At 36.9% G+C, this 57,671-nt stretch carries 54 protein-coding genes, 1 pseudogene and 2 riboswitches; of the genes and pseudogenes, 29 read left to right on the forward strand and 26 right to left on the reverse strand.

The features are described 5' to 3' along the window. Window positions 1–332: 332 nt before the first annotated feature. Together ACQKII_RS20065 and ACQKII_RS20070 are read right to left on the reverse strand one after the other, a co-directional pair. Window positions 333–479: a YjcZ family sporulation protein gene (locus tag ACQKII_RS20065; RefSeq protein WP_143998842.1), complete on the reverse strand. Its 147-nt coding sequence runs from the start codon at window positions 477–479 to the stop codon at window positions 333–335. Window positions 480–878: 399 nt separating this feature from the next. Beyond that, complete coding sequence (locus ACQKII_RS20070) at window positions 879–1,412, reverse strand: HXXEE domain-containing protein (protein WP_427462248.1); 534 nt, start codon at window positions 1,410–1,412, stop codon at window positions 879–881. 365 nt (window positions 1,413–1,777) lie between these two features. Here ACQKII_RS20070 and ACQKII_RS20075 point away from each other — a divergent pair, with 365 nt between their 5' ends. Then, window positions 1,778–2,509, forward strand: coding sequence for a polysaccharide deacetylase family protein (locus tag ACQKII_RS20075; RefSeq protein WP_427462249.1), 732 nt, complete (start codon window positions 1,778–1,780; stop codon window positions 2,507–2,509). 175 nt (window positions 2,510–2,684) lie between these two features. Here the strand turns inward: ACQKII_RS20075 and csaA are convergent, their stop codons facing one another. The 3 genes from csaA to ACQKII_RS20090 all read right to left on the reverse strand — a co-directional run bounded on the left by csaA (window position 2,685) and on the right by ACQKII_RS20090 (window position 4,672). Then, window positions 2,685–3,017, reverse strand: coding sequence for a chaperone CsaA (gene csaA, locus ACQKII_RS20080; RefSeq protein ID WP_427462250.1), 333 nt, complete (start codon window positions 3,015–3,017; stop codon window positions 2,685–2,687). A gap of 276 nt (window positions 3,018–3,293) precedes the next feature. After that, window positions 3,294–3,419 (reverse strand): zinc ribbon domain-containing protein, encoded by a 126-nt coding sequence (locus tag ACQKII_RS20085; protein ID WP_427462251.1) that lies wholly within the window; start codon window positions 3,417–3,419, stop codon window positions 3,294–3,296. Between the two features lie 305 nt (window positions 3,420–3,724). Further along, entirely contained in the window at window positions 3,725–4,672 is a 948-nt protein-coding gene (locus tag ACQKII_RS20090; protein ID WP_427462252.1) for a helix-turn-helix transcriptional regulator, read from the reverse strand. Window positions 4,673–4,788: 116 nt separating this feature from the next. On the opposite strand from ACQKII_RS20090, the pseudogene ACQKII_RS20095 reads away from it, so the two are divergent. Further along, window positions 4,789–5,315: pseudogene (locus ACQKII_RS20095) on the forward strand (dihydrofolate reductase family protein). On the opposite strand, the gene ACQKII_RS20100 reads toward ACQKII_RS20095, so the two are convergent. Together ACQKII_RS20100 and ACQKII_RS20105 are read right to left on the reverse strand one after the other, a co-directional pair. After that, window positions 5,312–5,545: a serine hydrolase gene (locus ACQKII_RS20100; protein ID WP_427462253.1), complete on the reverse strand. Its 234-nt coding sequence runs from the start codon at window positions 5,543–5,545 to the stop codon at window positions 5,312–5,314. The pseudogene ACQKII_RS20095 and the gene ACQKII_RS20100 overlap by 4 nt on opposite strands. A gap of 503 nt (window positions 5,546–6,048) precedes the next feature. Continuing rightward, window positions 6,049–6,867, reverse strand: a complete 819-nt coding sequence (locus tag ACQKII_RS20105; protein WP_427462254.1) for a Ku protein — start codon at window positions 6,865–6,867, stop codon at window positions 6,049–6,051. A 104-nt stretch (window positions 6,868–6,971) separates the two neighbouring features. On the opposite strand from ACQKII_RS20105, the gene ACQKII_RS20110 reads away from it, so the two are divergent. Continuing rightward, a complete protein-coding gene (locus ACQKII_RS20110) occupies window positions 6,972–8,798 on the forward strand; it encodes a DNA ligase D (RefSeq protein ID WP_427462255.1) in 1,827 nt (608 codons plus the stop codon). A gap of 236 nt (window positions 8,799–9,034) precedes the next feature. Here ACQKII_RS20110 and ACQKII_RS20115 read toward each other — a convergent pair whose 3' ends face one another. Continuing rightward, on the reverse strand, window positions 9,035–9,997 hold the full coding sequence (locus ACQKII_RS20115; RefSeq protein ID WP_427462256.1) for an MBL fold metallo-hydrolase: 963 nt from the start codon (window positions 9,995–9,997) through the stop codon (window positions 9,035–9,037). 140 nt (window positions 9,998–10,137) lie between these two features. Here ACQKII_RS20115 and ACQKII_RS20120 point away from each other — a divergent pair, with 140 nt between their 5' ends. Then, complete coding sequence (locus tag ACQKII_RS20120; protein WP_427462257.1) at window positions 10,138–11,628, forward strand: methyl-accepting chemotaxis protein; 1,491 nt, start codon at window positions 10,138–10,140, stop codon at window positions 11,626–11,628. Between the two features lie 328 nt (window positions 11,629–11,956). Here the strand turns inward: ACQKII_RS20120 and ACQKII_RS20125 are convergent, their stop codons facing one another. After that, a complete protein-coding gene (locus ACQKII_RS20125; protein ID WP_427462258.1) occupies window positions 11,957–12,529 on the reverse strand; it encodes a TetR/AcrR family transcriptional regulator in 573 nt (190 codons plus the stop codon). 690 nt (window positions 12,530–13,219) lie between these two features. Between ACQKII_RS20125 and acnA the strand changes: the two genes are divergently transcribed. Beyond that, a complete protein-coding gene (gene acnA, locus ACQKII_RS20130) occupies window positions 13,220–15,925 on the forward strand; it encodes an aconitate hydratase AcnA (RefSeq protein WP_427462259.1) in 2,706 nt (901 codons plus the stop codon). Window positions 15,926–16,197: 272 nt separating this feature from the next. On the opposite strand, the gene ACQKII_RS20135 is transcribed toward acnA, so the two are convergent. Further along, on the reverse strand, window positions 16,198–16,788 hold the full coding sequence (locus ACQKII_RS20135) for a DJ-1/PfpI family protein (RefSeq protein ID WP_427462260.1): 591 nt from the start codon (window positions 16,786–16,788) through the stop codon (window positions 16,198–16,200). A gap of 144 nt (window positions 16,789–16,932) precedes the next feature. Between ACQKII_RS20135 and ACQKII_RS20140 the strand changes: the two genes are divergently transcribed. The 3 genes from ACQKII_RS20140 to ACQKII_RS20150 all read left to right on the forward strand — a co-directional run bounded on the left by ACQKII_RS20140 (window position 16,933) and on the right by ACQKII_RS20150 (window position 18,896). After that, entirely contained in the window at window positions 16,933–17,376 is a 444-nt protein-coding gene (locus ACQKII_RS20140; protein WP_427462261.1) for an Lrp/AsnC family transcriptional regulator, read from the forward strand. Between the two features lie 64 nt (window positions 17,377–17,440). Beyond that, window positions 17,441–17,959, forward strand: a complete 519-nt coding sequence (locus tag ACQKII_RS20145) for a sigma-70 family RNA polymerase sigma factor (RefSeq protein ID WP_427462262.1) — start codon at window positions 17,441–17,443, stop codon at window positions 17,957–17,959. Beyond that, entirely contained in the window at window positions 17,952–18,896 is a 945-nt protein-coding gene (locus ACQKII_RS20150) for a hypothetical protein (RefSeq protein ID WP_427462263.1), read from the forward strand. The genes ACQKII_RS20145 and ACQKII_RS20150 overlap by 8 nt, the downstream gene beginning before the upstream one ends. Window positions 18,897–19,387: 491 nt before the next feature. Here the strand turns inward: ACQKII_RS20150 and ACQKII_RS20155 are convergent, their stop codons facing one another. Continuing rightward, window positions 19,388–19,990 (reverse strand): LysE/ArgO family amino acid transporter, encoded by a 603-nt coding sequence (locus tag ACQKII_RS20155; RefSeq protein WP_427462264.1) that lies wholly within the window; start codon window positions 19,988–19,990, stop codon window positions 19,388–19,390. A 100-nt stretch (window positions 19,991–20,090) separates the two neighbouring features. On the opposite strand from ACQKII_RS20155, the gene ACQKII_RS20160 reads away from it, so the two are divergent. The 4 genes from ACQKII_RS20160 to ACQKII_RS20175 all read left to right on the forward strand — a co-directional run bounded on the left by ACQKII_RS20160 (window position 20,091) and on the right by ACQKII_RS20175 (window position 24,820). Beyond that, entirely contained in the window at window positions 20,091–21,551 is a 1,461-nt protein-coding gene (locus ACQKII_RS20160) for a PLP-dependent aminotransferase family protein (RefSeq protein WP_427462265.1), read from the forward strand. Between the two features lie 221 nt (window positions 21,552–21,772). Continuing rightward, window positions 21,773–22,303, forward strand: coding sequence for an RNA polymerase sigma factor (locus ACQKII_RS20165; protein WP_427462266.1), 531 nt, complete (start codon window positions 21,773–21,775; stop codon window positions 22,301–22,303). Beyond that, window positions 22,293–23,330, forward strand: a complete 1,038-nt coding sequence (locus tag ACQKII_RS20170; protein WP_427462267.1) for a DUF4179 domain-containing protein — start codon at window positions 22,293–22,295, stop codon at window positions 23,328–23,330. The genes ACQKII_RS20165 and ACQKII_RS20170 overlap by 11 nt, the downstream gene beginning before the upstream one ends. Before the next feature lie 314 nt (window positions 23,331–23,644). Continuing rightward, on the forward strand, window positions 23,645–24,820 hold the full coding sequence (locus tag ACQKII_RS20175; RefSeq protein WP_427462299.1) for an oxalate decarboxylase family bicupin: 1,176 nt from the start codon (window positions 23,645–23,647) through the stop codon (window positions 24,818–24,820). A 55-nt stretch (window positions 24,821–24,875) separates the two neighbouring features. Here ACQKII_RS20175 and ACQKII_RS20180 read toward each other — a convergent pair whose 3' ends face one another. Beyond that, on the reverse strand, window positions 24,876–26,027 hold the full coding sequence (locus ACQKII_RS20180; RefSeq protein ID WP_427462268.1) for an MFS transporter: 1,152 nt from the start codon (window positions 26,025–26,027) through the stop codon (window positions 24,876–24,878). A 97-nt stretch (window positions 26,028–26,124) separates the two neighbouring features. Here ACQKII_RS20180 and yeiL point away from each other — a divergent pair, with 97 nt between their 5' ends. Together yeiL and ACQKII_RS20190 are read left to right on the forward strand one after the other, a co-directional pair. Next, on the forward strand, window positions 26,125–26,790 hold the full coding sequence (gene yeiL, locus ACQKII_RS20185) for a transcriptional regulator YeiL (RefSeq protein ID WP_427462269.1): 666 nt from the start codon (window positions 26,125–26,127) through the stop codon (window positions 26,788–26,790). 289 nt (window positions 26,791–27,079) lie between these two features. Then, entirely contained in the window at window positions 27,080–27,436 is a 357-nt protein-coding gene (locus tag ACQKII_RS20190) for a phosphoadenosine phosphosulfate sulfotransferase (protein ID WP_427462270.1), read from the forward strand. A 192-nt stretch (window positions 27,437–27,628) separates the two neighbouring features. Here the strand turns inward: ACQKII_RS20190 and ACQKII_RS20195 are convergent, their stop codons facing one another. Beyond that, window positions 27,629–27,949: a hypothetical protein gene (locus ACQKII_RS20195; protein ID WP_427462271.1), complete on the reverse strand. Its 321-nt coding sequence runs from the start codon at window positions 27,947–27,949 to the stop codon at window positions 27,629–27,631. A gap of 294 nt (window positions 27,950–28,243) precedes the next feature. On the opposite strand from ACQKII_RS20195, the gene ACQKII_RS20200 reads away from it, so the two are divergent. From ACQKII_RS20200 to panF, 5 genes are all read left to right on the forward strand, one after another. Further along, window positions 28,244–29,224 carry a diaminopimelate dehydrogenase gene (locus tag ACQKII_RS20200; protein ID WP_427462272.1) on the forward strand — a complete coding sequence of 327 codons (981 nt, stop codon included), beginning with the start codon at window positions 28,244–28,246 and terminating at the stop codon, window positions 29,222–29,224. A 260-nt stretch (window positions 29,225–29,484) separates the two neighbouring features. Then, window positions 29,485–31,041 (forward strand): methyl-accepting chemotaxis protein, encoded by a 1,557-nt coding sequence (locus tag ACQKII_RS20205; RefSeq protein ID WP_427462273.1) that lies wholly within the window; start codon window positions 29,485–29,487, stop codon window positions 31,039–31,041. Window positions 31,042–31,665: 624 nt separating this feature from the next. Beyond that, window positions 31,666–32,181, forward strand: a complete 516-nt coding sequence (locus ACQKII_RS20210) for a DinB family protein (protein ID WP_427462274.1) — start codon at window positions 31,666–31,668, stop codon at window positions 32,179–32,181. Window positions 32,182–32,649: 468 nt separating this feature from the next. Beyond that, complete coding sequence (locus ACQKII_RS20215) at window positions 32,650–32,913, forward strand: YhdT family protein (RefSeq protein ID WP_427462275.1); 264 nt, start codon at window positions 32,650–32,652, stop codon at window positions 32,911–32,913. Next, window positions 32,913–34,358, forward strand: coding sequence for a sodium/pantothenate symporter (gene panF / locus ACQKII_RS20220; RefSeq protein ID WP_427462276.1), 1,446 nt, complete (start codon window positions 32,913–32,915; stop codon window positions 34,356–34,358). Before ACQKII_RS20215 ends, panF begins: the two co-directional genes overlap by 1 nt. 276 nt (window positions 34,359–34,634) lie before the next feature. Here the strand turns inward: panF and ACQKII_RS20225 are convergent, their stop codons facing one another. Continuing rightward, window positions 34,635–35,264 (reverse strand): CPBP family intramembrane glutamic endopeptidase, encoded by a 630-nt coding sequence (locus ACQKII_RS20225; RefSeq protein ID WP_427462277.1) that lies wholly within the window; start codon window positions 35,262–35,264, stop codon window positions 34,635–34,637. 188 nt (window positions 35,265–35,452) lie between these two features. On the opposite strand from ACQKII_RS20225, the gene ACQKII_RS20230 reads away from it, so the two are divergent. After that, the gene (locus ACQKII_RS20230; RefSeq protein WP_427462278.1) at window positions 35,453–35,893 is read left to right on the forward strand and encodes a LytTR family DNA-binding domain-containing protein; all 441 of its coding nucleotides are present in this window, start codon (window positions 35,453–35,455) and stop codon (window positions 35,891–35,893) included. Window positions 35,894–35,897: 4 nt separating this feature from the next. Next, window positions 35,898–36,335, forward strand: a complete 438-nt coding sequence (locus ACQKII_RS20235) for a DUF3021 domain-containing protein (RefSeq protein ID WP_427462279.1) — start codon at window positions 35,898–35,900, stop codon at window positions 36,333–36,335. 373 nt (window positions 36,336–36,708) lie between these two features. Here the strand turns inward: ACQKII_RS20235 and ACQKII_RS20240 are convergent, their stop codons facing one another. After that, entirely contained in the window at window positions 36,709–37,083 is a 375-nt protein-coding gene (locus ACQKII_RS20240) for a nucleotide excision repair endonuclease (RefSeq protein WP_427462280.1), read from the reverse strand. Window positions 37,084–37,593: 510 nt separating this feature from the next. Continuing rightward, window positions 37,594–37,703, forward strand: a riboswitch (SAM riboswitch). 101 nt (window positions 37,704–37,804) lie between these two features. Between ACQKII_RS20240 and metA the strand changes: the two genes are divergently transcribed. Next, a complete protein-coding gene (gene metA, locus ACQKII_RS20245; RefSeq protein WP_427462281.1) occupies window positions 37,805–38,743 on the forward strand; it encodes a homoserine O-acetyltransferase MetA in 939 nt (312 codons plus the stop codon). A gap of 183 nt (window positions 38,744–38,926) precedes the next feature. On the opposite strand, the gene ACQKII_RS20250 is transcribed toward metA, so the two are convergent. The 6 genes from ACQKII_RS20250 to plsY form a co-directional block, all read right to left on the reverse strand. Next, complete coding sequence (locus ACQKII_RS20250; protein ID WP_427462282.1) at window positions 38,927–40,057, reverse strand: GerAB/ArcD/ProY family transporter; 1,131 nt, start codon at window positions 40,055–40,057, stop codon at window positions 38,927–38,929. A 27-nt stretch (window positions 40,058–40,084) separates the two neighbouring features. Continuing rightward, window positions 40,085–40,318, reverse strand: coding sequence for a hypothetical protein (locus ACQKII_RS20255; protein ID WP_427462283.1), 234 nt, complete (start codon window positions 40,316–40,318; stop codon window positions 40,085–40,087). A gap of 6 nt (window positions 40,319–40,324) precedes the next feature. Next, window positions 40,325–41,521, reverse strand: a complete 1,197-nt coding sequence (locus tag ACQKII_RS20260) for a Ger(x)C family spore germination protein (protein WP_427462284.1) — start codon at window positions 41,519–41,521, stop codon at window positions 40,325–40,327. Window positions 41,522–41,547: 26 nt separating this feature from the next. Then, window positions 41,548–43,092, reverse strand: a complete 1,545-nt coding sequence (locus ACQKII_RS20265) for a spore germination protein (protein WP_427462285.1) — start codon at window positions 43,090–43,092, stop codon at window positions 41,548–41,550. A gap of 153 nt (window positions 43,093–43,245) precedes the next feature. Beyond that, window positions 43,246–43,536, reverse strand: a complete 291-nt coding sequence (locus ACQKII_RS20270; protein WP_427462286.1) for a HesB/YadR/YfhF family protein — start codon at window positions 43,534–43,536, stop codon at window positions 43,246–43,248. Between the two features lie 18 nt (window positions 43,537–43,554). Beyond that, window positions 43,555–44,157 (reverse strand): glycerol-3-phosphate 1-O-acyltransferase PlsY, encoded by a 603-nt coding sequence (gene plsY / locus ACQKII_RS20275; protein ID WP_427462287.1) that lies wholly within the window; start codon window positions 44,155–44,157, stop codon window positions 43,555–43,557. Window positions 44,158–44,588: 431 nt separating this feature from the next. On the opposite strand from plsY, the gene parE reads away from it, so the two are divergent. From parE to ACQKII_RS20310, 7 genes are all read left to right on the forward strand, one after another. Then, the gene (parE, locus tag ACQKII_RS20280; protein ID WP_427462288.1) at window positions 44,589–46,565 is read left to right on the forward strand and encodes a DNA topoisomerase IV subunit B; all 1,977 of its coding nucleotides are present in this window, start codon (window positions 44,589–44,591) and stop codon (window positions 46,563–46,565) included. Beyond that, window positions 46,562–48,991 (forward strand): DNA topoisomerase IV subunit A, encoded by a 2,430-nt coding sequence (gene parC, locus ACQKII_RS20285; RefSeq protein WP_427462289.1) that lies wholly within the window; start codon window positions 46,562–46,564, stop codon window positions 48,989–48,991. Before parE ends, parC begins: the two co-directional genes overlap by 4 nt. 143 nt (window positions 48,992–49,134) lie before the next feature. Beyond that, window positions 49,135–49,246: riboswitch (TPP riboswitch) on the forward strand. Window positions 49,247–49,487: 241 nt separating this feature from the next. Further along, window positions 49,488–50,483, forward strand: a complete 996-nt coding sequence (locus tag ACQKII_RS20290) for an ABC transporter substrate-binding protein (RefSeq protein WP_427462290.1) — start codon at window positions 49,488–49,490, stop codon at window positions 50,481–50,483. After that, window positions 50,484–50,777, forward strand: a complete 294-nt coding sequence (locus tag ACQKII_RS20295; RefSeq protein WP_427462291.1) for a thiamine-binding protein — start codon at window positions 50,484–50,486, stop codon at window positions 50,775–50,777. It begins immediately after the preceding gene. Next, window positions 50,774–51,544, forward strand: coding sequence for an ABC transporter permease (locus ACQKII_RS20300; protein WP_427462292.1), 771 nt, complete (start codon window positions 50,774–50,776; stop codon window positions 51,542–51,544). Before ACQKII_RS20295 ends, ACQKII_RS20300 begins: the two co-directional genes overlap by 4 nt. Next, window positions 51,522–52,271, forward strand: a complete 750-nt coding sequence (locus ACQKII_RS20305; protein WP_427462293.1) for an ABC transporter ATP-binding protein — start codon at window positions 51,522–51,524, stop codon at window positions 52,269–52,271. The genes ACQKII_RS20300 and ACQKII_RS20305 overlap by 23 nt, the downstream gene beginning before the upstream one ends. Then, window positions 52,261–53,010 carry a TatD family hydrolase gene (locus ACQKII_RS20310; protein WP_427462300.1) on the forward strand — a complete coding sequence of 250 codons (750 nt, stop codon included), beginning with the start codon at window positions 52,261–52,263 and terminating at the stop codon, window positions 53,008–53,010. Before ACQKII_RS20305 ends, ACQKII_RS20310 begins: the two co-directional genes overlap by 11 nt. A gap of 37 nt (window positions 53,011–53,047) precedes the next feature. Here the strand turns inward: ACQKII_RS20310 and ACQKII_RS20315 are convergent, their stop codons facing one another. The 5 genes from ACQKII_RS20315 to ACQKII_RS20335 form a co-directional block, all read right to left on the reverse strand. Continuing rightward, window positions 53,048–53,227: a hypothetical protein gene (locus ACQKII_RS20315; protein WP_427462294.1), complete on the reverse strand. Its 180-nt coding sequence runs from the start codon at window positions 53,225–53,227 to the stop codon at window positions 53,048–53,050. Between the two features lie 100 nt (window positions 53,228–53,327). Beyond that, a complete protein-coding gene (locus tag ACQKII_RS20320) occupies window positions 53,328–54,872 on the reverse strand; it encodes a solute symporter family protein (protein ID WP_427462295.1) in 1,545 nt (514 codons plus the stop codon). Then, a complete protein-coding gene (locus ACQKII_RS20325) occupies window positions 54,869–55,207 on the reverse strand; it encodes a DUF485 domain-containing protein (RefSeq protein WP_427462296.1) in 339 nt (112 codons plus the stop codon). Before ACQKII_RS20325 ends, ACQKII_RS20320 begins: the two co-directional genes overlap by 4 nt. 469 nt (window positions 55,208–55,676) lie before the next feature. Next, window positions 55,677–57,230 carry a solute symporter family protein gene (locus ACQKII_RS20330; protein WP_427462297.1) on the reverse strand — a complete coding sequence of 518 codons (1,554 nt, stop codon included), beginning with the start codon at window positions 57,228–57,230 and terminating at the stop codon, window positions 55,677–55,679. Then, window positions 57,231–57,506, reverse strand: coding sequence for a DUF485 domain-containing protein (locus ACQKII_RS20335; protein WP_427462301.1), 276 nt, complete (start codon window positions 57,504–57,506; stop codon window positions 57,231–57,233). It abuts the gene before it with no gap. Window positions 57,507–57,671: the final 165 nt, after the last annotated feature.

Consider the following 57,671-nt stretch of genomic DNA (forward strand, 5'->3'; position numbering starts at 1 on the left):
ACATTCGAATTCATGGAACATTAGGCTATTTAACACCCGTGGAATTTAAAAAACAGACCTTATAATTTTTGTCCAGTTTAGTGTTGACATACCAAACATAAACAAAATCATATAAAGTCAATGCTTATATATCAAGATTTGAGGGGTGCAAATATACTTTGTACCCCAAATTTAATTAAAAAAAGAGGGTCACTTGGTGGAAAGTGACCCAAACCAATCAATCTGATGATGATGTAGGGTTTAATTAGAATTTTTACCCTACTATAAATTATGAGTAACAGAAGTTTTGGAGATTATTAATTGTATTTTTGTACATTAAGCAACTATGACAATTAATACATGAAACTAGCGCCGACAATAATTAGAAGAATGAATAGTACAACGATTAGGACGAATGTTGAACTATTTCCCTTGCCATAGTCCATGCCATAGCCCCCACAGCAACTATTGTAATTACCTACATTTCCGGAGTATCCCATAAAAATCCCTCCTTTCTACAATATAATATGTATGTTTGTAGACAGGAGAGGTGTTATTCATCCAATATATAATTCTTTCGTTTAGAGATTTTAAAAATTAATTAATCAGGTTACGTATTAGTAATAAGTCAAAAAAGGGTCACTCATATGAAGTGACCCTTCGTAACAAATCAAGGTGGTGAAAGCTAAATAATTTAGCTTTCATCTATTATTATGTTTGGATAGCTACTATTGTATAGTTTATTGCCTGAGAAATAGATCTAAAAATAAAAAAAGCTGCAGTGTTTGATATTGAAGAGTGCTGTCATGCATAAATCCAACTGAAGAAGCAGAGGCTTTGAAGTAATGAAAGATGAAAACTAAGAAAGATAATGCTCGTGTGAATCAATTAGGTCTTTTTTAAATAACTCTTTTTCCAATCCAATGAGCAGTTAAAATAATCGGAATAATTAGAATGCTGAAAGGTAGGCTTATAAAAATAATTTTCCAGGTAATGATTTCATGAATGAACAATGAGTGATATAAAATGAAACTATATGGAAGTATGATTATTACCGATGTTATTACTCCAGGCGTAATCGCGCGCAATAAAATGGACTGTCCAATATGAGTAAATGCATGGATGAAAAAAACTAATGTCACTGCTATGAAAAAGTAGAGATTCAAGGCTACTCCATTATTTAAATACTGGATTGCCATAATTGTAGAGCTACTGACAAATAAAAAGATAAATAATACAGCAACAGCAAATTGTGCTGTGGACATAGAGAATTGTAAAACTATTCGGTCAGCTATTTTTGAGGGGAATCTTTCATATAGTCTGCAGCGATTGAGAGTTAACCATTTTTCTATCATAATAATTTCTTCGAAGTCATGGAAAATAAATAAAATAGGAAATAACCAAATAAGTGTTTGAACGTCAATCCAATCCATAAATCTACCTCTTTTCAAACGTCTTTAGATGTATCTATTATACAAATTTTACCCATATAACTCAAAATGAGCAAAAATTATACCTTAAATTTCCACTTTAAATAGAATAGGCTCGGAGCTTGCTCGCGGAAAGCCTACCTCATCTCAACAGAATGGAAATATATGTTTTGAAATTCACTCATTATGAGTATGTAAAATAAGTATTTACTGAACGATTTGAAAGGAATATAAAAATTCACTTTAAAGCAGTTTTAATTAGTCATAGCCCTGTAAAAGATAAACATTTTTTTATGCGAAAAATAAAGCATTTTTAAGATGAATCAACAAATAATAAGGACTAACTAAACTGTTTGGGAGGTGAACATTTGAAGAAATTTTATCTATTTTTAATACCCCTATGTGTTTTGGTTATCTCCATATTTTATGTAAGCGAAAGCTCATCCGCAGATAGAGGAAGAAAGTATTATGAAGAGGCAGGGCAAATTGTGTGGGAAATAAAAACAAAAGAAAAAATTATTGCTTTGACCTTCGATGACGGTCCACATAAAAAGTACACGTCCGAGATTTTAGATTTATTAGCCAAATACGATGCAAAAGCAACATTTTTTGTTGTGGGTCAAAATGCTGAAAAAAATCCTGAGGTAGTTTTACGCATGTATGAAGAAGGGCATGAAATAGCTAATCATACCTATACACATCCATTAAAAACGAACGTTCCAAACTTAATCAAGGAAATAGAACAGACGCATGAAACCATTTATAGTATTAGCGGGTATTCACCGATTTTATTCAGACCTGTAGAAGGGCAATATACGGATGCTATGATTGATGCAATTGTAAAAGAAGGATATAAAGTAGTTATGTGGTCTTGGCATCTAGATACGATGGATTGGAAAAGTCCTGGTGTGAATAAAATTGTAGACACTGTCTTAAAAGGTGTAAAGGAAGGAAATGTAGTTCTTTTTCATGATGGTGGGGGAAATCGAGAACAAACCGTAAAAGCCATGAAAAAAATACTACCAGAACTTGAAAAGCAAGGCTATAAATTTGTCACAATTCCTGAACTACTTAAGGCGCAAAAAGAAGATATGAAATGAAAATGCTGTAGCGTCGTCACTCGCTACAGCAAATATTGATTTAAACCCTTTTAAGGTTAGTCAGTAAAAGCATTATAGCACAAGCGGAACAAAACTTGTTAAAAGGGCCAATCAAAATAACTAAAGAAATTTACTACAGTGGATTGAATAGTGAATGAGGTTTAAATTATTGTTTTTAACTAATTTTTGTGCCATTTGGTATTTCTTGATCGGGCGTTAACAGAACAACATCACCTTCTGTTGGAACTCCACCAATCACTAGAACTTCGGATTTAAAACCTGCCACTCGGCGAGGTGGAAAATTTACAATAGCTACTACTTGTTTACCGATGATATCTGCTGGGCTGTATCGTTTCGTAATTTGTGCTGAGGATTGTTTCATTCCTAGTGCTTCACCAAAATCAATGTTCATTTTGATTGCTGGCACCTTTGCTTTAGCAAGTTCTTCAGCTTGGATAACCGTACCAATTCTGATATCAAGTGATATAAAATCTTCAATTGTTGCCATCATAATACCCCTTTAAATAAAATAATTGTTATAAATATAGCATTAAATTGAAAAATATTCAAAAAGTGTAGAGTATTTAAAAATTTTACTATAGGATTCAACTGCCGACGTGCGTGATACGGAAAAAAGAGTAGGGGATATGCCACCAGATGTGCAGATGTGCATTACAGCGCTTAGTGTTGATTTTAACAAATACAGAGGTACCGTAGTTCCTACGGCTTGTTGGTTTAAAATGCGTAAATCTTCGGTTTCAACGTTACAACTAGCATTCATGTCTCAAACGTGAAAAATACCACATACAGGACAAGTCCACTTACGAATAGTGAGTGGCTTTTTCCCGTCCTGAGTTTGACAGTACGAACAGATCTGACTTGAAGGGAACCAAGGGCTCACTTTAACCAATTCTTTTCCGTACCATTCACATTTATAGGTTAAATTTGAAACGAAAATTGACCAAGAACATCAGCTATTGCAAATGATAGTTTTCGATTTCTGCGCATATCTTTTACGTTTAAATCTTCAATACAAATAATTTGTGGTTTTTGACAATCATTGTTGAAAGTTTATTTAAAAAGTATGTGCGCAGATTCACAACTTTTTCATAGTGTTTTGCAATCGAATCCATAAAGTATACGGGAGTTCCATAAGAAGTAGTAACGAATTATGTTAAAGATTATCTTAAAGCATAGGACCAATAAAACCAAAATCTAAGAGTTTGGTGTATCCCGATACATGGTTAAAATCTCTTCTGCCTGTGTTCGTAAATTATCTATTAATTCCGCTGGTTCTAAAATTTTTGCATGACAGCCAAGTCTGAAAAAGAGTGGAGTGATAAAACCAAGTTCCCCTTTGTCGATCATTGCATCAATGCAGCCTGAGCCATCTTCTTTAATTACCAGAAGACCCTCGAAACTTGGCACACTTTTGCATTGACGTACGCCTTCCGTGGATAATTGAACATGCAAACGAATTGGTTTTTTTACTTCATACGAATCAAACCATTCTTCTAAATTCATAAATATTTCTTCATTTTTTTCGGTTGAAACAATTGTTAGAATACGGTCTACACGATATAACAATACTTTTTGTTTATTAAAATCATAAGCTGGTAAATACCATAAACCATCATGAGCATATACACCGATAGGGCGGATATGTTTTGTGGTTGTACCTGATTTCGATTCATATTGTATATGTAGATGACTACCTTCTATCGAGGCCTCTAAAACATCTTTTAAAAAAGGTGTATCAATCGTTCTTTTAGGATTCCAAAAAGCGATGTAGGAACGAATTTTATCTACTTTTATTTTAGCATCACTTTGAAGTGAGCTATATAGTTTATGGCCAGCTGAGTGGATTTCAGCATCAAAAGGCAAGTCATGATAGTAACGGAGAGATTGAAAAGCAAAGAAGATGGAAACAACTTCTTCTTCTGTGAATAAAATAGGCGGTAGCAGTCTATTTGTGAGGACTGTATAGCCGCCGTTTCGACCTTGTTCTGCATAGATGGGTAAACCCATATCACTCAAATCTAAGATATATCGATGAACAGTGCGGATGGATATATTGAATTCATCGGCTATTTCTTGCGCAGTAAACTTTCTTTTTGCATTCGCAAACATCAGAATATCTAATAAACGTTTTGCTTTTGACATTTCTCTCACCTTTTCTTTTTAATCATGCCATTACGTGTCATGTTTTATGTTTAGTATAGTTATTGCGGATGATTTTATCAAAAAGCGATACTCTAAAGAGAAAACGGAACAAACATATGACGAGAGAAGTGATTTTATTTATTGCCACAAGTTTAGATGAGTTTACAGCGAAAGAGGGTGATGATTTACAATGGTCATTCGACACAGAGGGTGAGGGTGACAATGGGTATACGGAGATGTATCAATCCATTGATACAACGATTATGGGGAAAAGGGCATATGATTATGTCGTGGAACAGACAGAATCTTTTCCGTATCCTGATAAAAAATGCTATGTTTTCACTACTTCAGAAACGGGTGCAGATAATTATGTAGAATTCGTTAATGAGGATGTTGTGGCGTTCATCCAAAAATTAAAGGAACAGGAAGGTTCTAAATTTGGATGGTTGGTGGAGCGGGTATACTCGATGCTTTTATGAAGGAAAACTTAATTGATGAATACATCATCACGGTCACACCTCATATTTTAGGTGCTGGTATTCCCTTATTTAAAGAAAAAAATCCACAAATCGAGTTGATATTAATAAATACAAAACGGTATGGTCAGATGGTACAGCTGCATTATAAAGTGAAAAAATCTTAATGTAAATGCAAATAATTTTGTTCTACTAATTTCATCACTAATAGGGCAGTTAAAAATTTACTAATGGAACAGGCATTAAAAATAGTAGTGCTATCAACTTTTTTATCGGATCCTGTTTCAAGCAATCCAAAGTGCTCAGTTTTACTGATTTGACCATCTTCAATTAATGATAAGCTTAACCCATTTACATGGTAATGCTGCATACGTTCTTTGATATCTATTTTCGTCATCTTCACATACCCCCATATTCTGTATTAATTATAACAAAATATACAAATATACGTTCTGTTTTTTCGGCATTTAAAACAAAAAAATTCGTTCTTTCTCGGAGGGCACGGAAAAAGTCCATAAAATGAATTTTAGCCATGGTGGAAACGATTAATCGTTTCTGCCATGGCTTTTTCTTCGATGCCGTTGATTTCCGTTTCGGCGGATGCTTTTCCTGGGGGCGAACCTTGAACCTCCTCGTCGCTAACGCTCCTGCGGGGTCTCAAGCTGTTCGCTAATCCCCCAAAGGATTCGCCGCCTACATTCCAATCAAATAATTTTATCATTTTTCTGAGTTTTTCATTCTTTCCGATTCACACCGGTTTTTGCTATTGAAGAACATTACATTTAAAAAACGTCCGCGGGCTATACGCAAAGCTTCACAGGTTTTTAAAGTCTCTGTGTGGGATTTGCTAAACTTGCTGTTCCGCAGAAGTGTCGCGAAATTTTTATTGTTATTTCGCCCTTACGCATTTTTCTTCGTTTTTGTTGCTCTTTTTCTTGGGCTAGGTTTTTTTGTTTTATCTAACGAAGCTTGGAGTGCCGACATCAAGTCAGTGACATTATCGGGTAATGGACGTTTATCGCTGGCTGAGATTGTATTTGTTGCTTTCTTTTCTTCTATTAAGTCCATGAGTGCGGTTCGGTATTCGTCCGTATATTTTTCAGGATCGAAATCTGTTGTTAATTGCTCAACTAGCATAAGAGCCGTATCAAGCTCTTTCTGAACGACTGTTTGTTCGCTTGGAATATTGGGAACATCACTCACACTTCTTACTTCGTCCGGGAAATGGATGATTTCCATTACGAGGGCGTCTTGATAAACACGTACGATTGCCAATTGCTCTTTTGAACGTATTGTAATTTTGGCAACACCTATTTTACCAGATTCCTCAAGTGTTTTACGTAAAAGAGTATAGGCCTTACCGCCAGTCGTATCAGGAGATAAAAAATAAGTACGCTCAAAATAAATAGGGTCAATTTCTTGTAATTTCACGAAGTCGATAATTTCAACTGCCTTATCTTCATTTTCCTTACGTAAATTTTCTAACTCTTCTTCATCTAGTACGACAAACTTATTTTTTGCATATTCGTATGCCTTCACAATATCTTCTTCTTTCACTTCCTGATTGCAACCTTCACATACTTTTTTATAGCTGATTGGTGTATGACATTCTTTATGGAGCTGGCGTAATTTTATATCTTTATTTTCAGTCGCAGTATGGAGTTTAACAGGAATATTGACAAGTCCAAATGATATACTGCCTTTCCAGACTGTATGCATAGCGTCACCTCTTTTTTATTACTATGTTAGTTTTTGATTATTTTTATGTATCTAAAAAGGAAATAGTCAAAAACTGAAAGAAAAGAATGAAAGTAGTTGTTAAAATGAAACCCATGTTATTAACGGATGTAACGGACACACCTATTGGGGAAGAGTGGCTTTACGAAACGAAATACGACGGTTTTCGCTGCATAGTAGAGTGGGCAAAGGAAGAGCCCATTCTGAAAAGTAGAAATGGTAATGAACTTAATCATTTATTTCCAGAGCTCATTGATTTTTGTCTTCGTATATATGATCAAATAAAACCTTTTTTACCCGTAACACTGGATGGAGAATTAGTCTTTTTAACAAACCATTTTAAAAGTGAATTTTCTATGGTGCAAAAAAGAGGAAGAATGCAAAATAGCGACGTTATTTCTGAACATGCCAAGCGTTTTCCATTTCATTATGTCGTATTTGATTTACTTCAATTTAAAGGTGAAATACAAACAAATCGGTATTTAAAGACACGTAAACAGCAATTAACTAAATTTTTCAATGACTTAAAACTACCGACTACTATCAATGGTGAAGATGTGCGGCTCATCCAAGCCATTGAAAATTTTGAGGATAGTGAAACTCTTTGGCACACCATAATGGCAAATAATGGCGAGGGTATTATTGCCAAGAGAAGGACAAGTAAATGGATAAGCAATCTACGGTCCACAGATTGGTTAAAAATTAAGAATTGGCGATATGCCACCGTTATTGTCAACAAATATGATAAAGGGAATGGTTATTTCCATGGTGGTGTTTTTCAACAGACAGAGTTTAAAGAGGTTGTTATTTTTAGACATGGTATGACGGATGAAGAGCGAAAAACTTTAGTTACCTTCTTTCAAAACAATGGGTCAAAGGTACATGAGACTTGGGAATTGGAGCCGTCAATCTGTGTTGACATAGCATGTATTGATTTTGATGGTAGTAAATTAAGAGAGCCAAGATTTCATGCATTTAGATTAGAGAAGAATCCAGAAGCGTGTAGCTGGCAGCAAATGCAACGTCAACTTTTACCGATCCCAGATAACATACAGATAACCCATCCCGATAAGCCAGTTTGGCCAGAAATAGGCATTACTAAGGATGGTTATTTGCACTATTTACAAACGATATCTTCTTATTTATTACCTTTTCTTCATGACCGTCCACTGACTTTAATCCGTTATCCTCATGGGGCACCAGGGGAAAGCTTTTATCAAAAAAGCAGTCCGGAGAAGCTCCCTGATTTTGTTACAACAGGAAGAATGGAAGAGATTAACTTTATATTGTGCAATAATATCGAGACGCTCTTGTGGCTGGGCAATCAACTTGCACTCGAATTTCATATTCCGTTTCAAACGATTCGTGCAGAGAAGCCAACTGAGATTGTTTTCGACCTAGATCCTCCTTCTGTCGATGAATTTTTACTCGCTGTTAGTGCTGCACGCCAGTTAAAGGAAATATTTGATTATTTTCATCTACAATCCTTCGTTAAAACTTCAGGAGGCAAAGGCTTGCAACTATATATACCGTTACCAGAGAATGCTTTTTCGTATGAGGAAATAAGGATATTTACTGAATTTGTGTGTGTATTTTTATGTCAACAACGACCTGACTTGTATACAATCGAGCGTTTGAAGAAAAATAGGCAAAAAAAGTTGTACTTAGATTATGTTCAACATGCGGCAGGGAAGACCATCATTTCACCATACTCGACGCGAGGCAATAACAAAGGGTTAGTGGCAACGCCGTTAACGTGGGACGAAGTAAATCAGCAGCTGCGCCCAGAAAAATTTACTATTCCTGCAGTTTTAGCGCGTATAAAAGACATCGGAAATCCGTTTAGGAATTTTCGAGACATAGGGGAGAAGCAGGATTTTAAATCTGTGCTTCACCATTTAAGAAATTCATAATGCGAATGGTCCGTTTTACTTTGAAGTTTGCCCTCGTTTTCCTATGAGCAGTGCTGCTTTTTCACTTTTTAGCTGAAATACAGGAGCGTAGCGACGAGGTGATTGAAGCCATGCCCGCGAAAAGCGTCCGCTATAGCGGAAATCAACGAGTTTATATAGATGCTTCTATTTGAGAAGAAAAAACTGTAAACAAACTGAACTGTCCCAAAGAGCTTTGAGACAGTTTTTTGCTGAATTTATGCTTTTAGGTCAGCACCTTTTTTGCCTAGGTAATCGAGAATACCCATTGCCGATACAACTGTATCAAAAGGAATCGTTTGATAGACCGGGTGGTTTTCTGCAATACCATGTTCCTGTAAATAATGATGTAGTATCGCTCGTAAACGGCCATCTAAAAACTTCACTTGCTCTTCAAGAAGATTGGATACCACTAAAGCTTTTTCTCCCTCAGCTAGAAACAATGGCGTCCAGTAACGTACTTGACGATAAGCCTCGATTGGATTTTTGTACGCGCCATAATGACCAAAATATAATTCTGAGACATTTAATTTCTCATATAATTGAATAGATTTTTCCATCGTTTCAGGATCGTATTGATTTGGTGAAGTGGAAGGGATGATTAAATCAATCGCTTCACCCTCCATTTCTGGATAACGAACGCCTGTTGTATCACCAACAAACAAACCATTTGTAGCGGAATAATGCATCGAAACATGATGTTTTGCGTGCCCCTCTGTATGATAAAACGTTAGCTGATGCTTGCCTAATGACAGTACATCTTCATGTCCAATTTCCATAATCCGATCTGAAGAGATAGGTAAAATCGGATCAAAAAGGTGGTCAAATTCTTTCCCATAAACAGCCTTAGCGCTCGCGATCAATCGACTCGGATCAATCATATGTGTAACGCCACGTGGGTGTACGACCAATGTAGCATTTGGACAGCTTTCTAATAATAAACCCGCTCCTCCTGCATGGTCCAAATGAATATGTGTAACAACTACATAGTGAATTTCTTCTAATGCGATATTTAATTCTTTCAATCCTTCCATAATATATGGAACGGATGGACTTGCAGATGTTTCGATTAACGTAATCTTTTCATCGATTAGCAAATAGGAACTTGTGCGTTCCTCACGATTTAAATCATGTGTATCAATGCAATAAAAATTTGGTGCAATTTTCTGTAGGCCACCCATCTGACAATCTCCCTTCACTTTTAAGGATAAATGTTAAAAATTCTCTAAAATACATTTTTTAGCTACAAAAAGTAGCTACTATACTATATAATAATAGAAATATAAACTGAATGTCTATTCATTTTTTAGGGGGATAATAAATGGAGAATAAAATTCGCTACGATACAAGGAAAGTTCATCGTGTTAATTTAGCCATCATCTCGATATTGGCTGTTCTTATTTGTGGGCCAATGATACTTTCAAAAGGTATTGTTTACTTATTTATCGGGCTTGCGGTAATTGCGCTAGCTATATGTAATTACTATTTACCGATTAAAACTTATGTTAAAGGCTTTATTTTTGGCATGATACCTTCAAGTGTTGTTTTTACATTATTTTTACTGGATAGTTTTTCATTGAACAAGCACTATATCTTACTTTGTACAATTGCTATTATTGCGTTGTACTTTAAAAAAGAATTAATTGTATTTTTTGGAGCCCTTACAAACGTCAGTTTTGTTATTTTATATATCCTTAAATCTGAATCACTATTAGGGCCATTCGATGATATCATCGTATTTATTACGCTGCTAGCAATTATGAACGGGGTTATTATCGCATTTTACTTACTTGCTAAGTGGGGAAATGAACTAATCGAGCATGCTACGATGCAACAAAATGAAGTGAGGAGCTCCTTGAATCAGCTCCAAACAACTTTTAATGAGATTGAAAAGAGTAGCGATACACTGGATGTCCACGTTACGCAATTTCAACATACAATGCATCAAATCTCAGGGGCAAGTAAAGAGATTCTTTTAGCTACTGAGGACATTTCTGCTAGTATTCAACAGGAGGCATCTAGTTTGCAAATGATTCATGGTACGATGAAAGAATCAGTGCATTTTGTGAATGAAACGTTCTCTATCTCTAAGGAAACCGTAGCAAAATCGAATGATTTGCAAATGGAGGTTTTGGATGGTTGGGAAAAAATGCAGCAAGCCATGGCACAAATGAGCGTAATGAGTCAGGCAATGAATTCAACAGCAGAGACGGTAAATGAGCTACAAATCAGTTTGCAAACCGTAGATACGTTAGTGAAAGGCATACAGCATATTACTCAACAAACTAATCTACTTGCACTCAATGCGGCGATTGAAGCGGCAAGAGCTGGTGAACATGGAAAGGGCTTTGCCATTGTTGCAGACGAGGTGCGAAAATTGGCTGAGGAAAGTGCTGCAATTACAGTGAGTATTACACATGTAACAAGTACATTGTTAGCAAAATCAACTGAAGCACATCAACGTTCCGAAGAAGGAGAAAATGCATTACAGCAAGGAGAAACGCTGCTACAAGATATTAGTGATTTCTTTCATACATTAAAAAATTCCTTTACGGTAACGAATTTGGATTTAACAAGAGGAATGAATGAATTAAGCAGTGCTATACAGCAGTTTGAACATATTCAAGAACAGATTAAAACGTTGAATCAGATAACTGAGCAAAATGCATCCTCTACTGAAGCGATTTTACATTCTGTGGAGGACGAAAATAAGATGCTTGAAATGATGACTACGACCACTGATCACATTCAAGCGTTAAGTGTGATTTTAAAGTCACTCGTTACGAATAATACATTAAAATCTACTAAATAGCACCAAAGAGCAGGGGATTATTAAAATTCTTCCTGCATTTTTTAAGTAAAAAACTTCTATGTTATGAAATTTTCCATAGGTGGCTTATATAGTCTTATTTGCATTCTATGCAGATATAACAAAGGGGGTAAGGTACATAGACGAATGCTGAAAGGTACAACTATAACGTAAGAAGGCCTTTTAGTGTAGTATCGAAAAATTGGACAGTGACAGAATATGACACAGCTGAAATTAGCCAGGCTGATCTTCGTTTTACACTATCCGCAGGGGAGGTATAGAGGCTATGACTGTTTGTCGCGTCGTAATTTTCTTCATTAAACTGCCCGTTTCAAGTACTTAAACTGTTCTTTGTTAATAAACTTGGTAAGAGTCGGGCAATTGTTTTTAAAGGGTCTGTAGATTTTTTCGTTAAACAAAGCATCATCGCACCTTCAATCGAAGCTGTCATCAACAAAGCAATAGCGGAAGCAGACTCATTCCCAAAGCCTTCATTTTCAAGTTTTGTATAGAAAATGTCTTGAATATTTTCATATAGTGCACTACACGCTTTGTGAACAGGTTCACTTACTGTGGCCATCTCACTAACAATACTGCTAAATGTATAGCCAGAAATGGTACCTTCAACTTCTAAGTTATGAATTAGCGTATTAATCATTGATTGTGTAGCTTCTTTAGTTGATAGATGCTCACTAAAAACACCCTCGATTTCCATCGTAATTGTGTCGTTTAAGGCATGTAAACAAGCAATTAGTAGTTCCTCTTTTCCGTTAGGAAAATGATGATAAAGCGCACCTTTCGTTACGTTACAAGCTTTTAAAATCTCACTGAGATCTACACTTTTGTAGCCTTTTTGCTGAAAAAGGTTTGTAGCAGTAGCAATCATTAGTGATTTTGTGTCCATGTTTCTATATATTCCTCCTAATATACCAACCAGTCTGTTTGTTAGTGTAGCAAAAAAAATATCCATCATATTAGTGTTTTATATACTCTTTTAACAAGTTGAAATTGTAGGTAAATCTGCAAACACTTGTCCATATCTTATTTAGTTTGTTTTCATCGTGACAGTATTTAAGGGTTGTAATTATATTCTTATATATAAATTTGTTAATGAGGTGTCTTATGGAAATTCAATTTCTTGAAAAACAATTAAAAGCGATTGCAGATTGAGTGACTTTCTTCTATTTTAATAAATCATTATTACCTCTCCTTGTTAACTAATCAAATTTTGAATTGTTGTTGGTTTGTGTCCTTATGCTAACATATAGTACGTACCTGTCCGGTATGATTTTATAAGTTCAGATCATTTTTTTAGTGGGGGACAATTTTTGAAAAACATACGTGTACCTCAGTTAGAAACATTTAAAAACATTTAAATCTATAGGTGTAGAATAATTGTTTTCTGCACAACCTTTATGTTATGGGCTTCTCAAAATTAAAAAATATAAGATGGAGTGTAGGGTGATAAGAAATTCTTATTGAAAAAGATAATATTAATGTAATTTACTTATGAATATAAATGAGTTATCATGGGAATTGGAGAAAAGATGCTTTACATAGGCCTTTTCAAAAAGATATTTAGGGGGATCCGCAAATGGCACAAGGTAATTTACACAACAGCCGCGCATCATTCGAAGTTAATGGTAAAACTTATAACTATTTTGACTTAGCTGCGATTGAAAAAGCTGGCGTTGCAAAAGTTTCAAACCTTCCTTACTCAATCAAAGTATTATTAGAATCTGTTTTACGTCAATATGATGCATACGTTATCAAAGAAGAACACGTAAACGAATTAGCAAAATGGGGTAATGGCGCTAATCCAGAAGCAGAAGTACCATTCAAACCATCTCGCGTTGTATTACAAGACTTTACTGGTGTACCAGTAGTAGTTGACCTTGCTTCTCTTCGTTCAGCAATGAAAGAAATGGGCGGAGACGCTAGCAAAATCAACCCTGCTATTCCAGTTGACCTTGTAATTGACCACTCAGTACAAGTTGACAAATATGGTAACGCAGCTGCATTACAAGCTAATATGGACCTTGAATTCGAACGTAACGCTGAGCGTTATAACTTCTTAAAATGGGCTCAAACTGCTTATGATAATTTCCGTGCTGTACCACCAGCAACTGGTATCGTTCACCAAGTAAACTTAGAGTACTTAGCTCCAGTTGTACACGTAAACGAAAATGCTGATGGCACATTCGAAACATTCCCAGACTCAGTAGTAGGTACTGACTCACATACAACAATGATCAACGGTCTTGGCGTTCTTGGATGGGGCGTTGGTGGTATCGAAGCTGAAGCAGGTATGCTTGGCCAACCATCTTACTTCCCAATTCCTGAAGTTATCGGTGTTAAATTAGTAGGCGATCTTCCAAACGGAACAACTGCTACTGACTTAGCATTAAAAGTAACGCAAGTATTACGTCAACGTGGCGTAGTTGGTAAATTCGTTGAGTTCTTCGGACCTGGCGTAACTAAATTACCACTAGCTGACCGTGCAACAATCTCAAACATGGCGCCTGAATACGGTGCTACATGTGGTTTCTTCGCAATCGATGAAGAGTCACTTAACTACATGCGTTTAACTGGTCGTGAAGAAGAGCACATCGCGGTTGTAGAAGCTTACTTAAAAGCTAACCACATGTTCTTTGACCCATCATTAGAGCCAGTTTACACAGACGTTTTAGAAGTAAACTTAGCTGAAATTGAACCAAACCTTTCTGGTCCTAAACGTCCACAAGACTTAATTCCACTATCTGAAATGCGTTCTCGTTACAAAGAAGCAGTAGTGGCTCCACAAGGTACGCAAGGTTTCGGTTTAACAGAAAACGAATTCACAAAAACTTCTGTAGCTAAATTTGCTGAAGGCGATGTAGAAATCCCAACAGGTGCTGTAGCAATCGCTGCTATCACTTCTTGTACAAATACATCTAACCCATACGTATTAATCGCTGCTGGTTTAGTTGCGAAAAAAGCTGTAGAAAAAGGTCTAACTGTACCTAAATGGGTAAAAACTTCTTTAGCACCAGGTTCAAAAGTAGTAACTGGTTACCTAGAAGATTCAGGTTTACAAACTTACCTTGACCAAATTGGTTTCAACACTGTAGGTTATGGTTGTACAACATGTATCGGTAACTCAGGTCCATTACTTCCTGAAATCGAAGATGCTATCAAAGAGAATGACTTATTCGTAACTTCTGTACTTTCAGGTAACCGTAACTTCGAAGGTCGTGTACACCCACTTGTAAAAGCTAACTACTTAGCTTCACCACCACTTGTTGTTGCTTATGCACTTGCTGGTACAGTGGATGTTGACCTACAAAAAGATTCATTCGGTAAAGACAAAGATGGCAACGAAGTATTCTTCGCTGATATCTGGCCTTCAACTGAAGAAGTTAACGCAGTATTAGGTACTGTCGTTAACCGTGAATTATTCCAAAAAGAATACGAAACTGTATTCACAGCAAACGAAGCTTGGAATGCAATTGAAACATCAACTGAGTCTCTTTACACATTTGATGACAAATCAACTTACATCCAAAACCCACCATTCTTCCAAGGTCTTGCTAAAGAGCCAGAAGCTATCAAAGGCTTAAACGACCTACGTATCATGGCGAGGTTCGGTGACTCAATTACAACTGACCATATTTCTCCAGCTGGTGCAATCGGTAAAGATACACCTGCAGGTAAATATTTACTTGAAAACGGTGTTGCAATCCGTGACTTCAACTCATACGGTTCTCGTCGTGGTAACCACGAAGTAATGATGCGTGGTACATTTGCAAACATCCGTATCCGTAACCAAGTTGCTCCTGGTACAGAAGGTGGATTCACTACTTACTGGCCAACAGGCGAAGTAGAGTACATCTATGACGCATGTATGAAATACCAAGAGCAAGGTACTGGCTTAGTAGTACTTGCGGGTAACGATTACGGTATGGGTTCTTCTCGTGACTGGGCTGCGAAAGGTACATTCCTACTTGGCGTGAAAACTGTTATCGCACAATCTTACGAGCGTATCCACCGTTCTAACCTAGTAATGATGGGTGTTCTTCCTTTACAATACTTAAACGGTGAATCTGCTGATTCTCTAGGTTTAACTGGTAAAGAAGAAATCTCTGTAAACATTACTGATAATGTAAAACCACGTGATATCCTAACAGTAACTGCTAAATCTGAAGACGGTACAGTTAAAACTTTCCAAGCTTTAGCTCGTTTCGACTCAGAAGTAGAAGTAGACTACTACCGTCACGGTGGTATCCTACAAATGGTTCTTCGCGCGAAAGCTGCAGAGTAATCATTGAAATAAAAAACCGATCTCTTAGGAGGTCGGTTTTTTTATTTGTTCAAGAAACTATAGATTTTTAAGTTGTGGATAACCAAGGGCATAGTTTTCGTCTAGGCTAAAGCGCTACATCCTCGAGGTCGCTTCGATCCCTCGGGCAAAAGTGGTGGAGCACTTACTTTTGCTTCGGGCTCTCCAGCGCTTGTCGGATGTAAACGAGCGCTTTAGCGCATTTGTTCTTAAGCTTACACCATAATAGCGCTTCTTAGCGTAGATGCATCCATTTAAAATGAATGAAAGCCCATTAAATCTTTAACTTTTTCTGTATTTTCAATTGAAGTCAGTATTTCAAGTAATCGGAACGCGACTTCAAATGCAGTTCCGGGATTCGATGATGTAATAATATGTTCAGTTTGGACGAGTCGTTCATTGACGATTTCTGCGCCATAGGATTGTAGCTGTTCTAATCTTTTACTTGTAGGATGATTGTAGGTAGTCGCCTTTCGATTATGTAGAATGCCGCTATGTCCTAACGTTAGCGAAGCTACACAAATAGTAGCAATAGGTTTTTTGTGCTCGTCAAAATGACGGATGACTTGCTGAAATTCTTCACTAAACGCATCCTCATAAAATCCTGCTTCTTCAAAGCCTCCAGGAATCGCTAATGCATCGAAGTCCTCTAATGCAATATCGTGGAGTAATTTTTCAGGTGTTACTTTGAAATTCCATGTACATTGTAATTGTTCATGCAACCCAACTGATATGACCTCCGTCGTCCCATCGCCTTCCCATTTATTCCAGCCTAGTACATCTGTAAAAACGCTTGCTTCCACAGCCTCAAAGCCATTTGCTAATAGTAATAATATTTTTGTCATGTGTTTTTGCCTCCTTCATTGCTTAGCTTTATTGTAATAAAACCTAATTAAGATAAACAGAAGGTAAAGTACGTATTTTACTCAAATTCCTTTATAATAAAAGGAAATATTGTGTTTTTAATTAATGAAAAAAGGTGGATACAGATGGATCAAATTGATACTGAAATTTTAATGCAATTGCAGCGAAATGCCAAAATCTCGATGAAGGAATTAGCGGCAAAGGTTCATTTATCATCTCCTGCAGTTATTGAACGCGTCAAAAAGCTAGAGGAGCAGGGGGCTATTGAGGGATATAACGCTAAGGTTAATTTGAAAAAAATGAATCGTTCTATACAAGCCATAATTTTATTTAAATCCATTGATTGTAAAAGTCTTTCAAATTTTTGTCATGCGCATCCTGATGTCCTTGAATGTTATCGGGTAGCAGGCGAAATTAGTTATATTGTTAAAATTGCTACTTATTCAGTGGAAACATTAGAGCGTTTTATCGATGAGGCAATGCCTTTTGGTACACCTTCCACGAATATTGTGTTGTCTTCAGCAAAAAAGGCTGTGATTGCACCTTTTTCTGAAGAAAATTTTGAATAAATGACAAAAAAAGCAAACCTCTAATTCATGAGCGCCGTTTATAGGACAGAGAGGGGGAGAGACATTGCTACAAGTTAAAGAACTTGAAGAAATAATGGAATTACATACGGAGCGACTTATTCGCCTTGCCTACTATTATGTGAAGGATTTACAAAGTGCGGAAGATATTGTCCAAGATGTGTTCATTAAATTTTACGATAAACAACATAATTACGAGGAACGTGGTGAGTTAAAGGCCTATTTATCAAAGCTCGTGATTAACAAAAGTAAAGATTACTTACGTAGTTGGACTTATCGTAAAATACAAGTCCAACAAAAGATTTTTGCCAAGCAAGTTGTCATAAGAAGAGACATGCTTGTACAACAGGATGAACAAAGCATTATCGAAAAAGCCATCTTAGCACTACCATTAAAACAACGTGAGGTTCTGATTTATTTTTATTTTGAGGAAATGCCTGTCGTTGAAATAGCACAGCTTTTAAGTATTCCTGAGAGTACAGTGAAGACACGATTACGTCGCGGACGAGAACTACTAAAGCCAAAGCTAGAACATATTGAGTGGGAGGTGCTTTTACATGAGTAAATATGGGGTGGAGATTTTAAAGGATTTAAGAGAAAGCAAAAAGCGTGTTATGACCAATGTGGTACAGCATATAGAACTACGCCAAAACAAAAAAAAATCTTGGCGTTGGCAATATAGTGTACTGACAATCATCTTTACTGCATGTATTGGCTTGTTTTTCTATACACAATTCAATGAAACAAATCTTGTAACATCACAAGAAGTTGATATTCTAAATGAAGATGAACTAACTACGATGCTAAAAGCTCATAACGTTAAAAGTAAAGAGTCGCGTAATTCAGTTTTTCAAACCCTGTTAGAAATCAATGCTTATTATGCATATGCTTTAAGTAAAGGCATCACACTAGATAAAGCTACAATAGACGAATGGGTTAGTAAAAAGGATCTGGAGAAAGATACCAATTTTCACAAAACGCTTGCCAAATTAGAAATAACAGAAGATGAGTTTTATGAAAAATATCTTACACCTATTAACATCAAGGTTGGGGCTCGAAACAAATTATTACAAGATTATTATAAGAAATATGAGGACTCTTTTCAGCTTCATGCTTATCTTGATGTGAAGACACAAGCAATGGACTACTTCACTTCTCAGTATAAGGAAAAAATTGCATATCTAGAAGAAAAATATCAATTGTCATCTAATCCTACTAATGCGGACTCTTTCAGCAAGCAGTATAAATTCGGCCAAATCGTAGCAGTGGAGGGAGACCGTTTCTTAGTTGTTTCAGGAGCATTAGAAGAAGAGATAAGTCACTTACCCTATACAGAAATTATTGAAAAAAAACAAAATGGTGTATGGTTTCCACTACATGGTGTAGAAGATAAAATTGCTATCGGCAAGCAGGTGAATATCACATATACTATGAAAGATGACACAATTTCACAAGGCTATGATTTCGCTGCAAATTTGGATGAAATTGAAATGATTGAGTAATTGGCATATATACATGATCAGAACAGCTTGTTACTAGATGACTTACGATTCGAGCAAAACAGCACAATCGATACATTTATTCATACTGAACTATTTAACGAAAAAGTGACAATTTATTTCATACTGTAATGAGTGGCGAGACAAGATTTAGAAAAAAGTAAGAAATAGTGAGTGAACAGGGGGGCAGGGGGCGAACGCTCGAGTTGGGGCCACAAACGCTCTGGTCTGCTGCAGAAACGCTCAGGTAAGGTCGACTAACGCTCAGGTTGGGCCCACGAACGCTCAGGTCTGCTGGAGTAACGCTCAGGTAAGGTCGGCTAACGCTCGGGTCTGCTGGAGTAACGCTCAGGTTGGGCCCACGAACGCTCGGGTCTGCCCAAGTAACGCTCGGGTCTACTACAGGATAGACTCGGGTCTCCGAAACAAAGCGAGTATAAGCATGGAAATCAACCTTTAGATAGAACAAAACCTTACTGTTAAACCCTATAATTTTACAGTAAGCCACTCAGTAAATAGATGGCCGTAGCCCAGATAAAGACCGCTGAGCATTTGTTGAAGACATTCATGAGCTTCCCCGAGCTGTCGATTTTTTTGAGCGAAGCTCCTGCAAATGTGAGACCAAAAAACCATAGCCAAGAAATAAGGATACACGCCGAAGTGAAGATAATTTGCTCAGTACCACTGTACTTTAAGGCACTTGTCCCAATAACGCCAATCGTGTCCAAAATAGCATGAGGATTTAATAGGGATACAGAGAGTGCAAACAAAATTTGTTTTTTGACTGGAAGAGCCTCGCTATTTACAGTTTTAGTCGGGTTGGATTGCCAAATGGCATAGCCCATATACAACAAGAAGAGGATGCCAATAGTCATTAGGGCAATGCGTAGCCATTCAAATTGCAACACAATAATAGATAAGCCAAAAACCGCAAGCAATATCAGTAATGTATCGCAAAGTGCTGCGGTGATGCTTGCAGGTAAGGCACGAACTAAACGTCGTTGTGTGGCACCTTGTGAAAAAACGAAAACGTTTTGCACACCTAAAGGCAAAATAAGTCCAAATGCTAAAATAATACCGTGAATAAATGCTTCCAAAAAGTATCTCTCCTTTCATTCTTCATTTTAGTTGTGCTATAACTAAAAGAAAACGACCAATTGGATGGTTTTTTACCCAACCAATTTAAGAGGTGACTACATGAGCTGGCAACCAACAAGACAGGGAGAACAAACATTACAACAACAAATTGCGACATGGATTACAGAACATATTGAGCGAGGCGATTGGGTTGCTGGCACAAAGCTGCCAACACAGCGGCAGCTTGCCATGCAATTTGGCGTAAATCGAAGTACAGTTCAGCAAGCACTAGAGGAGTTAAAGGCAGCTGGGATACTGGAAGCGAAGGTGGGTTCAGGTATTTACGTAGCGCATAATTCATGGCATACACTGATTAAACTAACCCAACCAAATTGGCAAACTTATATTGATACAAGTCTTCATAAGCCGAATTATCATACCATTCAAGTCATCAACGAATACGAACAGCGCGATGATATCATTCGATTAGGTACAGGAGAGTTAGCACCAAGTTTATTGCCAAGTGCCGAAATTGAAGCGTCATTGAAGGAGCTTTCCTTACAGCCTAAAACTTTAGGTTATTCATCTCCGCAAGGCAATCTCTGGCTCCGAGAAGCGATTTGTGACTACGTGAAAAAAAGAGGAATTCATGCACAGCCACAAAATGTTTGTATCGTTTCAGGTGCACTTCAAGCATTACAACTCATTGCGGTTGGCCTGCTTGAGCAAGGTTCAATTGTTTTTCAAGATAAAACGTCATACTTAAATTCAGTCCATCCTTTTCAATCTGTAGGTATGCAAATGATGGCTATCGATCGTGATGAACAGCTAGCTCAAACATTGGCCCAAAAGAAGAGAAAAAGACAGGCTGTATTTTATGCAGTTCCTACGTTAAATAATCCAACTGGCGGCGTTTGGACGACGCGAGAAAAAAAGCAGCTTTATGAAACATGCAAACAGGCGCGTATTCCGATTATTGAGGATGACGTATATCACGAATTGCTCTTTGATGAAGTAACAGCCCCTATTAAAGCAATGGATGACAGTGGGCAAGTTCTGTACATTGGGAGTGTCTCGAAAACACTTAGTCCTGGACTACGCATTGGCTGGTTAATAGGACCAACAACCGTCATTGAACGGTTAGCGGATATAAAAATGCAAACGGATTATGGCTCAAGTGCAATCTCCCAAGAAATTGTATTACATTGGCTACAATCTGGAAAATACGAAAAATACATCGTAAGCTTACGCCAACGATTACAACAAAGAGCAGATTATGTAGAGACTATTTTAAGAGAGCAATTCTGTGATATTGCTGAATGGGAGAAGCCAAAAGGAGGCTTCTATATTTGGCTAAAATTTTATGCGCCAATCGTTGATAAAGAGTTATTTACCAAGCTATTGCATCGACTAGTACTAATAAATCCGGGTTATATCTACGATCCACAAGATACCCAACACATTCGCCTATCGTATGCTTATGCAACAAATGAAGAGTTAAAGGCTGGCTTACAAATATTACATGAGCACGTGCTTGAAGCGGTTGTAAAACGTAATAAAGAAAAACGATTTGAGGCATAACCTTAACCGCAACATACTCATTTTATAGATAAAGCGGCCAACAATAATTGAAGACAAACATATCTCGTGATTTATTATAAGCTGTTTGACACATTGGTGTGATCAATATGTCAAACAGCTTTTTCTGTGAAATTATAAAATCATTTTATTCAATGCAACCAATCGATACTCTGCCTTATCTAATATATTGAAAAACAAAAAAATCGTAGGGGGGTGCAAAAATGGAATCACTAAAAGCCTTAGTCAAAAAAGCAAAAAAGGGAGATGGAGATGCATTTGTTTCACTTGTAAAGCAATATGAAGATGTATTGTACAGAATGGCAAGTAGGTTGTTAAACAATGATGAAGATGTAGCTGATGCTATGCAGGACGCTATTATTTCAGCTTATGAAAAATTACATACGCTAAAAAATGAGGAATACTTCAATACTTGGATTTGTAAAATTTTGATAAACAAATGTAATAGCTTGCTCAACAAGCATAAGAATGTTTCTGTGATAGATGAGAAGTTAATTCTTCAACAGAGGGATAATGAATTCCAGAAAATAGAACTAGAAGATGCCCTTAATAGTTTAAACGAAGTCTATAGATTAGTACTTATTTTATATTATATTGTGGGATTAAATGTGAAAGAAATTAGTGAGTGTTTAAAGGAGCCAGAAGGAACTATTAAATCCAGACTTTCTAGGGCTAAGTCGATATTGAGAAACAACTATTATAAAAAGGAAGGAGTGATCGTATATGAAAAATGAATTTGAAAAAGAGTTAAAACACATTATGAATGAAGAAAAAGAAATGCCTGTGAAGGTGAGGGAATCTCTAGATCAATCCTATGCTATTATTCGAGCTAAATCACAGAAGAAAAAAGGCAATCTCATTTGGAAAAGGATAGCTACTGTAGCTTGCGCACTAATCGTTACTTGTGTAGTCCTTACAAATGAACAGGTTATGGCTGGTATTCATGCGTTCTTTAACTTTGGTGATAAAGGAGTAAACCGTGCTGTAACTGAAGGGTTCACGCAAGAAGATAATAGTATAGCTACCGATCAAAATATTAAAATAACACTAGAACGACATTTTTCCGACACAAATAAAATAGGAATGAGTTTTCAATTAGTATTTGAAGACCCTGCAGTTCTGAATAATATTAGTGAAATTTCAATGGATTATCGCTTGAAAAATGGAGATGGGGAGTATATAGAAGAATTTCTTCCAGACACAAAACCTTTGAAAGGCGATAACAGCTATATGTCAGGTCTTGACTATCATACGTCAATTTTGGACTCGAGGACGGGACAAGTTCAATTTGATGTCTTAATGGATTCCCACAAAGGCATTATTCCTGCTTTAAAAGATGCAATGATAGAAATCGAAAGTATAAATCTTTTTTACAGTATTGGAGAGCTTAAAAAAATTGATGGGACATGGCACTTACCAGTAGACAACACATTTAAAGACCAAACCAATTCAATAATCGAGTATGTCATGAATGATACATCGTCGATCATTCATGTGTCTTCGGCTAAAGCAAATCCAACATCAACAAATGTAATATTTTCAGTTAATGACATATATCAAAATGAAAATACGTTTGCTCATCATATGAAAATCGTTGATGAAGATGGCAATGAATATCAGTCAAATAGTGGCTTTAGTATGGAAATAAAGAATAATAAAACAATTATTTCAACAAACTTCCCAATCACCTCGTATAATAATTCTAAAAAACTTATATTCATTGTAGAGGGGGTAGGAGAAGCAGAACTCCTTAAAAAATAGTCATTAAACAATTTGTGTATAGAAGTATTCTTCTGAATAGATATATTAGTTCAAATAAGCCTCGATTGATCCATATGGATGAGTTGAGGCTTATTTATGGATTCACCGAGAACACTTGTGACTTAAGTCGTGAGAGGTTTATTACATAGCAACAGCGGCTACTTGCCCGCTAGTATGCCAGAATGAATGGCATAGCCATTAAAGAAATAGAATAATTCACCGCTAGATTCCATACATTTTTAAATGAGTGTTGTTAAATGCCCAACGACTGTGTTAGCTACCGATAAGATAAAAGAGGTGATTAATTGGAGGAAATGCCACAAGGCTATTATTATCCACCACAGCCCATTCGAGCTGATGGTGCTGGTGGCGTCGATAAAGGACCGAGAGATATTATGAGGGATATGCAAAATCCTGATATGTTAGTCCCTCCTAAAACAGATGCTGGACTTATTCCAAATCTAAGATTTTCTTATTCTGATGCCCATATGACATTAAATAAGGGCGGTTGGTCTCGAGAAATTACCGCTCGGGAGCTTCCTATCGCCACAACATTGGCAGGCGTCAATATGAGCTTGACGCCTGGTGGAGTACGTGAACTTCATTGGCATCAACAAGCAGAGTGGTCTTATATGCTACTTGGGCATGCGCGAATAACCGCGGTAGATCAAAATGGCCATAATTTTATTGCCGATATCGGACCCGGTGACTTATGGTATTTTCCACCAGGAATTCCGCATTCCATTCAGGGTCTCGAAGATGGCTGTGAATTTCTACTAGTGTTTGACGATGGGAATTTTTCAGATCTTAACACGCTTTCTATATCTGATTGGTTTGCCCATACGCCTAAAGGTGTACTGTCATCAAATTTTGGCGTTCCGATTAACGCCTTTAATCATATCCCAACTGAACAGGTATATATTTATCAAGACAAGGTACCTGGACCTATCGAAACGCAGACAATTCAATCACCGTATGGCAAAGTTCCTCAAAGCTTCAAACACCGACTGCTTGCACAACCACCTCTTAAAACAACCGGTGGAAGTGTAAGAATTGTTGATTCTTCAAACTTTCCTATTTCAAAAAATATAGCTGCCGCTCTTGTTGAGGTTGAGCCCGGTGCAATGCGAGAAATGCATTGGCATCCCAATAATGATGAATGGCAATATTATCTAAAAGGAAAAGGACGTATGACAGTGTTTGCAGCTAACGGTACTGCTAGAACATTTGATTATCGTGCAGGGGATGTAGGCTATGTGCCATTCGCAAACGGTCATTATATTGAGAACACCGGAACTGAAACATTATGGTTCCTCGAAATATTTAAAAGTGATCGTTTTCAAGATGTCTCGTTAAATCAATGGATGGCTTTAACCCCATCAGAGCTCGTACAAAGCAATTTATGCGTTGGAGCTGAACTCCTAAATGTTTTGAGAAAGGAAAAGTGGCCAGTTGTCAAATATCCTGGATTTTCTTATTATCCTAGGTGAGCATAGAAAAGCAGGTGGAAGAAGACAAATTGTCTTTTCCCACCTGCATATTTCTTTAAAATTTATAGTTATTTCTAGTAACCAGCAAGATACCGATTGCTGGAACTGTACAAATAAGCATAGCTGCAAATGATAGTCCTGGCGAAATTTCATATAAATAGCCACCTAAAAACGTCAGGATTGCGGTACTTAATCCCATCGCTAATGCAGAATAGAGTCCCTGTGCATTCGGAATTTGTTCTTTCGGCAAGTTTTTCGTTAAATAGCGGATAAAAGCAAAGTGTGCAAGCGCGAATGATAGCGCATGTAATGTTTGGGAGCCAATAAACACCCAGACATTTGGGAATAAATAAATAAGTAACCAGCGTAAGGAAGACCCACTTGCCGCTAATAGTAACAAGGAGGAAGAACGCCATTTCGTAAATAGTGTATCTGCCTTCATGAAATATAAGATTTCACAAATCACGGCGATGTTAATAATCATCCCCATATAGAATGGATCAACCTGTAAATCCTCTAAATAGATATAGCCATAGCTGTAATACGAGGCATGTGCACCTTGTAGTAAAATGACGATAAACAAAACAATTGGAAAACCTTTAATCTGCCATAATGTTTTCATGGACAGGGATTTAGCTCGTTGCTCTTTTGTAGGTACAACAAGTAATTCTTTCGGTGTCGCTAATTGCTGCATCAACAGCATACCAATAAGACCGATAATCATGCTCCAAAAGATTACGTTTTTACCAAAAACGCCTGTTAGCATACTGATAATTAGCACTGCTATAACGAAACCGAATGAACCATAAGAGCGGCTTTTACCATAGTGTACATTGCCATGCTGCACAAGCGTTGCTGCACTACTTTCAACGGCAGGTAAAAGAGCAGGATAAAATACACTAAATAAAATTGTCACAATAAGGAGCATGATGAAACTTGTACTCGGTATGTAAAGTAATGTTGTCATCAAAGCACCAACTGCCAAAATCGTAATAAGTCGTTTATTGTGTACATATTTTGCAAGCGTTGGGAAGAAAAAAAGATTGGAAGTGGCCCTTGCTAAAAGACCACAGCCCATTACAACGCTTGCCTGAGAGACCGTTAGATGTTTGGCATCCACTAGCCAGCCAGTCCAATAAGGTAAGAAAATACCCCAGGTAATGAAAAAAGTAAAGAAATTTTGAGAAAGCCATCGTTGATTGTTCATAAAATTATGTACCTCCATTAACTATGTTGAATGATAGCACGATAGTCGTTACAATAATGTGAGATATCTCATATTTTAAATAGGGGAGAATAAAAAAATGCAAATACTGACAGGTGAAGTACGCCAATATTATATAGAAAAATATCCGATTAATGATTTTTTCTCCTTCAACATCTATCCTTTTTTAGAAGTCTGCCAATTTGACAAAGGAGAATGGATTTTTAAAGAAGGATCATACCCAGATACGATGTATTACATGATAGAGGGGAAAACGAAGCTCTATATGACACATAAGAATGGCAAGGTTTCGCTCATTGAATATTTGGAAGCACCACGTTTTATGGGGGAAATTGAATTGCTTAATGAGGCTAGATATACCAAGGGGATTCAAACGGTGACAACAACAATTTGTCTGTCAATTGCCACACAGGCATGCAAAGAAAAGCTACTCGCAGATGCACTTTTTTTACGTAGAATATGTGTTTTTTTAGGGGAAAAGGCTACTACTATGACTTCTAAATACACACAAAATCAGGCATATCCACTGGAAAACCGGCTTGCTGCTTTTATACAGTTATCATCCGATCAAGGCATCTATAAAGAAAAGCATACGGAAATCTGTGAATATTTAGGGGTTTCCTATCGACACTTACTATATGTCCTCGCCCAATTTTGTGAAGGTAACATACTGGAAAAGCGAAAGAATGGCTACCACATTATCGATGAGCAGCGTCTTAACCAATTGGCGCAGGAGATTCAATAAAGATGAAGGCTGCTGCGCCCATTATCCTGTTAGATATTCCAGTAGTAGCCTGTCTATAGTATCGTCATAAACATCGTTGTCGATTATTTCAGCTCCTTTTTGATAGTTTTATAAATAGGCTTAATAGCTACTATATTCAATTGAATTATACACATGATTAGAAAAATATGAAAATTGACAATATTTAATATTTTAGTTAGAATGGTATGAAATTTTGTAGATGAGTTCGATTGTGAATAGAGAGTTTTTGAAATTTTTACAATTAAAAATTTTGAAAGGGCGTATTTCAATGAGTTTTAATAAGATTGGCATTTTGATAATCTTCCTCAGTCTTTCATTTTTATCGTCTTGTGCAGGACAAACTTTTTTATTTACTGGAGAAAGTGACAATTGGAGCATACGCTATGAAGTTGAGAAAGCTAAAAGTTGTCAACCAACCACTGGCGCTATTAAATATATCGGAAAGGAACCTATGCCGAAAAGATTAGAGTATTCCTATGAAAGGGCGTCCGGGGATTCGCCATTAAATGAATATGGGGTAGTTACGTTGGCGAAGGGATGTACTTATGCAGTGGAAGATTCGGAGATTGAAGTAATTCTAAAATGGGATAATCAAACGGAAACGGTACCTTTAACAGTAAAATGATCTTGTATCATTTGAAAATTATATTTGTGATAGAAGCCTTTGCATACTTTAAGCCAAGGGTTTTTTTTGCTGCTCCATCACTTTTCTGTTCATAATACCTATTGATGACGTCACCTATATAATAAAACAAGTTTGCTTTATTAATAATGAGGGAAGAAAGAACTAAGACGAACGCCAGATTAAGCACAGACTTCAAACAAAGAAGTCAGGACGAGGCTTGTTATATTCACTTTTTTTAATAAACCAGCGTGCAATTTCCTTGCCACTATGGTAGTAGTCGACCTCATTGACCTTGTGTTTTTTGATGGAGATGCCTAGGGTTTCTTGCATTACGTCAAAAGGTAAAATTCCAATACATAGGTGTTTGTTGGGTGTATAACTTTGGCACTTTACCTTATCTGGAATTAAATTACTGTTTACGCTCTGAGCTTCAGCAGATTTCTGTGCATTACAGAATGTAAATAGTTCCCCTTGTGCCAATGCTGTGCTTGGTGAGTGGCCATTACTTTTCATTCAACATGCCCCCTTTATCATTACTGCTATTGTACAAGACCTAGTGATGAAAAAGTCTTGATTTACAAGGCTTTTACGAAAACTTAATGGTTAGTTCTACACACTTTGTTTATGTGACGCTCAATGTAACCGTATTCATGCCATTGTCGTATTGAAATCATACAAAACTTATATAGTTTATGAAGAAAAACACGTACTCAAACTATTGTGAATTTTTCTAACACGAAGTATTATTGTAATTAGATTTAACGTGAAAATTTTCACAATGTCACGTTAACGTGAGGAGGAATTTTAATGAGTGCAATTCGAGTAGGTATTGTAGGTTATGGAAATTTAGGACGCGGTGTGGAATACGCAATTTCACAAAATCCAGATATGGAATTAGTAGCTGTATTCACTCGTCGTGATCCTTCAACAGTAAGCGTTGCGAGTAACGCAAGCGTATATTTAGTAGATGATGCTGAAAAATTCCAAAATGACATTGATGTAATGATTTTATGTGGTGGCTCTGCAACAGATTTACCAGAGCAAGGACCACACTTTGCACAATGGTTTAATACAATTGACAGTTTTGATACTCATGCGAAAATTCCTGAGTTTTTTGAAGCGGTTGATGCTGTAGCACAAAAATCTGATAAAATATCAGTAATTTCAGTGGGCTGGGATCCAGGTTTATTCTCATTGAATCGTGTACTAGGAGAAGCAGTATTACCTGTAGGCACAACATATACATTCTGGGGCGATGGCTTAAGCCAAGGACACTCAGATGCGGTACGTCGTATTGAAGGCGTAAAAAATGCTGTACAATATACGTTGCCCATTAAAGATGCTGTAGAACGTGTACGTAATGGCGAAAACCCTGAGTTAACAACACGTGAAAAACATGCGCGTGAATGTTGGGTTGTTTTAGAAGAAGGTGCGGATGCGGCAAAAGTTGAGCAAGAAATTGTGACAATGCCAAACTACTTCGACGAGTATAACACAACAGTAAACTTCATTACGGAAGAGGAATTCAAAGCAAACCACACTGGTATGCCACACGGTGGTTTCGTTATTCGCAGTGGTGATAGTGGCGCTAACGATAAACAAATTCTTGAATTCTCGTTAAAACTTGAAAGTAATCCAAACTTCACATCAAGTGTACTTGTAGCCTATGCACGTGCAGCACATCGTTTAAGCCAAAGTGGCGACAAAGGGGCGAAAACAGTATTCGATATTCCATTTGGACTGTTATCACCAAAATCAGCTGCAGAATTACGTAAAGATCTTCTATAATTTATGGTCAAAATCCCCGATTATCAATTAATGATAATCGGGGATTTTTTGTAGTTAAACTATTTTGCATTGGATACTTTCCTTGTCATTGTTTCGGAATGGGTATTTAGACTTCTTTATACACAATGAATCAGTTCAGAGGATTTTATTTATAGGTATAAATAATCTTATGATAATGCCGATAATAGTATGTAAGTTATATAAAAAAGTTAATTATATAACTTATATACTATTATTAAAATGTAAAGGGTGTATTGAAAATGACAAATGAAAAAGTATTGTTGGAGAAAAATAGTTCTATTTTAAAAATTACAAGCGGTGTGGTTGTTCTTGCTATCATTGTATACATGTTACATCATAGATTTAACTTTTTAGAGACACATACACTTTCACTAAACGGTTACATAAATTCATCGTCTTCGTATACGATGACCATATTATTGCTTCTGCTTATACCAATTGTCTTATGTATTGCATCATGGATATTGTTTATCAAAAATAATAAAAGTGAGCACTTACCATTTTTATTAATGTTAACTTTAACATTTGGAAGTATTGCTATTATTGCATCGGGCAATGGTTTAGTCGAATATCATTTCTCAATATTTATGGTAATAGCTTTTATCGGTACATTTCAGAATATTCGTTTAATTTTAGTGAGTACAATTCTTTTTGCCGCCCAACATTTAGTAGGTTATTTTACTATTCCAGAACTAATTTGCGGGACTGCAGATTATTCATTTTCATTATTAATGATCCATGCAATCTTTTTAATTTTAACAAGTATTGCGACTATTATTATTATACTAAAAACACAAAAGAACGAGATATACTTACGTATGCAACAAGAGGCATCTGCTGTTGAATTGCAAAGTTTATTAATGGAATTACAGCATGTGGGCTTAGTTGTAAACGAACATTCAAAGGCGCTTGCAAACGACTCAAAGTTAATGTCTACTGCAAGTCATAATATTACGGGAGCTATTCGAAGCAATGAAGATGATTTAATACGGAGTGCCTCCCAACTCCAACAAGGAGTTACTAAAAACGAGGAGCTTCTAGTTAAATTTACTCATATTCAAGAAAGTGCCAACCAAGTTGCAACTAGAGCAAAGTTTAGTTTACAGCAAGCATCTGCAGGTAGAAAATCTGTTCAGGAAGTTTCTACTCAGATGAAAGTAATAACAATATCAATCGAATCGATTAATGATCTAGTTGTAAAATTAGCCAATCAATCCCAACAAATCAATCAATCCTTACGTGAAATTGAAGATATATCCGAGCAAACAAAACTTCTTGCTTTAAATGCATCAATTGAAGCAGCTCGTGCAGGTGAGCATGGTAAAGGTTTTGCAGTTGTAGCTGGGGAAATTCGCAAGCTTGCTACAAATTCTCAGACTTCCACTTTAGATATCCAAAGTGTGTTACAAAATATCGATCTTCAGGTACATGAAATTGCAGAAAAAATGGAAACCGGTTTGAACGAAATTCATAAAGGAAATAACACAATAATGAACAATGCAGATTTGTTTCATGTCATTTTAAATTCCATGAAGGAAGTAGAGGACGAAATCGAACTTATTTCAGATGCCACACAAGTAGTCGGGAGTCATGCAAGTAAGACAAATAGTATCTTTAGAAGCATATTAGAATCGAATCATGCATCCTTAGAGAGTGTGTCAGTAATTGCAAAAGCTGCACAAGTCCAATATACATCTGCGGAATCTTTAAATCAGGTCATGGATGAGCTACAAACGATGGCGGGTGAATTAAATATACTAATGAAGAAGATTAATATCCAAAAAGTATCGCAATAAAAGCAATTGTGGTCATTGAATTAGGGGGCTTAACGCACATAGCAGGAGATATCTCAAAAATTTTGAGATATCTCCTTATATATTCCCATAGGGTAGAATTCTGTAGTATCACATATAATATATGGTAAACTGTCAATAATTTAACTATATGATGTTTGGAAATGAGAGGTAACTAGGAACTCCGTTCAGAAACCTACTAATCGCCAGTATAATGGGGAGGTTATCATTTAATGACAACAGATATTATTATTCAGTCGAAATGTATTCCACCAAAGCCATCAAATCATTGTATTAGTCGAGCTTTGCTAATGAAAAAGCTAAAAAAGAGTTTTGACCTAACATGCACATTTATCCATAGTGGCGCTGGATATGGGAAAACAACTATTCTCACACAATTTCTTCACACCGAGACATGTCGATTTTCTTGGTATAGCGCTTCAGAAGAGGATGATAATATACTCCCATTTCTAAGATACTTGTTTCATAGTATTCAGCGCGTTTACTAAATTTATCAATGAAAAGATAGTACAATAGTAAAGGAAAACAAGGAGAAACTCTTCATCGTAGAGAATATATATAGAATAGCAGTTTAAGTACGCACATAGTGGCGAAGGGAGGAATCTCATGAATACATTAGTAAATAACAAGCTAGATGAAACAAGAAATATCCTCGTAAAGGAGATTACTTTATTAAGTGATGAACACTTTAATCGTAAGCCTGAAATGGATATATGGAGTATTGCACAAGTGTGCCATCATTTAGTTTTAGTAGAACAAGCAACTATCAAGGCTATTGAGTGGGGATTAAATGATGTTGAGAACATTCAAAAAGAACGTAAAAAAATAGACCTATTCATATTGGATAGAACGAAGAAGCTTAATGCGCCAAAAATCGTTGTGCCAGACTTAGGACCATTTGAAGTTCAGCAAATGATCGACATGTTAAATGATTCAAGAAATAAATTGAAGACTTTTCTTAGCGCTATAGAAGACCCATCCATATTAGCGGAAAAATCAGTGAAGCATCCTGCTTTAGGTGAACTACCTCTTGACCAATGGATTGAACAAATATATTTGCATGAACAGCGTCACATAGAACAAATAAAAGAGATAAAATTACTTGTAGATGCGGCAAGTTAGCTCAAGTTGCTTAAAATTGTTAATTGACGAAATGATAATTTACGTGGCTATATTGCTAAAGCATAGTAAGAATTGTGTAAATGTCAGACTGTCAACAAAATCCCCCGAGAGGTGAAACTCTCGGGGGATTTTGTCGTTTTTGAAGGTAGTTGAATTCAAATTCCCCCTGAATTTTGTTTATCATCACCTCAAGTATTTTTAGCAGGTTAGCAGCAGAATAGGATATCAGTAAGCAATATAAATTGATTGGAATGGAAGGCGCGATACACCTGCAGGAACAGCACGTGCGGAAAATCCATTTTTGCGGCGACTGGCAGCAAAAATTAGTTGGAGCCGTGACTGTGAAAAGGGAGCACCTGAAACGGAAATCAACGGTTTCTTACTATTTATTTTTCCTCCTATTTCTACGCAAAGCTTCCCATAATACGTGTATATCAGTAAAATAGGGTAGGTTAGGGGGATATAATTTTGAAAGATCAACGATTTAAAAATGCGCATCGAGAGGCGCTCATTGGCATTGCACTCGTCATTGTCAATTTTGCTATTTGGTACGGCTTTGCTTACGGGCTTGGTACTGGAGATCCAGCTAGTTATACGTATATTTTGGGATTCCCGGCTTGGTTTTTCTACAGCTGTATGGCTGGGACCGTCTTTATGATTGTGCTAATCTGGCTTGTCATGAAGCTCTTTTTCAAAGAGGTACCATTTAATGATGAGGAGGTGGATAAGTAATGCAATGGCAAGTCATTTTTCCACTTATCCTATTTTTAGTGATCATTTTTGGTATAGGGATATGGTCGAATAAGCATCTACGTGCATCTAATTCATTCTTGCAGGAGTATTTCCTAGGCGGTCGTGAAATGGGGGGCTTCATCCTCGCAATGACCATGATTGCTACGTACGGTAGTGCAAGTAGCTTCATTGGAGGCCCAGGCGTGGCATACAATAAAGGACTTGGCTGGGTACTACTGGCGATGGCGCAATTACCGGCGGGGTATTTTGTGCTCATGATATTAGGGAAGAAATTTGCCATTATTGCAAGACGTTATCAAGCGATTACGTTAATTGATTTTTTACGTGAACGCTATAAAAGCCATGTCATCGTCTTTTTATCTGCCATTAGTATTATCGTCTTTTTATTTTCTGCGATGATGGCACAGTGGGTTGGTGGTGCGCGTTTAATCGAATCATTAACTGGACTAAACTATACAGCAGCACTCTTTATTTTTGCGGTTTCTGTTTTAGTTTATGTGATTATAGGTGGTTTCCGTGCGGTAGCGTTAACCGATACGGTACAAGGTTCAATTATGGTCATAGGAACTGTCATTTTACTAATTGGGACAATCATTGCGGGTGGCGGCATTGAGAATATTATGGCATCACTAGTCGCTGAAAATCCTAATCTTGTGTCACCCTTTGGAGCAGAAGGTGAGTTAACGCCATTATACGTTTCTACATTTTGGATTTTAATTGGTGTCGGAGTCGTTGGGCTACCGCAAATTGCGGTACGCGCCATGAGCTATAAAGATTCAAAAAGCATGCATTTAGCAATTATTATTGGCACTATTGCCATAGGGACGATCATGTTTGGTATGCATTTAATTGGTGTCTTAGCACGACCAGTCATACCGGGTATCGAAATTGGAGATAAGGTAATGCCACTGCTCACGTTAAAGGTATTACCGCCGTTTCTAGCAGGCATTGTGTTGGCAGCCCCAATGGCGGCAACAATGTCTACGGTCAATGCTTTACTGATGCTAGTCAGCTCAACTGTTGTAAAGGATATTTATTTAAACTATGTGAAGCCAACTGCAAGTGATGCGGAAATTAAACGTGCTAGCTTTATTGTTACAACGGTAATTGGTTTAGCTGTAGTGGTATTTGCCTTAAATCCTCCAGATTTACTCGTATGGTTAAATTTATTTGCTTTTGGGGGATTAGAAGCTGTCTTTATTTGGTCAGTAGTGCTTGGGCTGTATTGGAAAAAGGCAAACAAATATGGGGCAATTGCTTCGATGATTACTGGTATGACTTTGTATATTGTCATTGACCGTTTTTATCCTTCCGTGTTTGGTATGCATACCGTGACGATTCCAATTATCGCCTCATTCATTGTCTTTGTTGTCGCTAGTCTATGTACAGCGCATAAATTCAAAAATGAAAAACTATTTATTTAGTAAGAAACGCCGTAAATGTTATATCTACGGCGTTTTCTATTTAGAAAGAATTAATGAGCAACCTGTTCACCATTGAACGTTGCCACTACCTGATATATGTAGGAATAATAAAGTCATTTAATTTTGCACTTAGTAAGACAAGAATCGCCTAACCAATTTATATATGCGATTTTAAAGTTGTTTAAAAATAGCTTTATTATGTTCATAAAATGAAAATTAAGGATAATAAAGTTGTTTAATTTCGAGAGGCGTATAATTCATCTTAGCCCCCAAATATTAATTTAAAATTTTATTTACTTTCCATTTTCCTGAAACAGCCGCTAACATTAACCATGGTTCTATTACCATATTGATTAAAATATGAGCTATTATTGGTGCAAAGGTGCTCCTTCCAGTATAAATATAGAGCATAGCGAGAAGACACCCTAAGATTGTAGTTGAAAGAATTGCTGGAAGCGCGATTTTTATCTCTCCTCGCAATAACACCCATGCACCATGAGCAATCCCAAACGTAATTCCTGAAATTAACACTTGTGAAAGATCTGAAAATCCAATAGATAATACATATTCCATGAGCAAATGTCTAAATACAACTTCTTCTACTATTCCAGTTACAACAGCAGCCCATATACCAATTAATTTAAGCCAAGAAAATGTTAACAAATTACTTTTTACTAAAGGTATCGCAATCATTGTATAGGAAATGTACCCTATAACGATTAATACAGTGAAAAACCACATAGGTAAATTAAGTAACATTTCCGATGAATATCCCAATCCATTTTCAATAAACTTCCTAGGATTATTTACATACCAAAAAATAACACTAGTTGAAAGCATACTTGATATGCCAACTAATATCCATCCCGTCTTTATTCGCTCTTTTAGCGTTGTTATCTCATTCATATTAGCTGCCTCCTTGTGTTATATTTTTAAATAGCTTTTGCTTAAGCCCAATATAGCGACAAAAAAGTTTAGCAACAATACTTTACGAGTAACATGTCTATATAAATAGGTGAAATGCTTTTTATCACCTACAACCTGCATTATTCGAAATGTAATTTATGCTATATTTTTAGGGAGAGGTGATAGAGATGAAGATAGAAATAAAAATTGATACACAAATCGACGAACCCTACATAACAATCTGCGTATCCAAATTAACGCCAACGATACAGGCAGCAATCTCACTCTTACAACAAGAAGAAGAACAAATTTTAACAGGGACTGCAAACAATAAAGTACATATTATCGAACCTAATTCTGTAATTGTAATTAGAACGGAAGGAAAAGAATTAGTACTATATAGCGACGATGGTAATCGTGTTATTATGAATAAACCTTTATACGAGTTAGAACAGCAGCTAGGTAATGATTTTATACGGATTTCTAAATCTGCAATCATAAATCCTAGAAAAATCAGAAATATTGAAGCTTCCTTTAATGGAACAATGGAAATTGAGCTTATTTTAGACATAAAAGAAGTGATTTCTCGTAATTATAAAAAAACATTTAAAGAGCGTTTGGGGGTATAGTTACATGAACATTTTCAAGAGTTTAGGGTTCGGTATAAGTATGGGATGTACAGTTTTTGTTACTGTTAATCTTATTGGATATTGGATTAACGGGGATTTGTTTTTACAAGCTGTAATGTCTAATTTCCCACAACAAGTATTCGGATCAATTATTGTGGGTATTGCTTGTATACTTCCTTCATACATCTATAGAACAGAACGTTTAACATTCTTACAACAAAGTGCTTGTCATTTTTTTATAGCTATAGCTACTTTTATAGTTGTTGCCTTTTCTTTAAAATGGATTCCAACATTTTCGATAAAAATAACAATACTATTGCTGCTATTTAGTGTATTACTTTTTGTACTGGTTTGGCTGTTATTTTATTTACATAGTCAAGCGGAAGTAAAAAAAATGAAGAAGAAAATCATTGAACATACAGACATTAGTAATAATCAATAGTATTACATGAAAGCAATTCATTATTTAATAAGGCTTATTAACAAAATAATCCTCCCGTACAAAGAAAGCCTGTGACCTCTGTAATAGTAGAAAGGGAGGCTGGGACAAAACTTTAAATTTTAAGAAAGAGGAGCAAAGGAGTTATTAAATTTTTGCTATCTAAAATGAAGGAAAATTTAGAAGAGAGCACTAGTTGATGGTAGAGAAGGCGGCGACTCCTGGGGGGATTAGCGTGACGCCTGAGACTACAGGCTCAGGCCACGCCCCCGGAAAGCGTCCGCCGTAGCAGACATCAACGCTTACAGCAAAAAAGTGTTAGATCGACAGCAGTCAATCTAACACTTTTTCTCTTTTGTCCCAGCCTCTAATTTTTTTATTCAAAAAACACTTTATCAAGGTTGTATTTTGCACGGAAAGTGTTAATGGCATATGTTTCGTAAATTTCACGTTCCATTGGATCTTCAATTTCGTACACTTCAATTTTAAAAATTTCATCGCGGTATTTTTTCATAGGAGACACATTGTCTTCAAAGTGTTTTTTTATACGTTGACGAATTTTACGTGCTTTCCCTACGTATAAAAGTTCGTTTTTCTCATTGTAGAAAAAGAAAATGCCGCCATTTTCACGTGTAATTTTATGGAAGTCGATAAATCCGTGGTAAGGCGTGATTTCCACATCACCTGGTTTTAACACTTGTTCGCGCTGACGAATTACTAAATCTGGTTTTGGTAGTTCAATTTTAATCAAAATATTCACGTTCCTCTCTGTTACATAAGGTATATCTTAACATAATTCATACGTGGTAGCTATTATCAATTATCACATATGCCAAAAAGCTAAAATGAGTGTTGCTCAATAGAGTAATGATAGTATGAGCAGAATCACAAAAAATTTAACGTATCTGGGAAAACATTAAGCAGCTGGCGCTATAAAGCAAATGACAAGTATAGCCAAAATGCTACTATAGTCAATTTTGCTTACCGTATTGAAAGCGAGCATAGAAACTGCGGTTCTTAAAACATATGGACAATATCTTAAGCATATATTGTGCAAATAATCGCTATCAGCGTGAGCCATGCTAAAGAAAAAAAGCATCAAAACAGCAGAGAAAGTACCTAGTACCTTGTTTAGTGTAATAATACACTAATAATTGTAATAATGAACATTTTTCACAAGATAGAGATGCCTATAAACGAAATATTCTATGTATTATTGAAATTCTTAATTGTTCATGATACAATTCTCTTTAATTAAATAATCTTATCAAGAGAAGCTGAGGGATTTGGCCCTATGACGCTTCAGCAACCTCTAACTTAGTTAGAAAGGTGCTACTTCCAGCAAAGGATTTTTCCTTTGAGAGATAAGAGTGGACGTGATAAAATCCTTCTCATTCTTTCTCTTATGGAATGAGGGGGATTTTTTGATTTTTACATAAAGAGAAAAAAATAAACGAAATGGGGAATGTAACATGCCAATTAATATTCCGAAAAACTTACCAGCTGGAGAACATTTACGTGAGGAAAAAATCTTCGTTATGGAAGAGGACCGAGCAAAAACACAACAAATTCGTCCGTTAAACATTTTAATTTTTAATTTGATGCCAGAAAAAGAAAAAACAGAGCTACAATTACTTCGTTTACTAGGTAATACACCTTTGCAAGTTAATATTACGTTTTTGAATACCGCAACCCACGAGTCAAAGAATGTCAGTAAATCACATTTACAGTTATTCTATTCAAACTTTCAAGAAGTGCGTCACCGTCGTTTTGATGGCATGATTATTACAGGAGCACCTGTTGAAAAAATGGCATTTGAAGATGTGAATTATTGGCAAGAAATATCAGAAATAATGGATTGGTCTAAGAAAAACGTGACATCTGTGATGCACATCTGTTGGGGTGCCCAGGCTGCACTCTATCACCATTACGGTATCGGTAAATTTGAATTACCCGAAAAATGCTCGGGTGTATATTCGCATGTGATTACTGATTTAACGGTGGACTTAGTACGTGGATTTAGCGATTTATTTACAGCGCCACATTCACGTTATACTTCCGTATCAATTGAAGAAGTGCGCAATCATCCAGATTTACGCTTACTATCGTATTCAGAAGAAGCGGGCGTCTTTATAGTCCAATCAAAAGATAATAAAAATATTATGATTACAGGACATCTTGAATATGATGCCACAACTCTAGCAGACGAATATAGTCGTGACGTAGCTAAAGGATTAGATATTGCAGTACCTGTTAATTATTTTCCAAATGATAACCCATCAAATGAACCGATGAATACATGGCGAGCGCACACGCATTTGTTATTCTCAAACTGGCTAAACTACTGTGTATACCAAGAAACACCGTATGAATGGGATTTTGCAGAAGACCATATCGAATTTCATATTTGATGTTAGTAAACGCAACGGAATACTAAAAAATAGCCTAATTTCTCAATTGTAATACTGAGGAATTGGGCTTTTCATATTGCTATTCTGTTAGCCCTTTATAATGCATAAACAAATACTACAATGACAGCAGAAACATGCATGTTGTAACAGGGAATTAGAGCTGTACACAATTGTGGAGGCAATTTATGATAAATTTTCACTTTTCGATTGACTTTCAGTTTCTTGACCTTTAATTTTTCTTAATTTAGCGACAAAAAGTAAGAGTATTGGTAAGAGTATTGCGAACACTGCTGAAAAAAGTGGCCAGATTTCCTTATTGTAATTATTAGAGTGAACGATATTTGGATGTACAATTTGAGAAAGTACAATGAAAATCATACCAAGTGGTAAAATTAGCGGTCGATAATCTTTGATTTTCAGTATTTGGGCAATGCCAATTACAGATGCATAAAAATATATAAATGTTCTGATATAAATGGAGGTAATCCACATAAAAGCCATAATAATCTCGATTCTTTGTAAAAAATTCCCTATGGATATCCTTTGAGCCAATGCGTAACTTGGAAAGGCACGTTGAGATGTATTTGTTGCACCAAGTACAAGTATAGAGAGAGCAATAATAATAATTAATACTATTCCTCCAACAATCATGCCTATGTAAAATCCCTTTTGAGCTGATTTTTGCACATTGACCATAGAGGGAAAAATCATTAATAACACGACCATCGGAAACGAAAAAATACTCATAAATGAAAAAACACTAAGGATTATTGATTTCGAAGAAGCTTCAAATACAGGTTGTATATTTTCAATTTTAATTTCTGGAGAAATACAAACAACAAATACTATAAAAATAAACATAAACAAGGGAAACAGTATTTCAGCTGAACGTGCAAAGACTTCAATCCCCAAGTATGTAGCAAAAATGATAATTAAACTGAATAAAAGTGCAAATGACGTGGTCGGTGTCTCCGGCATGACTTCAGTTTTCATGAAATTTCCAATGAAATATAATAATTCACCTGCAGAAAAAAAGGTAAGTATGATAAATCCAATGGATGTAAATTTACCAATGAATTTCCCTAATATTTTTTCATTAGCCTCCACAAAGGTTAAATTTGGTGTCTTTTTTCCTAAAGAAACGAAAAGTTTTATTAGTAATAAGCTTAGTAGCACGCCTACAGTTGCTACGATCCACGCATCTTGCTTCACGTCTTTTGCAATACTTGCTGGAATAATTAGGATAGCTGTGCCAATTGAATAGAGGAGGGTAATGATTGTAAACTGTCTCGAACTGATTATCTCTTTTTCCATAAACAACTACCCTTCCTGTTGCAATATTTATTGGAACAGCGTGATGATTAATTCTCTGATTGGTTTAAAAATAAGAGAAATCAAGTCTAATGGACTCGGCACATTAATATTTAATCCAAGTGCAATATTTAACGCAGTTCCGACAACTAAAAAAATTGAAAATACCACAATGGTTTTAGTTTCGCGTTTTTTCTTTAAAGGGGGGATGACAAAATACGCAATCAGTGCAGCAATAATTAATATAGCTAGCGTTATAAACATCGATTATTACTCCTTTGCTTTGTGTAATAAAGAATTTTGCATAGTCCCTAACCCTTGTGTAGTAACGCGAACTTCAACGTTTACTGCTAATTCTGGAAATATTGTCGACCAATCTCCTTGAATATCTCTCCATTTTTTAGCATCTTTTCGATAAAGTACATCGGCAAATCCTAATATGTCTAACTGATAATTTTTTTGAATCGTCACCAGGGTTTTTTTGATGCGCTCCTCAATCAACTCGGCAGTTTTTTTATTAATGTATTGAATCGTTTTGTTTTCAGTTAGATTTATATCACATTCAACTTCGCCCACATTTTGCTCTACATCAATTTGAACATTAATTTGTGGTGTGTCATTTTTAAATTGTCCTTTAACTTTTGTTGTTGATTTTGTAATTTCTGTTGTTAATTTTCCTTGCTCAGGGCAAGCAATAATTTCAACTGTACTTTTAATTTTTCCATTCAAAAAATTAAAACTTCTGCTTTCATCTTCAGTTAAAATGCCCACTAATTTATCTTTTTTAAATACTGCTAAACCTACAAAATTCAAGACTACGGGCGTCTTAATGCGTTGGACATTGGTCTGATCAATACCTAATTTCGTATCTCCATCTATTTCGATTGTCGATAAAACTGCGCTTTTTTTATTACTGTTTAGCGTATTTACTAATTCATCTATACTAACAGATAATGTAGAACCCCAAGCTTTTTGTGAGACTTTAATTGAATTTAGCAATTTATTTGCAGGTATTTTTTCTATAGGGGTTAGTACATTTAACACTTCTTTTGCAGTTGAATTATGAGATACGATCACATCAAAATCATTTCTGAATTCATGGTCTCGTGCGATAAAATCTAATGTATCATTTATGCCGTCAGCAGCTAATTCTTCTCCTAATACGACAACCTGCAGATGAGCAAAATAGGCCTTTCTGGCTGTTAAGGTTGTCATTTTTCGAATCGCTTCAAAAGAGGTTTTTCCTTTGGCATGATAGGTAACAACAGGCGATCGACCACTTGAAGGGTGTTTTGTTGAAATCTCACTAGGATCCACCACCTGTATAGAGATTTCATATTCATCGTCTACTTTATCGACCCCTAAAGCAACGACAATTGCTAATTCATTCAATTCACGTTTACTCCAGCAAGCGCTTAATAATAAAGTAACAATGACAAGTAAAAATATGGACTTTATTTTTGACATATTGACTTCCTCATTTGCAGGTTAATCTAATTCCTTTTTTTATGAGCAACAAATTTTTGTCCTCGCGTCGTATTCGTTTTACTGACTAACCGAGGTCGCGTTAATAAAGAACTGCGTGGAAACAATACCATAGCATCTTTTTGATCTTTAAGAATTAAAGGCCCAAAAGGACTCATATAAGGAACCCCGAAGGATCGTAAACTACATAGGTGAAGGATAATTATCATAACGCCAAACATTACCCCAAATAAACCAAACATCGCCGCTAAAATCATGAGTGGAAAACGTAAGACACGGACTGTGTTAGACAAGCCATAAGCAGGAAATAAAAAACTACAAATAGCTGTTAATGCGACTATAATGACCATTACGGCAGATACAATGCCCGCTTCAACAGCGGCCTGACCAATAACCAAAGTCCCTACAATTGATACTGCTGGTCCAATGGTTCGAGGCATTCGAAGACCCGCTTCTCTTAATATTTCAAAGGCAATTTCCATTATGAGTGCCTCAACTACCGCAGGAAAAGGAACGCCTTCCCGCTGAGAAGCGATGCTAATCAACATGGGTGTTGGTAACATTTCCTGATGAAAGGTAGTAATCGCCACATAGAGTGAAGGTGCTACTAATGCAAGGCTTATACCGAAAAACCTTAATAAGCGAATAAGTGAACTAATGATCCAATGTTGATAGTAATCTTCGGCAGATTGTAAAAAAGATGTAAATAAAGCGGGCACAATGAGCACAAAAGGTGTGCCATCCACTAAAATTGCAACTTTTCCTTCTAATAATTCTCCTGCAATCACATCAGGGCGTTCAGAATTATAGACTGTTGGAAACATTGAAAATTTAGAGTCCTGAATAAAATCCTCAATATACCCACTCTCCAATATTCCATCAATGTCGATACGATCTAAGCGGGAGAGAACCTCCTCAACAATTTTGTCATTTACAATGCCATTTATATACATGATCGAAACGTCCGTTTGCGTTACTTCTCCAATAATCTTTGTTTTGATCCAAAGATTAGGGCTTTTAATTTTACGACGAATTAGTGCTGTATTTGTGCGTAGTGTTTCTGTAAAGGCTTCTCTAGGACCTCTGATAACAGATTCTGTAGAAGGTTCGGCAATGGCTCTATCTTTTGCACCTTTTGTACTTGCTGAGATACCTGTGGCTAAACCATCAAATAATATAACTGTTTCACCATTCAGTACAGAACTGTAAAATGTAGTAAAGTTTGAAATATCTTTTACATCACAAATTGTTAAACAATTTTCCTTTAAATATTGGTTGATTGTTCCTATTTGAATTTCAGGAATATCATCTAATTCCAGCATAAGCGTTTCCATGATAAAGTCAGTAATAGCAGTAGTATCGGATAATCCATCTATATAGATAAGTGCTATAGTCTGTTTCACCGTTTTGCCTATCGTGATTTCTCGGACAATAATGTCATCACTATTACCAAGTGTTGTTTTTACAGTTTGAATATTTTCTAAAAGAGAAGTAAAAAGTGGGCTCTTTGTTGAAATTGGTTGGGAGGTGTTGTTATTCTCTGAATTAGGCATTTTTATTCCTCCTCCATGTAAGCATTATGATTAATAAGAGGATATACAAATTTAATAAGAGATAAACAAGTTTGGAAATTAAACGAAACAATAATTATTAGCTGAACAAAATAAAACAGTGTTTCCCTTCAATTTCTGAAAGGAAACACTGTTTTATTTTGTATATTCGTACTTTAATTCATCCATTGTGGAATCAATATCTACATATAGGTTGTGTTCATGAAAGAACCATAAATCTTTTTCTTCAATGTAGTAGGTAATGCCATCTATTACCGATTGTATACCTACTTCTATTGGCTCCTCACGTGTCATGCCAAGGGAAAAGCCTTCATGAAATGGGCTTGAACCACCATATCTTGCGTAAAAACGAATTGTATCACCTGTTTCAACTTCCATCTCACGTTTAAACCATTGTAGAGCATCGTCTGTTAATGTGATATTCATGCTGTACCCCTTTCTTCGTTAGAGCCATTTCACTTTCGGTTCAGTACCATTTTTGATACGAGAAATATTTGCTCGGTGGCGATAAACGATAAAGCTAAATAAAAACGCTACTAAAATACTTAACGCAAAATCACCTGTAACGAAATAATAGGCGATTGAATAAATAAGTGCTACGAGAGCGGCAATCATCGATGTTAAGCTCACGATCTTCGTTAACTTTAACGTTAAAAAGAATGTAATGAATAGTAAGATAAAGAGTGGCCAAGAATAACCAAGTAATACGCCTGCAGAGGTAGCAACGGCTTTTCCTCCACGGAAACTTGCAAAGATAGGGAACATGTGACCCATAACTGCTACAATGCCAAGTATTAATGAGTGAATTGACACGTCAGAAAACACAGGTAGTGTCACTAATAATACGGCCGCTGTTCCTTTTAAAACATCCATTATTGTGACGACTAGACCGGCTTTTTTTCCTAAAATACGGAAAGTATTGGTAGCACCTAAGTTACCGCTACCATGTTCACGGATATCTGTTTTATAAAAAATTTTGCCAACCCATAACCCAGAAGGTATAGAGCCAATGAGATAGGCACATAAAATAATAAGTCCATTTAGCATAGGTGGACTCCTTTCATCCAAAATACATCACTTGGTACTAATAGTTTGTAACAAGTATTTTACACTTTTTCACACTATTCTACAATGTTATGAAGGAGATTTCATCACGAGCCTTGAATTCAATAACAAAAGGGAAATATATCTTTATGATTTCAAAAGTTCAGCATGTGCTTGAGGTATAATAAGAGTAAGTTATTTTGGCTCAATCTATATAAAAGAAATTTGCTCATTCTTAAAATATAGGTAAAATGGCAATTTTGTCAATCACACATTCCTTTGGTAGAATAGAAGTCTATCTTTAATTTCCATGCGAGGCTAAAATATAAAAATAAATTTATTTGTGTCTGTTACTAGCTATTGACAGGAAATGCTATTATTATTAGGAAGAGAACGTAATCAGAACATGCGTTTGTTTTTTGGAGGGGAATCTTTTGGCGAATAAACAGTCACCTAGCGTCTATAATGATGACGCCATTCAAGTATTAGAAGGATTAGAAGCGGTACGAAAACGACCCGGCATGTATATCGGTTCTACAGACGGCCGAGGACTTCATCACCTTGTTTATGAAATCGTGGATAATGCGGTGGATGAAGCACTCGCTGGCTTTGGTTCTCATATCATTGTCACAATTCACAAAGATCAAAGCTTAAGTGTTCGAGATTTTGGACGTGGAATGCCAACAGGTATGCATAAAATGGGAAAGCCTACTCCAGAAATAATTTTTACCGTGCTGCATGCTGGTGGTAAATTCGGACAAGGCGGCTATAAAACGAGTGGTGGTTTACATGGTGTAGGTTCATCTGTTGTAAATGCCTTGTCCACTTTTTTAGAAGTAACCATTCATAGAGATGGTAAAAAATATCAACAACGTTTTGAACATGGTGGACATCCTGCTACAACGCTTGTAGACATTGGTCAAACAAAACAAACAGGCACACTCGTACATTTCCTACCAGATGACACAATATTCTCAGTCACAAAATACAACTATGATACACTTGCAGAACGTTTACGTGAGTCTGCATTTTTATTAAAAGGATTAAAAATTGAATTAATCGATGAACGCGAGGAAGGTAAAAGTGATGTTTTCTTTTATGAGAACGGCATTGAAGCTTTCGTTGCGTATTTGAATGAGGAAAAAGATGTACTTCATCCCGTAAAGTATGTGGAAGGGATACAAGATGATATTGAAGTAGAGTTTGCCTTCCAATACAATGACGGATATTCAGAAACAATATTATCGTTCGTGAACAACGTACGTACACGTGATGGCGGAACACATGAAACAGGTGCAAAAGCTGCTTTGACACGCGTTTTTAACGAATATGCACGTAAAATAGGCTTACTGAAAGATAAAGATAAAAATCTTGAAGGAACGGATATTCGCGAAGGGTTAGCTGCGATTATATCAGTCCGTATTCCTGAGCATTTACTGCAATTCGAAGGACAAACAAAAGGGAAGCTGGGTACAAGTGAAGCTCGATCCGCGGTTGATGCTGTCGTTTCTGAGCAGATTTTATATGTTCTTGAAGAAAATGCAGAGCTATCTGCCTCACTAGTACGTAAAGCTATCCGTGCTCAACAAGTACGTGAAGCGGCGCGTAAAGCCCGAGAAGATGCACGTAACGGCAAGAAAAATAAAAAAGCTAGTACCATACTGTCAGGGAAGCTAACGCCTGCGCAGTCACGTAACGCTGCTAAAAACGAATTGTATTTAGTCGAAGGTGATTCTGCTGGTGGTTCAGCTAAACAAGGTCGAGATCGTACATTCCAGGCGATTTTACCCTTACGTGGTAAAGTGATTAACACGGAAAAGGCAAAGCTTCAGGATATTATGAAAAACGAAGAAATTTCAACCATTATTCATGCGATTGGCGCTGGCGTTGGCACTGATTTCTCCGTCGAGGATGCGGCCTACGATAAAGTGGTGATTATGACCGATGCTGATACAGACGGTGCTCATATCCAAGTATTGCTATTAACGTTCTTCTATCGTTATATGCGACCACTAATTGAAGCAGGGAAAGTCTTCATCGCGCTACCACCTCTTTATAAAGTATCGAGAGGTGCAGGTAAAAAAGAGGTACTTGAATATGCATGGACAGAAAACGACTTGCAAAGTGCCATCAAAAAAGTAGGTAAGGGCTATATTCTTCAACGCTACAAAGGTCTTGGTGAGATGAATGCCGACCAATTGTGGGATACAACCATGAATCCTGAAACACGTACGTTAATTCGTGTAACGATCGAGGATGGAGCACGTGCCGAGCGACGTGTGACAACATTAATGGGCGACAAGGTAGAACCACGTCGTAAATGGATCGAAGCAAATGTAGACTTCGGTATGGAGGATGATTCGAATATTTTAGACAATGAATTCATCCAACAAGAGGAGGACCAAGCATGAGTAGTACGGAAAAGTTTCAAGATTTACCGTTAGAAGAAGTAATGGGTGACCGCTTTGGTCGCTATAGTAAATATATTATCCAAGACCGCGCGTTGCCTGATGCACGTGACGGTCTAAAACCTGTACAAAGACGGATTCTATTCGCCATGTATACGGAAGGGAATACAAATGAGAAACCGTTCCGGAAGTCGGCTAAAACAGTCGGGAATGTTATCGGTAACTACCACCCGCATGGTGATAGCTCTGTATATGAAGCAATGGTACGGATGAGTCAGGATTGGAAAGCTCGTCATATGCTGATAGAAATGCATGGTAATAACGGCTCGGTTGATGGAGATCCACCTGCAGCGATGCGTTATACAGAAGCCAGACTTTCTGCGATTGCAGCTGAAATGTTACGGGATATTGGCAAAAAAACGGTAGAATTTGTGCCAAACTTTGATGACCAGGATATGGAACCGACGGTGTTACCTGCACGCTTTCCAAATCTGCTTGTCAATGGTTCTACAGGGATTTCTGCTGGTTATGCTACAGATATTCCACCACACGCTCTTGACGAGGTCCTCGATGCGGTTTTAATGCGTTTAGATCACCCAAAATCAACTGTTGATGAGCTCATGACGGTCATAAATGGGCCCGATTTCCCAACTGGTGGGATCATACAAGGTGTAGATGGTATAAAAAAAGCTTATGAAACCGGGCGTGGCAAAATTATCGTACGTGCTCTGGCAGTCATTGAACCTTTAAAAGGGGGTAAAGAGCAAATCGTTATTACCGAATTGCCATATGATGTCAATAAAGCGAACCTTGTGAAGAAAATAGATGAACAACGTGTCGATAAACGTCTCGAAGGGATTGCAGAAATACGTGACGAATCTGATCGTACGGGCTTACGAGTTGTCATCGAATTAAAAAAAGATATTCCAGGACAAGGTATTTTACATTACTTATTTAAAACAACTGATTTGCAAGTAGCTTATAATTTTAATATGATTGCCATTCATAATCGACGTCCGACAATGATGACATTACCTTTGTTGCTTGATGCTTATATTGCGCATCAAAAGGAAGTTGTGACAAATCGATCTATCTATGATTTACAAAAAGCGAAGGAGCGTTCTCACATTGTGGAAGGGCTTATTAAAGCGCTATCAATTTTAGATGAAGTAATTGCGACAATTCGATCATCTAATGATAAACGCGACGCTAAAACAAATTTACAAGTGAAGTTTGACTTTACTGAAGTGCAATCAGAGGCAATAGTAAGCTTACAATTATACCGTTTAACCAATACAGATATAACAGAACTTCGCCATGAACAGGATGAATTAAATACACTGATTGCCAAGCTTGAAGGTATTCTTAATAGTGAAGCAAAGCTAGTGCGTGTCATAAAACAGGAATTACTCGATATTAAAAAGCGCTTTACAGAACCACGTCGTTCAAAAATAGAACGTGACATTGAAGAAATTAAAATCACATTAGACGTCCTTGTACCAAGTGAAGAAGTAGTGGTGACAGTAACAAAAGATGGCTATATTAAGCGTACATCAACACGTTCTCATGCGGCCTCCAATGGTCAAGATTTCGCCATGAAGGATTCCGATTATTTACTGTATGAGGGAAATTTAAATACGCAGCATCATGTGTTACTTTTCACAAATCGTGGCAACTATATTTATCAACCGGTGCATGAATTACCCGATATTCGTTGGAAAGACCTTGGTCAGCATATTTCAAGTATTGTGCCGACTAATGAAGATGAATCCATTATTGCGGTCTATGGCTTCGAAACATTTGAACAGCCTAATACCTATATTTTAACAGCGACTAAAGATGGTCAAATTAAGCGATCACCGTTAACAGATTATGCGGTAACTCGTTATTCTAAGCCAATTAAAACGATGAATGTGAAGTCTGGCGATGAAATGATTTTTGCGGATATTGTTACAGACGACGCGGAATTATTATTAATAACAGATACAGCCTATGCGATCCGCTTCCCAATTGAAGAATTGCCTGTTACTGGTGTGAAAACTGGAGGGGTAAAAGGAATAACGCTTAAAGAAGGCGAAGTATTAGTTGGTGTAACAATCTTACAGCCAAGTGACACAGAATATGTTGTGATTGTGACACAGCGTGGGGCAGCGAAGAAAATGAATGTCGCTGAGGTAGAAATGGCAAGCCGTGCAAAACGAGGTCTAAAAGTATTAACAGAGTTAAAAGCACATCCTCATCGTATCGTCTCAGTTATTCGAGCGACTGATGATGAAAAAATTGTTGTGGAAACTGTAAAGGGTGTTCAAGAAGTGATTGATGTGAAAGGGTTAACCCGTTCTGATCGTCATTCGAACGGCTCCTTTAAAGTGGATATAGCTACTGACGGTGCGATTGCACATGTTTTAAAGGCTAAAAATGAAAAATAATACGAGATAAACAATGTGGCCCATGTTCTTACCGAGAACTGGGCTTTTTTTGATTTCATTGTTATCTATTCGCTACGTATGTAAATAGAGCCTTGTCATTTTCATAGAGATATGGGTATAATAGTCCTCGAAAAGTTCATATGTTAAGAATGTAGGGGGGCTGGTAGTTGCCAGCTGAGATTGTGTCCGTTAAGACGCTGACCCTTTGAACCTGATTTGGCTCGTACCAGCGTAGGGAACATCTATTCAAAAAGAGTACGTTATTTTTTGATACCGATTTCAAACGTCTGGGATGACTCCTGGGCGTTTTTTTATGTCTTGGTAATGTAGCACACCTCTGAGTTGACTCATTACCACGGATGAACGTGTTGGTACACGCACTTACTTTCTTTCGAAATGCATAGCTCTTTTCAAGTGAAAACGAGCGATACCTTTTTCGGATGGTTAAAACATTCAAACATGAACACTTTCATATTACTTACTGGGAGGATTCAGCATGAAGAAATGGTTATTCATCCTTGTTGCAGCGCTTTTAACATTAGTCGGCTGTAGCGACAAAGAGGACAAAAAAGAGTCGAATTCATTAAAAAAAGTATCAGTCGTACTGGACTGGACACCCAATACAAATCACACAGGGCTTTATGCGGCGAATAAGCTTGGCTATTTTGAGGAACAGGGTTTAGATGTAGACATTCTATTACCTGGCGATGCAGGAGCCGATCAGCTTGTGGCATCTGGTAAGGCTGAGTTTGGTGTCAGCTACCAAGAGTCAATTACACAGGCACGTGTGCAGGATGTACCGTTAGTATCTATTGCAGCCGTTATTCAGCATAATACATCTGGTTTTGCGTCTCTTGCAGCAAATGGTATAACATCACCGAAGGATTTTGAAGGAAAAACATATGGCGGTTGGGGTGCTCCACTTGAACAGGCTGTACTGCAATCATTAATGCAAACAGAGAATGCAGATGTCAATCAGTTGGATATTGTGAATGCCGGTGATTTAGATTTCTTCACAATGATGCAGAAAGATATTGATTTTGCATGGATATACTATGCATGGACAGGTATCGAAGCTGAATTACGTGGGGAAAAACTAAACATGATGTATTTAACAGACTATAGTGAACAGCTTGACTACTATACACCCGTACTTGCAACAAATGAAAAAATGATTTCAGAGAATCCTGATACTGTTAAAGCATTTGTTGCGGCAGTTGCAAAGGGCTATGAATATGCCATCAATCAACCGAAAGAAGCGGCTGACATTCTACTAGAAGCGGCACCTGATTTAGATAAAGAACTTGTACATAAAAGTCAGGAATGGCTAGCTGACAAGTATCAGGATGATGCCACACAATGGGGCGAACAAAAATTAGCAGTATGGAAAAATTACGCTGATTGGATGACCAGTAATAAAGTTTTAGAAGGTGAATTCAATCCAGAAAAGGCATTTACCAACGATTTTTTACCTGCTAAGGAGGCAAAGTAAATGGCAAATTCATTAATAAGTGTTCAAATCATACCGAAAACTGAAAAATATGAGGACGTTATTCCTTTTGTTGACGCGGCTATTGCTGTGATTGATGCTTCTGGAGTGAAATATGAGGTACATCCACTGGAAACGACAATGGAAGGCGAGCTATCTAGTTTGCTACAAATTATAGAAGACATGAATAAAAAGATGATTGCGCTTGGTGCTATAAACGTCATAACCCAAGTGAAAATTTTATATCAACCAACAGGTATTACGATGGGGACGTTAACGGAGAAATATCGAGGATGAGACAGGTCATAAAGAAAGGGAGGACGATTATTTTTATCGTCTTCCTCTTATTCGTATGGGAACTAATTGTTCAATTCGCACAAATCCCCCAATGGCTATTACCAGCACCGAGTGCTATTGTAATAGAAGCTATTCAATCCTATAAAGCATTTTTACCACATGTCTTTGCCAGTGTACAGTTGGCACTTTTGGGTCTTGCTATTGGGATAATGTTTGGGTTAAGTGTTGCTGTATTGTTACATCGTTCGGCTATGATTCGAGAATTATTGTATCCGATTCTAATTGTGTCGCAAAACGTACCTGTGCTTGTACTAGCACCACTGTTAATTATCTGGTTTGGCTTTGGTTTATTACCTAAACTGATTATTATTTGTCTGGTTTGCTTCTTTCCCATTGTGATTGCAGCTATGGACGGTTTTCGTCAAACTTCATCTGAATTAAAACATTATTTTGAGATGGTCGGTGCAACGAAAGCGCAAACATTTTGGAAACTTGAATGGCCATATGCCTATCCTTCTATTTTTTCAGGTATAAAGATTGCAGCGACGTATAGTGTTATGGGTGCCGTGATTGCAGAGTGGTTAGGTGCTAAAAAGGGCATCGGCGTCTATATGACACTTGCACAATCCTCATTTCGGACGGACCGTGTTTTTGTGGCCATTTTTGCCATCATTTTATTAAGCTTATTGTTATTTAGTGTTATACGTATCATCGAAAAGCTTGTCGTAAAAGGGAGAGGACTACATGCTGAACATTCAAAACATTGATAAATCCTTTGGCTCGCTGCAAGTGATCAAAAATCTATCCTTTGAAGTAAAGGCAGGAGAATTTGTTGCAATTATCGGCCCATCTGGTAGTGGAAAAAGCACACTATTTCAATTGATTGGAGGTATTTCCGCCTTAGACGAGGGAGCTATCTTGTTAAACGGCGAAGACATTCAGCTAAAAAGAGGGATCATCGGCTATATGCCACAGCAACCATGTTTACTTCCTTGGCGTACAATCTTAGAGAATGTCACGATTGTTGAGGAACTACAGCAAAAACCAAATATCGAGCAAGCAAGGGCATGGCTTGAAAAGGTAGGGCTCGCATCATTTGAAAATGCCTATCCCAATGCGCTCTCTGGAGGCATGCAGCAGCGTGTATCATTTATTCGGGCAATCGTTAGTGATAAACCTATTTTATGCTTAGATGAGCCATTCTCAGCACTTGATGAGTTTACGAGACTGGAAATGCAGGCATGGCTGTTATCCATATGGGAGAAACATCGTAAGTCGATTTTGTTTGTCACGCATAATATCGAAGAGGCGCTATTTTTAGCAGATCGTATAGTCGTTTTAACGAAGCGCCCAGCGACTATCAAAAAAGAAATTATCGTGCCATTTGCTAGACCCCGTTCAGGGGAGATTCGACATACAGAAAGTTTTCATGCGTTAAAACAACAGCTATTTAACTATTTAAAAGAAGAAAAGGACGATGCTTATGTTGATTGATGCGCATATTCATTTAGATCAGTATCAGGAACATGAAATTCCGTTATTACTGGAAGAAGCTAAGCATGTGATTGCTGTTAGTACAGACTTAGAATCTTGTAAAAATACATTCACCTTGTCGCGGACCTATTCTAAAGTTAAAGCTGCTTATGGCTTTCATCCTGAACAAGCTTTACCTAGTTCTGAAGAGGAAGAGGCTCTTTTCCATTGGTTACGTTTACATGCTGATAAAATGGTGGCAGTCGGTGAGGTAGGACTACCTTATTATTTAAAGCAAGAAAATGTCATTGATTATACACCTTATATTTCCTTATTAGAAAGATTTATCGTTCTAGCAAAAGAACTAAAAAAGCCGATTGTGTTACATGCTGTGTATGAAGATGCTTCGATTGCATGTGATCTGCTTGAGAAGCATGGCATAACTAAAGCGCATTTCCACTGGTTCAAAGGGAATGAAAAGGTCGTTCAGCGAATGATACATAACGGTTATTTTATTTCCATTACACCAGATTGTACGTATGAAACGGAAATTCAACAACTAATCAAACTGTACCCAATAGAACTCATGATGGTTGAAACAGATGGACCGTGGCCATTTGAAGGTCCTTTTACAAATAAACGTACAACACCACAAATGATGCACCGAACGATAGAGGTCATTGCAACATTAAAGGGTTTACCCATTCAGGAAGCGGCAAATATTGTTACGCAAAATACGGAAGCGTTTTATAGTTTATAAAGAAATGAATACGAAAAAGCAACAGCGTTTAGAACGACTACTCGTCTACATGCTGTTGCTTTTTATACTTTGTAAAATTACGGTCGATGGATTCCCGTTTCGTTTTAGTAACACGTTCATGCGTACTGAATGGGGAAGACTGACGATCTTTCTCTACATCTTTACCTTTTGTACGTTTAACATGCATACGTTTCTTTTTAGCGCCAGATTGTGTCATGAAAATCTACCTCCACACGGAATTTACCTTAATAGTACACGAATAGGGGAGAAAAAGTAAAACCTCGTAAGCTAAAGCCTACGAGGTTACTGTCATAATATTAATGTGATGCGTCTTGTACAGAAATACCTGTGTTGGCTTTAACATCAACTTCACGGTATTTCGCATCGTCAGATTCTTTAGAAAGTAACGTTCCAATGAATCCACCTAAGAATCCAAGAGGTACAGAAATGAGGGCTGGGTTCGTTAACATGATTAACGGATCACCAACGAAAATTGCTTTACCTTCAACAGGGTTCCATATGTTAGGAGATACTGCTACTAAAACTAAAGCTGAAATTAAACCTGTTAACATTGCTGTAACAGCACCAGCAGTGTTGAATTTCTTCCAGTAAATTGTGTAAATAATAACGGGTAAGTTTGCAGAAGCTGCAATACAGAATGCTAGTGATACTAAGAATGCTACATTTAATGTTTGCGCACCAAGTGCCAGTAGGATAGAGATAACAGAGATCGTGATTGAACCGACACGAGCTGCAAAGACTTGCTCTTTCTCTGTAATTTTTCCTTTTTTAATAATTTGACCATAAATATCATGTGATAGGGCAGAGGCACCTGAAAGTACCAGACCAGCAACTACCGCTAAGATTGTTGCGAATGCTACCGCACAAACGAATGAGAATAGGATGTCGCCACCAAGCGCTTCTGCAAGAAGTGGAGCAGCCATGTTACCAGCAGCGTTTGCCGCGATAATCTCTTCTTTACCTACGAATGCAGCTGCACCGAAGCCCAAGAAGATTGTTAAAACGTAAAACAGACCTACGATCCAAGTAGCCCAAATTACTGAAGAACGAGCTGTTTTTGCATCTTTTACAGTGAAGAAACGCATTAAGATATGTGGTAGACCCGCAGTACCTAATACTAACGCAATTAACATGGAGATTGTGTCAATGCCATTTGTATATTTAAGACCTGGATTTAAGTATGCTGCACCACTTTCAGTTGCAGTTGTCATTTCTGTAAACATTGTCGAAATACTGAAGCCAAACTCTTTTAATACTAAGAATGAGATAATGATTGTACCTAACATTAAAAGACAAGCTTTAATAATTTGTACCCAAGAAGTGGCAGTCATACCACCGAATAAAACGTAAGTAGTCATCATAACACCTACGATTAAAACTGCAACCCAATAGTCGATTCCTAGAAGTAATTGAATAAGTGCGCCTGCACCAACTAACTGTGCAATCATGTAGAATAAAACGATTGTAATCGTACTTAAAGCTGCTGTACCACGAACCTTTGAGCTGTTGAAACGCGCAGTAATCATGTCAGCTAAAGTAAATTTACCAAGGTTACGTAACGGCTCAGCCACGATATAAAGTACCACTAAGTAAGCAACTAAATAACCAATAGAGAAGAAGAATCCATCAAATCCAAATAATGCAACGGCACCAGCGATCCCTAGGAAAGAAGCTGCTGATAAGTAGTCACCAGCGATAGCTAGTCCGTTTTGCCAACCTGTTAAACCACCGCCTGCCGTGTAGAAATCACTCGCAGATGAATTACGTTTAGATGCCCACCATGTAATGACTAATGTAAGACCAACGATTGCTACGAAGAAAAATATTGCTATAAAGCTCATAGGCGGCCACCTCCGTTTTCATATTCAGCGATAATTGCTTTTGCTTCTCTGTCATAACTATTTGCTTTCGCAACATATAAGTGACATAAGCTCCAAGTCATAATGAATAATCCTGCTGCGTAAATCCACACCCAAGTAATTTCCCCAAATGCCTTTTGGTGTAAGATTGTTGTGTACGAAGTAAGAATTGGAAGCAACATGTAAGCCGCTAAAAAGAATGCAGTCATTGACCAAAGAAATGAATTCTTTTTTCTTACAAGTGCTTTAAACGATTCTTGATTTGCAATCAAATCATAGTCGATAACGACGCTTTTGCTTGCTTGATTGTTCGCCATAAATATTCCCCATTTTGTGTTTATTTTTACTGCTTCAATGCTTGATTTTGCTACTTTAGTGAATTCACATCTTAATTTTATGAGACAGTTCACAAAATTGCAATACATTTCAGAAAAATTATGCAAAAAAAATTTTCTGAAAAATAGACTTTAAACAGAAAATTCGTGACAAAGCCTAGAAAATAAAGGGTTTTGGAATTTTCAGATAAAAGCGCAAAACTAGGGTATCTCTAGTTTCTTGACAAAATTTTGAGCTTTAAAACTGAGAAAAAAACCGTTTTTTCCAGAAAAAATAAACACTATTTAACTAGTGAAAAATGGGTTTTTTCTGTTATTTGGAAAAGAAATAATATTGTTGGATAAGTAAATTGCTTAATTTTTTATAATAATAAACAGAAAAAACCCGACCTAAGTCGAGTTTTTTAGTTACAAATTCAATCGTAAATATGATGATGGGAAGGTGAAAAAATCAATGAGAAATATCTGAAACAGAAACACCTGTATTTGCTTTTACGCGTATTTCTTTGTAAACACGTTCTGCTTCTTCTTGCGATACTCTGTTAGTAGAAAGAACAGAGCCTAAGTAACCTGCAATAAAGCCAAGTGGAATGGTAATAATCGCTGGAACTGCCAGTGGTACAAGTGGCTTACCAACAAAGATTGCAGCGCCTTCTATAGGGCTCCATACGTTTGGACCCATTGCCCCTAAGATTAAGCAAGAAACTAAACCTGTTACCATTGCCGTAACCGCCCCAGTTGAATTGAACTTTTTCCAGTAAATTGTGTATAGAATAACTGGAAGGTTTGCAGAAGCCCCGATACAGAAGGCAAATGATACTAAGAATGATACGTTTAAGCTTTGCGCGAATAACGCAAGGATAATTGAAACAATCGCAATTGAAATAGAGCCAGTACGAGCTGCTAAAACTTGTTGTTTCTCTGTTAATTTCCCATCGTTCATGATTTCACCATAGATATCGTGAGAAATCGCAGAAGCCCCCGTTAATACTAAACCAGATACTACCGCTAAAATTGTTGCGAATGCTACTGCACCGATAAATGCCATTAATACATCGCCACCAAGGTAATTAGCAAGAAGTGGGGCAGCAGTATTACCTGCTTTACTTTCAGCAAGAATATTGTCTAAACCTACAAAATGCATAGCACCAAAGCCCAAGAAAATAGTTAATGAGAAGAAAATAGCCGTGATCCAAGTTGTCCAAGAAATTGATGAACGTGCAGTTTTCGCATCTTTAACTGTAAAGAAACGCATTAAAATATGTGGTAAACCAGACGTACCTAATACAAGTGCCATCATCATAGAAACAGAGTCAATAGAACTTGTATATTTTAAACCAGGCACAAGGAATTGCTCACCGTGATCCGCAGAAATTGTATCGAACATCTTCACTAAAGAGAAGTCAAATTTAATAAGCACGAGTGTTGCCAATAAGCCTGTACCAAATAATAGAAGGCTGGCTTTAATAATTTGTACCCAAGAAGTAGCTGTCATACCGCCGAACAATACATAAGTCGTCATCATGACACCTACGATTAACACCGCAATCCAATACTCAATACCAAATAATAATTTAATGAGTGCACCTGCACCAACTAATTGCGCAATCATATAAAGAATAACGATAATAATAGTACCTGTCGCAGCAACACCGCGAACACGTTTTTCATTAAAACGAGCTGTTAACATATCAGCTAATGTAAAACGACCTAAGTTACGCATAGGTTCTGCAATTACATAGAGAAGAACTAAGTTTGCAACTACATAGCCAACAGAGAAGAAGAAACCATCAAAACCCGTTAGCGCGATGGCACCAGAAACCCCAAGGAACGCAGCAGCCGATAAATAATCACCAGCAATTGCAAAACCGTTTTGCCATCCCTTTAGACCTCCACCAGCTGTATAGAAGTCACTTGCAGAAGAAGTACGCTTCGCTGCGATATACGTAACTACTAATGTTAAGCCTACAATTCCTAAGAAGAAACCAACTGATACTAAATTCATTTATTTTCCACCTTTCGCGTGATACTCTGCTAGAACTGCAGCCGCCGCCTTATCGAATGAAGACGCTTTTTTTATATATACTGTACAAAGAATTATTGTCATGATGAATAATCCTGCTGAGTAAATCCAAACGCCCGTTATACTGCCAATAACCTTTTGTTGTAGTACAGGCTGGAAAGCAAGGATTGGTAGTAAGATATAAAGCAATAAAAACCCTGCTGTGATCGAGAAAAGGAAAGTATTTTTCTTTTTCACGAATTTGTTGAACGATTCCATAGCTTCAATTGCATTATAATCAACTGATTGCACGTTTTTGTTCCCAGTATTATTAGCCAATATTATTCCCCCTAAAGTTATATATTTCTGTTTTAAACGACATATTTCTTTTTGATTCGTCGTTATATTCACTTATTTTATGAGGAAGATTCCTATAATGCAATA

The organism is Lysinibacillus sp. NPDC048646 (assembly GCF_050272295.1).
Classification (GTDB): Bacteria; Bacillota; Bacilli; order Bacillales_A; family Planococcaceae; genus Lysinibacillus.

Bases quoted from the DNA above. Each gene is read 5' to 3' on its own strand.
- ACQKII_RS20300 (WP_427462292.1), top strand. From the start codon at position 50,774: ATGAGACAGGTCATAAAGAAAGGGAGGACGATTATTTTTATCGTCTTC.
- ACQKII_RS20320 (WP_427462295.1), bottom strand. From the start codon at position 54,872: ATGAGCTTTATAGCAATATTTTTCTTCGTAGCAATCGTTGGTCTTACA.
- ACQKII_RS20120 (WP_427462257.1), top strand. From the start codon at position 10,138: ATGGAGAATAAAATTCGCTACGATACAAGGAAAGTTCATCGTGTTAAT.
- ACQKII_RS20150 (WP_427462263.1), top strand. From the start codon at position 17,952: ATGAGTAAATATGGGGTGGAGATTTTAAAGGATTTAAGAGAAAGCAAA.
- ACQKII_RS20310 (WP_427462300.1), top strand. From the start codon at position 52,261: ATGTTGATTGATGCGCATATTCATTTAGATCAGTATCAGGAACATGAA.
- ACQKII_RS20325 (WP_427462296.1), bottom strand. From the start codon at position 55,207: ATGGCGAACAATCAAGCAAGCAAAAGCGTCGTTATCGACTATGATTTG.
- ACQKII_RS20180 (WP_427462268.1), bottom strand. From the start codon at position 26,027: ATGAACAATCAACGATGGCTTTCTCAAAATTTCTTTACTTTTTTCATT.
- ACQKII_RS20260 (WP_427462284.1), bottom strand. From the start codon at position 41,521: ATGTCAAAAATAAAGTCCATATTTTTACTTGTCATTGTTACTTTATTA.
- yeiL (WP_427462269.1), top strand. From the start codon at position 26,125: ATGCAAATACTGACAGGTGAAGTACGCCAATATTATATAGAAAAATAT.
- metA (WP_427462281.1), top strand. From the start codon at position 37,805: ATGCCAATTAATATTCCGAAAAACTTACCAGCTGGAGAACATTTACGT.
- plsY (WP_427462287.1), bottom strand. From the start codon at position 44,157: ATGCTAAATGGACTTATTATTTTATGTGCCTATCTCATTGGCTCTATA.
- ACQKII_RS20265 (WP_427462285.1), bottom strand. From the start codon at position 43,092: ATGCCTAATTCAGAGAATAACAACACCTCCCAACCAATTTCAACAAAG.
- ACQKII_RS20295 (WP_427462291.1), top strand. From the start codon at position 50,484: ATGGCAAATTCATTAATAAGTGTTCAAATCATACCGAAAACTGAAAAA.
- ACQKII_RS20225 (WP_427462277.1), bottom strand. From the start codon at position 35,264: ATGAATGAGATAACAACGCTAAAAGAGCGAATAAAGACGGGATGGATA.
- ACQKII_RS20125 (WP_427462258.1), bottom strand. From the start codon at position 12,529: ATGGACACAAAATCACTAATGATTGCTACTGCTACAAACCTTTTTCAG.
- ACQKII_RS20305 (WP_427462293.1), top strand. From the start codon at position 51,522: ATGCTGAACATTCAAAACATTGATAAATCCTTTGGCTCGCTGCAAGTG.
- ACQKII_RS20315 (WP_427462294.1), bottom strand. From the start codon at position 53,227: ATGACACAATCTGGCGCTAAAAAGAAACGTATGCATGTTAAACGTACA.
- ACQKII_RS20140 (WP_427462261.1), top strand. From the start codon at position 16,933: ATGGATCAAATTGATACTGAAATTTTAATGCAATTGCAGCGAAATGCC.
- ACQKII_RS20210 (WP_427462274.1), top strand. From the start codon at position 31,666: ATGAATACATTAGTAAATAACAAGCTAGATGAAACAAGAAATATCCTC.
- ACQKII_RS20200 (WP_427462272.1), top strand. From the start codon at position 28,244: ATGAGTGCAATTCGAGTAGGTATTGTAGGTTATGGAAATTTAGGACGC.
- csaA (WP_427462250.1), bottom strand. From the start codon at position 3,017: ATGGCAACAATTGAAGATTTTATATCACTTGATATCAGAATTGGTACG.
- ACQKII_RS20190 (WP_427462270.1), top strand. From the start codon at position 27,080: ATGAGTTTTAATAAGATTGGCATTTTGATAATCTTCCTCAGTCTTTCA.
- ACQKII_RS20165 (WP_427462266.1), top strand. From the start codon at position 21,773: ATGGAATCACTAAAAGCCTTAGTCAAAAAAGCAAAAAAGGGAGATGGA.
- ACQKII_RS20250 (WP_427462282.1), bottom strand. From the start codon at position 40,057: ATGGAAAAAGAGATAATCAGTTCGAGACAGTTTACAATCATTACCCTC.
- ACQKII_RS20195 (WP_427462271.1), bottom strand. From the start codon at position 27,949: ATGAAAAGTAATGGCCACTCACCAAGCACAGCATTGGCACAAGGGGAA.
- ACQKII_RS20065 (WP_143998842.1), bottom strand. From the start codon at position 479: ATGGGATACTCCGGAAATGTAGGTAATTACAATAGTTGCTGTGGGGGC.
- ACQKII_RS20105 (WP_427462254.1), bottom strand. From the start codon at position 6,867: ATGCATACAGTCTGGAAAGGCAGTATATCATTTGGACTTGTCAATATT.
- ACQKII_RS20090 (WP_427462252.1), bottom strand. From the start codon at position 4,672: ATGTCAAAAGCAAAACGTTTATTAGATATTCTGATGTTTGCGAATGCA.
- ACQKII_RS20160 (WP_427462265.1), top strand. From the start codon at position 20,091: ATGAGCTGGCAACCAACAAGACAGGGAGAACAAACATTACAACAACAA.
- ACQKII_RS20205 (WP_427462273.1), top strand. From the start codon at position 29,485: ATGACAAATGAAAAAGTATTGTTGGAGAAAAATAGTTCTATTTTAAAA.
- ACQKII_RS20070 (WP_427462248.1), bottom strand. From the start codon at position 1,412: ATGGATTGGATTGACGTTCAAACACTTATTTGGTTATTTCCTATTTTA.
- ACQKII_RS20135 (WP_427462260.1), bottom strand. From the start codon at position 16,788: ATGACAAAAATATTATTACTATTAGCAAATGGCTTTGAGGCTGTGGAA.
- ACQKII_RS20290 (WP_427462290.1), top strand. From the start codon at position 49,488: ATGAAGAAATGGTTATTCATCCTTGTTGCAGCGCTTTTAACATTAGTC.
- ACQKII_RS20110 (WP_427462255.1), top strand. From the start codon at position 6,972: ATGAAACCCATGTTATTAACGGATGTAACGGACACACCTATTGGGGAA.
- ACQKII_RS20330 (WP_427462297.1), bottom strand. From the start codon at position 57,230: ATGAATTTAGTATCAGTTGGTTTCTTCTTAGGAATTGTAGGCTTAACA.
- ACQKII_RS20100 (WP_427462253.1), bottom strand. From the start codon at position 5,545: ATGACGAAAATAGATATCAAAGAACGTATGCAGCATTACCATGTAAAT.
- ACQKII_RS20235 (WP_427462279.1), top strand. From the start codon at position 35,898: ATGAACATTTTCAAGAGTTTAGGGTTCGGTATAAGTATGGGATGTACA.
- ACQKII_RS20270 (WP_427462286.1), bottom strand. From the start codon at position 43,536: ATGAATATCACATTAACAGACGATGCTCTACAATGGTTTAAACGTGAG.
- ACQKII_RS20230 (WP_427462278.1), top strand. From the start codon at position 35,453: ATGAAGATAGAAATAAAAATTGATACACAAATCGACGAACCCTACATA.
- ACQKII_RS20175 (WP_427462299.1), top strand. From the start codon at position 23,645: ATGCCACAAGGCTATTATTATCCACCACAGCCCATTCGAGCTGATGGT.
- ACQKII_RS20335 (WP_427462301.1), bottom strand. From the start codon at position 57,506: ATGGAATCGTTCAACAAATTCGTGAAAAAGAAAAATACTTTCCTTTTC.
- panF (WP_427462276.1), top strand. From the start codon at position 32,913: ATGCAATGGCAAGTCATTTTTCCACTTATCCTATTTTTAGTGATCATT.
- ACQKII_RS20170 (WP_427462267.1), top strand. From the start codon at position 22,293: ATGAAAAATGAATTTGAAAAAGAGTTAAAACACATTATGAATGAAGAA.
- acnA (WP_427462259.1), top strand. From the start codon at position 13,220: ATGGCACAAGGTAATTTACACAACAGCCGCGCATCATTCGAAGTTAAT.
- parC (WP_427462289.1), top strand. From the start codon at position 46,562: ATGAGTAGTACGGAAAAGTTTCAAGATTTACCGTTAGAAGAAGTAATG.
- ACQKII_RS20115 (WP_427462256.1), bottom strand. From the start codon at position 9,997: ATGGGTGGCCTACAGAAAATTGCACCAAATTTTTATTGCATTGATACA.
- ACQKII_RS20255 (WP_427462283.1), bottom strand. From the start codon at position 40,318: ATGTTTATAACGCTAGCTATATTAATTATTGCTGCACTGATTGCGTAT.